The sequence below is a fragment of the Streptomyces sp. NPDC057486 genome, assembly GCF_042802415.1.
In the GTDB taxonomy this organism is placed as follows: domain Bacteria; phylum Actinomycetota; class Actinomycetes; order Streptomycetales; family Streptomycetaceae; genus Streptomyces; species Streptomyces yanii.
Window position 1 is genome coordinate 1 of record NZ_JBHVEE010000070.1, and the last position, 50023, is coordinate 50023.

Below are 50023 nucleotides of genomic sequence, written 5' to 3' on the forward strand. Positions count from 1 at the left end.
ATGTCGCAATCCACACCAGGCCAGAAGGCCCTCACCCATTTCAAGACCAATCAGCCGTGAACCCTGTCACCAACCTCCGTGGACAGAACACCTAGTGCCCCTCCCGGCAAACATTGCCGGTCGCAGCACTAGCCGCCGATCGCCGACATCGGGCGGTCGGGCTGCAGGAACGACGGATCGTCCAGACCGGATCCGGCCTTTTTTCCCCACATCGCGAGACGCCAGATCCGGGCGATCTCCTCGTCCGGGGCCTCGGACCGCAGCGCGCCGCGCAGGTCGGTCTCCTCGCGGGCGAACAGGCAGGTGCGCACCTGGCCGTCGGCGGTGAGCCGGGTGCGGTCGCAGGCCCGGCAGAACGGGCGGGTGACGGAGGCGATGACGCCGACCCGGTGGGGTCCGCCGTCGACGAGCCAACGCTCGGCGGGGGCGGAGCCGCGCTCGTCCTCGCCCTCGGCGGTGAGGGCGAAGCGGGTGCGCAGCGAGGCGAGGATGTCGCCTGCCGTGATCATGCCGTCGCGCTTCCAGCCGTGCTGGGCATCGAGCGGCATCTGCTCGATGAAACGGAGCTCGTATCCGTGCTCCACGGCCCAGGCGAGCAGGTCGGGGGCCTCGTCGTCGTTGAGCCCCGGCATCAGCACGGCGTTGACCTTGACCGGGGTGAGGCCTGCGTCGTGGGCGGCTTCGAGACCCGCCAGCACGTCGTGGTGGCGGTCGCGTCGGGTGAGGGTCTTGAAGACGTCGGGGCGCAGGGTGTCCAGGGAGACATTGACCCGGTCCAGTCCGGCGGACCTGAGGGCGGCCGCTGTGCGCTTCAGCCCGATGCCATTGGTGGTCAGCGACATCTTCGGGCGGGGCGTCAGCGCCGCGCACTGCTCGACGACGGAGACGAGACCGGGACGCAGCAGCGGCTCGCCGCCGGTGAAGCGGACTTCCGTGATCCCCAACTGGGTGACGGCGATGCGGACGAGCCGGACGATCTCGTCGTCGCTCAGCAGGTCCGGCTTGGCCAGCCACTGCAGTCCCTCTTCGGGCATGCAGTAGGTGCACCGGAGGTTGCAGCGGTCGGTCAGCGAGACACGCAGGTCGGTGGCGACGCGATCGTAGGTGTCGATGAGCATGGTGCCCCCTCCCCCGGTGGATCCCCGGTTGCGGATCTGACTCCTTTGAGACTACGCGAGACCTGCGGCACGCAGGTGGCCCGATTGCCACGAGGTGCGGCGCGGCCGCGTCGTAGGACTCTACGACGCGGCCGCGGGAACAGCGTGGTGCGTGGCTCGAACTTTTCGATTGGTTCCCTCTCGTCAGTGGGCACCGACGCCGGTGAGCGACTTGACCTCCAGCTCGGCGTACTTGCCCTTGTCCGGCTCCTCCTTCGAGAGGAGGGAGCCGAGCCAGCCGAGCAGGAAGCCCAGCGGGATGGAGATCAGGCCGGGGTTCTCCAGCGGGAACCAGGCGAAGTCGACGCCCTTGAACATCGATGTCTTCGCGTTGCCCGAGACGACCGGCGAGAACAGCACCAGGATCACCGAGCTGGCCAGACCGCCGTAGATCGACCAGAGGGCGCCCTGGGTGTTGAACCGCTTCCAGAAGAGGCTGTAGAGGAGAGTCGGGAGGTTGGCGGAGGCCGCGACCGCGAAGGCGAGCGCCACCAGGCCGGCGACGTTCATGTCGCGGGCGAAGGCGCCGAGGATGATCGCGACGGCGCCGATGAGGACGGTGGCCCAGCGGGCGGCGCGCATCTCCTCCTTCTCGGTGGCCCTCCCCTTGCGGATGACGTTGGCGTAGATGTCGTGGGCGAAGGAGGACGAGGAGGCGAGGGTGAGGCCCGCGACGACGGCGAGGATCGTGGCGAAGGCGACGGCGGAGATCACGGCGAGCAGTACCGCTCCCCCCGTCGTGCCCACACCACCGAGGTACTCGGCGAGTTGCGGAGCCGCGGCGTTGCCGGCCGGGTTCTTCGCCTTGATCTCGTCCGGGCCGATGAGCGCCGCGGCGCCGAATCCGAGCGCGATCGTCATCAGGTAGAAGGCGCCGATGATGCCGATGGCCCAGTTCACCGACTTACGGGCGGCCTTGGCGGTCGGGACCGTGTAGAAGCGGATCAGGATGTGCGGGAGTCCGGCGGTGCCGAGGACCAGGGCGATACCGAGGGAGAGGAAGTCCAGCTTCGAGGTGCCGGTGGCGCCGTACTTGAGGCCGGGCTCCAGGAACGCCGCTCCGTGACCGCTCTTCTCGGCGGCCGTGCCGAGCAGGTCGGAGACGTTGAAGTCGAACTTGAGCAGCACCAGGAAGGTCATCAGGAGGGCACCGGCGATGAGCAGGACGGCCTTGACCATCTGCACCCAGGTGGTCCCCTTCATGCCGCCGACGGTGACGTACACGATCATCAGGATGCCGACCAGCGCGACGATGAGGATCTTTCCGGCGTCGCTGGTGATGCCGAGGAGCAGCGAGACGAGCACGCCCGCGCCCGCCATCTGCGCCAGCAGGTAGAAGATCGAGACGACGATGGTGGAGACGCCCGCGGCGGTACGGACCGGACGCTGCCGCATCCGGTAGGCGAGGACGTCGCCCATCGTGTAGCGGCCGGAGTTGCGCAGCGGTTCCGCGACGAGCAGCAGGGCGACCAGCCAGGCGACGAGGAAGCCGATCGAGTAGAGGAAGCCGTCGTAGCCGAAGAGGGCGATGGCACCGGCGATACCGAGGAACGAGGCGGCGGACATGTAGTCGCCGGAGACCGCGAGTCCGTTCTGGAAGGCGGTGAACTGGCGGCCGCCCGCGTAGAAGTCGGAGGCGCTCCTGGTCTGCCGGCCGGCCCAGACGGTGATGCCCAGGGTCGCGGCGACGAAGACCGCGAAGAGCGTGATGATCAGTGGCCGGTGCTCGGCGGTGGACGAGGCGGCGAGCTGGATCACGGGGTGCGAGTGGTACGCGGCGCTCATGCGTCGGCCTCCATACGGGACTTGATGGCCTCGGCCTTGGGGTCGAGCTTCGCCGCGGCGTGCCGCGCGTAGAACCAGGCGATGAGGAAGGTGGTGGCGAACTGGGCGAGGCCGAACACGAAGGCCACGTTGATGTTGCTGTACACCTTGGTGCCCATGAAGCCGCCGGCGTAGTTCGACAGCAGCACGTAGAGCAGGTACCAGAGCACGAACGCGATGGTCAGCGGGAAGGCGAACGAGCGGTGGGCGCGGCGCAGTTCGGCGAACTCCGCGCTCTCCTGGACCTCGACGAACCGTTCTGTCGTGGGCTGGGCAGGGCCGGTGTCCGGGCCGGCTTTGGGCGGCGATGCATCGGTAGCCACGGATTCTCCTCGCGACGCGGGTGCGGTGGTGGGGGCGGTGGATTTCACAACAGAATTTCGATGTCGGGGGTTGGTGGTGCGACTCCCCCTGACAACGGCACGTGGGGCGCGGCGAAGCGGTTCACCGCGAGTTGCCACTTCTCCGCTTCACCCGTCGACGGCACCCCTCGAACTGAATGACGTCAATTCATTGATGTGCAGGATGATCAGCGATAGCTTCACCGTTCATGCACACGACCGGACACATCCCGTGTCCGGTCGGCTGACAGGATGATGTGGAGACCCCATGGCTCATCTGGGATCCAGACGGACCCGCGTACTGACGCTGCCCGTCGGATTGGCCCTCACGGCCTCGCTCGGCTTCCTGCCGACGAGTGCCGCATCCGCCGCTCCGTCTGACGGAGTGCCCACGGCGGCGGTCTCGACTGACGGCCCGAAGCTGTCGTACGTCGTCAACACCACCCCTGTGCACAGCACGGGTGTGGTGCGCCGAGCGATAGCCGCGGCCGGCGGGACGATCGTGACGTCGCACGACCGCATAGGCGTGATCGTCGTCCACTCCTCGAACCCCGACTTCGCGAAGGCCATTCGCAACACCCCGGGCGTCGAGTCGGCCGGTGCTACTCGCACCGCCCCTCTCCGGTCCGTCGCCACGACCGAGGAGGGCAGCACCGAGCTGCTGACCGCCGAGGAGGCCGCGAAGGCCGCCGCGGCCGCGGGCCCGGGCCAGGAGCCGCTGGAGCCCAACCAGTGGGACATGCGCGCCATCCAGGCCGACGAGGCCAGCAAGATCAACGATGGCAGCGCCTCGGTCACCGTCGGCGTGATCGACACAGGTGTCGACGACACCCATGAGGACCTCAAGGCGAACTTCTCCAGGGAGCAGTCGGCGAACTGCGTCGGCGGCGTGGCCGACACGACCGAGGGCGCCTGGCGTCCGTACACCGACGGCAGTGACCACGGCACGCATGTCGCCGGGACGATCGCCGCCGCCCGCAACGGCATCGGCGTCACCGGTGTCGCCCCCGGTGTCAAGGTGGCCGGCATCAAGGTCAGTGAGCCCGGCACCAGCCTCTTCTACACCGAGGCGGTCGTCTGCGGCTTCGTCTGGGCCGCCGAGCACGGCATCGAGGTCACCAACAACAGCTACTACGTCGACCCCTGGTACTTCAACTGCCAGGACGACCCGGACCAGAAGGCTCTGCTCGACGCCCTCACCCGCGCCACGAAGTACGCCGAGCGCAAGGGCGTCCTCAATGTCGCCGCGGCCGGCAACGAGAACTACGACCTGGCGTCGCACGAGATCCTCGACCCGTCCAGCCCGAACGACACCACCCCGGGACCGCGCACCGTGGACCCGCACAAGTGCTTCGACATCCCGACCCAGCTGCCGGGCGTCGTCACGGTCTCCGCGACCGGCGTCAAGGGCTTCAAGTCGTACTACTCCAGCTTCGGTCTGGGCGTCGCCGACGTGTCCGCCCCCGGCGGCGACAGGTGGCAGGTCCCGGCCACCCCGGACGCCAACGGCCGTGTGCTCTCGACGGTCTTGAACGGCCAGTACGGCTACAAGCAGGGCACCTCGATGGCCACCCCGCATGTCGCGGGCGTCGCGGCCCTGCTGAAGAGCACGCACCCGAAGGCCACGCCGGCGCAGCTGCAGGAGCTGCTGAAGGCCCAGGCCGTCAACCCGGGTTGCCCGTCCAAGGTCTACAACTCGGCCGGCCAGCTGGTCGACGCGACGACCTGCAAGGGCGACAGCAAGGTGAACGGCTACTACGGCCACGGCATCGTCAACGCCCTGAACGCCGTCAAGTAGTCTGCTCCGCACCTCTGCGCAACCGGGGCCGGACGGGAAGCACTTCCCGTCCGGCCCCGTCGTCATGGCGTCATGGCATGACGAGCATCTTCAGCGCCGTGCGCTCGCCCGTCGCCCGGTGGCGCGCCTCCTCGACGATCCCAAGGAACTCGTGGCCGGTCCCGGTACGTGAACTGAATGGCGCAGGACTCCTCCCCGTCGGTATTACCGGTGGCCGAGCATGCGGCTGCCGCCGGCAACACGCCTGAAGTCCGTCCGCCCCGGCTCACAGTCGTCCTCCCTGATTGATGCTCCGAAGACTGAGGATCCCCTTGCCGAGCGTCCTCGCCCTCGTCGAGCACCTGAACGCGTTGGTGCACAAGGTGGGGTTCCCGTGCCCAGCTCCGACATGACTCATTCACGAACATGCCCGGCCTCGTACGTGCCGACGGAACGGATGTCGTACGTGTTGGAGCAGCTGCTGGTCGGGCTGTTCGTGACGTCGAAGTCCGTGGTCGCTCGGCGGCCGCGCTCCACATTTCGAACTGAATGACGCCAATTCATTGATGAGCCGGATGATCAGCGATAGCTTCACCGTTCATGCACACGGCCGGACACACCCTGTGTCCGGTCGGCTGACACGGATGATGTGGAGACCCCATGGCTCATCTGGGATCCAGACGGACCCGCGTACTGACGCTGCCTGTCGGATTGGCCCTCACGGCCTCGCTCGGCTTCCTGCCGACGAGCGCCGCATCCGCCGCCCCGTCTGACGGACTGCCCACGGCGGCGGTCTCGACTGACGGCCCGAAGCTGTCGTACGTCGTCAACACCCGTGCTGGTCACGGCACCGTCGCGCAGGTGAAGAAGGCGATAGCCGCGGCCGGCGGCACGGTGGTGATCGCCTATGAGCAGATCGGCGTCATCGTCGTCCACTCGCAGAACCCGGACTTCGCGGAGTCGATCCGCCGGGTCGAGGGCGTCGAGTCGGCGGGGGCCACCCGCACCAACCCCATCGTTCCGCAGGCCACCAAGGACATCGGGGTCGAGCAGCCGCTCTCCGCCGAGGAGGCTCGGACCGCTGCCGCGGAGGCCACGGGCGACCAGGATCCGATGGAGCCCCTCCAGTGGGACCTGCCCGCCATCAAGGCGGACAAGGCACACCAGGTGTCGCTGGGCAGCAGGAACGTCACGGTCGCGGTCATCGACACGGGTGTCGACGACACGCACCCGGATCTGGCGCCGAACTTCGACCGCGGGGCGTCGGCGAACTGTGTGAGCGGCGCGCCGGACACGACAGACGGCGCCTGGCGTCCGCAGACCGGCGAGAGCGACCACGGCACGCACGTCGCGGGCACCATCGCCGCCGCGAAGAACGGCATCGGCGTGACCGGTGTTGCGCCGGGCGTGAAGGTGGCGGGTATCAAGGTGTCGACCCCGAGCGGGTTCTTCTACACCGAGGCCGTCGTCTGCGGTTTCGTCTGGGCCGCCGAACACGGCGTCGACGTCACGAACAACAGTTATTACACCGACCCCTGGCTCTTCAACTGCAAGAACGACCCGGACCAGGGCGCCCTGGTGGAAGCGGTCACCCGCGCCAGCCGGTACGCGGAGCGCAAGGGCACGGTCAACGTCGCCGCGGCCGGCAACAGCCGCCAGGACCTGGCCGCCGACGCGCTGGAGGACTCGACCAGCCCGAACGACACCACGCCGGTGACCCGGACCATCGACCCGCGGAAGTGCCTCGACATCCCGACGATGCTGCCGGGTGTCGTCACGGTCTCCGCGACCGGCGCCAAGGGCCTGAAGGCCTCGTACTCCAACTACGGTAACGGGATCATCGATGTGGCTGCCCCGGGCGGCGACTCGACGATCTACCAGACGCCCGCACCGCCGGCCACGAGCGGTCTGATCCTGTCGACGCTGCCGGGCGGCAAGTACGGCTACAAGGCCGGTACGTCGATGGCCTCCCCGCATGTCGCGGGCGTGGTGGCCCTGATCAAGTCGTCGCACCCGCACGCCCCGGCGGCCGCGGTGAAGGCGCTGCTGATGTCCCAGGCGGACGCGACCGCGTGCGGCGCCCCGTACGACATCAACAACGACGGCAAGATCGACGCCGTCTGCGAGGGTTCCAAGAACCTCAACGGCTTCTACGGTGCCGGTGTGGTGGACGCGCTGGACGCGGTCCGCAGGTAACCGGCACGTAGTCGGGAGGCGTAAAGCGGGAAGGGCCGGGGCGTCCCCGGCCCTTCCTTACGTAAAAGTGGCACTCAGTGCCATAGTGCGGACATGACACACGTACAGAGCTCCGGTACGGAGCAGGCCTGGGCCGCTCTCGGCGGTGACCCCGCGCTTCTCGGCCGTGTCGGATTCGGCGGACCCACCGGTGCACTGCCCGCGCGGCTGCCCGTCCTGGAGCTGGCCCGCTCCACTGTCGCGGTCTGTTCGCTGGCCGCCGCCGAACTCGCGGCGCGCCGCGTGCGGGGCGGCGCCGGTCCCGTACCGCGGGTCCTGGTCGACGACGGGGCGGTGGGCACGGCGTTCCTCAGCGAGCGGCATCTGCGGATCGACGGGCGCGCGCCGACGACGTTCGCCCCGCTGTCCCGGTTCTGGCGGACGGCCGACGGCTGGGTGCGCACCCACGCCAACTACCCGCACCACCGAGCCCGGTTGCTCACCGCACTCGGCCTGCCCGACGACGCCGGGGTGGACACGGTGGCGGCCGTACTCGCCGAGCGCCGGTCGGCGGAGATCGAGGAGACGGTGTACGCCGCGGGCGGTCTTTCGGTCGCGCTGCGCACCCGCGAGGAGTGGGCGGCGCACGAGCAGGGCGCCGCGATCGCCGCACGCCCGCTGCTCACGCTCGAACGGACCGAGGGGCCGGGCCCGATGACGCCGCGCCGCCTCTCCCCGCTGTCGGGTTCGCCGCTGCTGCCCGTCGCCGGGCTCAGGGTCCTGGACCTGACCCGGGTCCTCGCCGGTCCGGTCGCGACCCGCACGCTGGCGCTGCTGGGCGCGGACGTGCTGCGGATCGACGCGCCGCAGCTGCCGGAGAGTCAGGACGCCCACAACGACACGGGCTTCGGCAAGCGGTCGGTCTCCCTGGACCTGCGCGACCGGGCCGGGCGGGCGACGTTCGAGGAACTGCTGGCCGACGCCGATGTACTGGTCACCGGATACCGGCCGGGTGCGTTGGAGGCGTACGGCCTGACTCCGGAGGCACTCGCCGTACGCCGTCCCGGTCTGGTCCTCGCGCAGGTGTCCGCGTGGGGCCGGTACGGGCCGTGGCACGAGCGGCGCGGCTTCGACAGCCTGGTCCAGGTGGCCACCGGCGTCGCGACGCTGGAGGGAAGCGCGGGAGCACCGGGCGCGCTGCCCGCGCAGGCCCTCGACCACGGCACCGGGTACCTGCTGGCGGCGGGGGTGCTGCGGGCGCTGTCCGAGCAGCACGACGAAGGCGGTTCGCGGCTGCTGCGGCTCGCGCTCGGGCAGACGGCGCACTGGCTGTGCAACGGCCTCCAGGAGCAGTCGGCCGACGGCGCCGCGGAGACGTACGACCCCGAGAAGCACCTCGGCGCCACTGACAGCGCGATGGGACGCCTGCGGTACGCCCTGCCGCCGGTGTCCTTCGCGGGCGGCCCGGCGGACTGGTCGCGCCCGCCGGGCCGGCTGGGCGCGGATTCCCCGGTGTGGGGTGTCACCGCGGCTGCCACCGCCGGAACCCGCTGACCTGGACGGGCCCGTCGGACATGTCCCGTCCGCCGGGCCCGCACGGTTCACTGCCTGGTCCGCTACGGCTTGATGAGGACCTTCAGCGCCCTGCGCTCGTCCATGGCCCGGTAGCCCGCGGGGACCTCGTCGAGGCCGATGGTGAGGTCGAAGACGGGCGACGGGTCGATCGTGCCGGACAGGACGTCGGGGAGCAGTTCCGGAATGTACGCACGCACGGGGGCGACGCCGCCGCGCAGGGCGATGTTCCGGTCGAACATGACGCCGAGATCCAGCCCGGTACCGCTGCCGTGCGGCACGCCGACGTAGCCGATCGAGCCGCCGTCGCGGGTGATCTCGACCGCCGTACGCATCGACTGCTCGGTGCCGACGGCCTCGATCACGGCATGCGCGCCCGCGCCGCCGGTCAGTTCCCGTACGGCCGCGACGGCCGCCTCGCCGCGCTCGGCGACGACGTCCGTGGCGCCGAAGCGGCGGGCGATGTCCGTACGCACCTGGTGGCGGCCCAGCGCGATGATCCGCTCGGCGCCGAGCCGCTTGGCGGCCATGACGCCGCACAGGCCGACCGCCCCGTCCCCGACGACCGCGACCGTGGAGCCGGGCCTCACGCCCGCGCCCAGGGCTGCGTGGTGGCCGGTGCCCAGCACGTCGGACAGGGCCAGGAGCGCCGTGAGCAGCCGGTCGTCGGACGCGGCGGCGGCCGGGAGCTTGACCAGTGTGCCGTCGGCGAACGGGACGCGGACGGCCTCGCCCTGACCGCCGTCGGAGCCGACCGAGCCCCAGAAGCCGCCCTGCGGGCAGGACGTCATCAGGCCTTCGGCGCAGTACTCGCAGCTGCCGTCGGACCACACGAAGGGGGCGACGACCAGGTCGCCGACCGTGAATCCGGCGACCTCCGGGCCCGCCTCCTCGACGATCCCGAGGAACTCGTGGCCGATCCGCTGACCGGGCTGCCGGGCGGACTCGCCGCGGTACGCCCACAGGTCGCTGCCGCAGATACAGGCCCGCAGGACCCGCAGCACCACATCGGTGGGCTGCTGGATCGTCGGGTCCGGCACCTCCTGCACACGTATGTCGTGGGGGGCGTGGATGACGGTGGCGCGCATGCGTGGGGGTCCTTGCTGATCTCAGATGCTGGTGCTCCGCTCACGGTACGCCCCAGGGGCGACACCGGCCCATTTCGCACCCGGTGCAAGCGCTCCGACGGTCAGCAGGAACTGCGCCGCGATGTAGGTGAGCATGATCCAGAAGTCGGGGGCGGGCAGCTGGGGCAGGTCGGCGATGCCGGTGGCGATCAGCGCGTCGGAGAGCAGGAAGAGCGCCCCGCCGACGGCCGCGTACCGGCCGAAGGTGCTGGACCGGTAGGCCATCGCGGTGAGCAGCAGGCTGTACCCGGCCATCGGGATCCGCAGGTCCGCGGGCAGCCCGCCCCAGAGCACGACGAGGAAGCCGGCCAGGACGGCCGCATACGCGACGCCCGGCAGCACGGAACTCCGGGCCCGCCCGAAGAGCCACAGATAGCAGACATGACCTGCGGCGAAGGAGCCCATGCCGATGAGGAAGGCGGCGTCGGCGTCCAGCAGCAGGAGCGTGTCGCCGCCCCAGCCGAAGAGCAGCGCGGCGATCAGCGGCCGGGGGCCGCGGCGGGCGGCGGCGTACCCGGCGAGCAGCGGCATGAGCAGCGGCTTGGCGACGAGGTGCGCGACGCCTACATCGGCGAGGACACCGATGAGATCGACGGCGGAGGCGACGAGGAAGGCGATGAGCAGGGGATGTACGAGGCGCGCCCGCTGATCGGCGACCGTGGCGGCGCTCATCCGGTGCGACCGGGTACGGGGACGACGGTGGCGGAGGCCTTGGACGCCGGCTGCCACCCCGGTCCGCGGAAGACCCGCCCGGCCCGCTCGCCCCAGCTCTCCGCCGCCCGTACGTCCCGGGCGATCGCGGCGTACTCGTGGGTCGCGACGCGCAACGGGTTGTGGGTGGCGATGTTCTTGGTGAGCCCGTAGACCGGCTGCTCGGTCTCGGCGGCGAAGGAACCGAAGAGCCGGTCCCACAGGATCAGGATGCCGCCGAAGTTCCGGTCGAGATAGCCGCCCTGGGACGCGTGGTGCACCCGGTGGTGGGAGGGCGTGTTCAGTACGTACTCGAAGGGCCGGGGCAGCTTGTCGATCCGTTCGGTGTGGACCCAGAACTGGTAGACGAGATTGGCCGAGGAGCAGAACGCCAGCGCCGCCGGATGGACCCCGCACGCGACGAGCGGCACATAGAACGGCCAGACGGTCAGCGAGGTCCAGGGCTGGCGCAGCGCGGTGGTGAGGTTGAACTTCCGGCTGGAGTGGTGGACCACATGGCAGGCCCAGAGGATCCGGACGACGTGGTGGCCGCGGTGGGACCAGTAGTAGAGGAAGTCCTGCGCGAGCAGCATCAGCAGGACCGTCCACCACAGGACGGGGACGCGGAGCGGGGTCAGCTCGTAGACCGCGGTGTAGATCGCCACGATGGGCACTTTCCACAGCAGGTCGAAGACGAGGCTGCCGAGCCCCATGGTGACGCTGGTGACGGCGTCCTTGGTCTCGTACCCGGCGGCGTCCTCGTCGGGGTGGATGCGGTGGCTGACCATCTCGACAACGGTGAGCAGGACGAAGGCCGGTATGGACCACAGCACGACATCGGGCAGGTTCGGCTCCATGCGAGCACCGTAGAGCTGCAGGTCGGCCTGGGACTAGACGTTGTTACCAACAAGTATGCGAGACGCGATGTCAGCAACCTTTGGCACCTTCTGCCAAGAGGGGCCTCGCACGATTCCGCTCATGTGGCCTCGGGCGGGATCGGTGTGGCCTGGTGGTAGTACATCTGCCACGTCGCGCTCCCACTCCGCCTGCGCCAGAGTGAACTCCGTCGTGCCCGGCTTCCACCGATCACGGTCTCGTAGGTGAGGTGCACCAGCCCGGGTGCCAGCAGGACACCGGTCATGTCCGAGGGCTCGAAGCGCGGGCCGTCCTCTGCCGCACCGTCCATCTCGGGCAGCGCGGCCAGCATGTCCTCATACCTCCACCGCCGGCCCGAGGCGCCGACCTCCACGAAGTCCGGATCCAGCAGCTTCCCGGCCCGCGATCGTGATGTGCGCACGTCGGGGTCCATCAGTCGCAGTTCGCCCGCGATGGCTTCGCGTACCTCGTCCGTCTCTCTGCTCATGCGGCATCCTCGCCCGGGTGACCTGCCGCTGCGCAACCGAATTGCCTCCGCAGAGCGGGCTCGGCCGCGGTTCCGGGGAGCCGAACGGTGGGCCGTCGGTCAGAACCGAGCCGCCGCGGAACGGCTCCGACAGCATGCTCGCCGGCGGCTCCGCAGGCGGCGGGTCGCCCGCGCCGGTGCGGTCAGCATGGTCCAGCCCTCCACACGAGAGGTCCTAGACCCCCACCGCCCCCAGCAACGCCCCCGCCCCATAGGTCACCGCCATGGCCACCGCTCCCCCACCCATGTTCCGCAGTATCGCGCGCCCCACCGTCGCGTCGCCCAGCCGTGCACTCCACCACCCCGTGAGCCCCAGCGCGGCCAGGACCGCCAGGACCGTGACGATCAGGCGTACGGACGACGGCGGCAGCACGATCGCCAGCAGGGGCAGCAGGGCGCCCACCGTGAACGCCAGGAAGCTGGCGCCCGCCGCGTGCCAGGGGTTCGTCAGGGCGTCCGGGTTGATGCCCAGCTCCACCTCCGCGTGGGCGCGCAGCGCGTCGCGGTCGGTGAGCTGGAGGGCGGCCTCGCGGGCGACTTCACGGCTGAGGCCCTTGCCCTCCAACAGGCCGGTCAGTTCCACGAGTTCCGCCTCCGGGGTCTCCTTCAGCTCGCGTTTCTCCGTGGCCAGTGCAGCCTGTTCCGAGTCGCGCTGGGTGGAGACCGATACGTATTCGCCCGCCGCCATCGACATCGAACCGGCCAGCAGCCCGGCCAGGCCCGCTGTCAGCAGGGCGCCGCGGTCGTTGGTGACTCCGGCGACACCGACGACGAGGCCCGCGGTGGAGACCACGCCGTCGTTGGCACCGAGGACCGCGGCGCGCAGCCAGTTCAGCCGCGCGCCCAGTCCGTTGCCGTGCGGTTCGCTGTGTGCCTGGGTATCCGTCACCCGGGGATGGTCTCACCGTTCTAGCCAGTGTGCATGAGTGAGTCCTGGACCCACTGATGTGTACTGGGCGCATCCCGAACGGTTCTGGATGCGCTGGGTTCCCGCGTTCGCGTCCCGTTCGGCGACGGCTCTCCGGGGGGCCGGTCCGTTGCGGGTGGGCGGGTTCCCTCACACCCCCGGGCGCCTGGTTCGGCCTGGACGGTCCGATGCCCCGCACGATCACTCCGGTCGTGTGGGGGCGGTGCCGTCCGACGCCGGACCGGGTGCCCGAGGGCGCGTCGTCCGATCGCGATACCGGCGGCATCGTGACGGGACATCGTGCGGTGCGGGGTGGCCAGCGGTTTCTGCCAGTGCTGGGCACCCCACATGCTGGTGTAGGCGGGGTCGACCGCGACAATGCTCAGGCCCTGTTCGGCGGCCATGGAGACCAGCCGGGCCTTGAGTTTGCCAGTCGGGATGCCGGAGATGAGCTGGCGGAAGCGTTTCCTGCGGCCATGTCTTTCGCGGGTCTTCTCGGAGATGAAGTCGAGGTCCTCAATGGCGATCGCGGCGCCACCGGCCTGCTTGGCCCAGTGCAACAACTGGGTCAGGGCATGGCGGATCTGGGCGTCGCGGTGATCGGCGGTGCCGGAGAGGTCGTAGGGGAAGTGGCGGGGGTCGCCGATGGGGTTGCCGTGTGGGTCGAGGTGGTAGGCGGCGAAGTGATCGGCGTTGGCGTCGACGCCGATCATGCCCCGGGCGCGGGCAGTCTCCAGCGGGACGGTCTGCACGACGGGGCGTTGCCAGGACGCGGTGAGGTACCAGCGGCCACGGTCCACGTCGAGGTGGATGCGGTAGGCGACGGCCCGGTTCGCGGCGATACGGTCGGCCCACTCCACGCCACGGTGCGCAAACGCGACGGTGGAGGCGAGGGTGTACCGACCGTGCGGGGCGTTGGCCAGGTGCGCGAGCGGGGCGGGCAGCTTGATCGACACTTCGCCGGTGTCGGTGACGCGGATGGTTTCGTTCCCGAACCTTTTCCCGGACTCGCCGTCGGCGTCGATGAACCAGCGTTCCGCTTCCCAGCGTTCCCGCCACCGGTCTTCGGTGAGGTGGGCGTCGGCGAGGTGGTGGCGGGTGTTGAGGAGACGCTTGCTGCCCCGTACGACCCGGACCCTTCCGGCCTGCCGGTCACGGACCGCGGCGGCGTGCCGGGCTTCCAGCGCCGCGAGACGGCGGGACTTGTGGAACCACTCACCCCGGGAGCGGTAGCCGCCCGGGGCCCGCTTGGTGCCGGGCGCACCGATCGGGAGGGACAGGCGGTGCCGCAGCGTCCTGATCCCGGCTTCCAGCGTCTGGATGTGCGCGCCCTGGCAACGCCGGGCGAGCGCCCACTGATCGTGCGTGGCCTTGGTGATCGCACCCGCGATCCGCGACGACAACTCCTTCGTCAGGTCCCGCTTGCGCGACGCCCAGGTCTCCGGACCGTGCTCCAGACCATCCGCACAACGGGCCTTCAGGTCACGCGAGGCCAGACGGCCCTGGTGCTCACCGACCAGGCGGAGGACTTTCTCGTCCTGGGGCGTGAGGTGCTTGAGACGGTCCCGGACCGCCACCCCGCAAGGCCCGGGCACCACAAACGGTTCCGCCAACTCCCGTAAACCACCCACCACATCACCCCCTCTCTCACGACTGGGAACCTGCCACCCAGCCCAACGAGCAGCAGCCGCCAAGGTCACCCATTCGGCCCCAGAACCCCCGTTCCCACCCCGCACACCCACCGACAGGACTCACTCCCACTCACCACAACTCACTTCAATGCAGCAAACCGACACCAGCTCGCAACCGTCCTCGCGCAGCTCGCCCGCAGCCTTGTCGAGCGCGCTCTCCTCCACATCGGCGAGGACGACGTTCAGCCCCTCGGCCGCGAACCTGCGGGCCATGGCGAGCCCGATGCCGCTCGCCGCGCCGGTGACGACGGCGACCTGCCCCTGCTCCAGCCTCATCGGACGCTCCCCTTCGGCGGACCGTCGTGGATCTGCTGCGGGTCGTCGTAGCGCTGGTGGATGTACGGCAGCAGCGCCTCGGCACTCACCCGTTCGACGGCCCTGCCCTGCTGGTCGCTGGTCTTCTCACCGATGGTCAGTTCGATCAGCCGGCGTACGGGAAGGTCGGCGACCGGCACGACCCGGCGCTGGCCCGGGCACTGGCCGGGCCCGCCGACCAGGACCGGCTGTTCACGGCGTCCGTGCGCGCGCTGGTGAACGGGCTGCTGGCGGACAGCGGGACCTAGTGCCCCTCCCGGCAAGCTTTGCCCCGGACCGGTCGAACAGAGGGCTCCCGGATAGGGGACTGTCAGTACCGGCCCGTATTCTCTGTGACCATGCTCGACGACCCCCAGACCGCAGCACCGTGGCCGACCGCCTACCCGCAGGGGTATGCGGTCGTCGACGTGGAGACCACCGGACTCGCCCGCGACGACCGGATAATCTCCGCTGCCGTCTACCGGCTGGACGCGCAGGGCAATGTCGAGGACCACTGGTACACCCTCGTCAACCCGGAGCGGGATCCCGGCCCCGTCTGGATCCACGGGCTGACCAGCGATGTCCTGGAGGGAGCCCCGCTCTTCCCGGAGGTCGCCGCCGCCCTGTCGGAGCGTCTCGCGGGCCGGGTCCTGGTCGCGCACAACGCCGCCTTCGACTGGTCGATGCTGGCCCGGGAGTACGCCCGCGCGGCGGTCGTCGCCCCGGTCGAGCAGCGGCTCTGCACGATCGCGCTCTCCAAGGAGCTGCGGCTGCCGCTGCCCAACCACAAGCTGGAGTCGCTGGCCGCGCATTTCGGAGTCGTGCAGCAGCGTGCACACCACGCGCTGGACGACGCCCGGGTGCTGGCCGAGGCGTTCCGGCCGAGTCTGCATGCGGCGGCGCGCGACGGGGTGCGGCTGCCCCTGCTGGAGTGCCGCCCGCTGACCGAGTGGTCGGACTCCCCGGTGACCCCGAAGGTCGGCTATCAGCCCTCGTACGGAAGCCGGAACAGTTGGCGCCCCTCCCGGAAGCGGCCTGCCTGCCCGTATCCGAACCCCGGGCGGTACGACAAGGACAAACCACTCATGCAGGGCATGCGCGTGGCGTTCTCCGGGGACACCTCCATCGACCGTGAGCTGCTGGAGGACCGGGCGGTCGAGGCCGGGCTGCATGTGGCGACCAGCGTCTCCCGGCTGACCAGCCTGCTGGTCACCAATGACCCGGACGCGGCGACGTCGAAGACGGTGAAGGCCAAGGCGTTCGGCACGCCGATCGTGGACGAGAGCGCCTTCACCCACCTGCTGAGGGATGTGGCCGAGGTGTCGGCGACGACCGGGGCGCGCGTGGTCCCGGCTCTGCCGACGCCGTCATCGGAGTGAACCGGGGGCGACTCGCCCGTCCGCCGCTCGCCGCCGGGGTCCCCGCGTCCCACCCTGTGGCGCATGGCACGTTGTGAGGTTTGCGGAAACGACTACGGCATGTCGTTCGAGGTGCACGCGCAGGGCGCGGTGCATGTCTTCGACTGCTTCGCCTGCGCCATTCACCGGATGGCACCCATCTGCGAGCACTGCCGGGTCCAGGTCATCGGCCAGGGCGTCGAGGTCGACGGGCACTGGTTCTGCGGCGGGCACTGCGCCCGCGCCGAGGGGAAGGTGGGCATCGTCGACAAAGTCTGAGCCCCGTCCGCGCGGCCCCGTCCGCCACCCCCTCCGCGGTGCACCCCATGACGCAGTTGTACCGTCATGGGGTGTACCGCTTCCTGTTGACCCGGCAGTGGCTGATCCTCGCCCTCCTCGCCCTCGTCCTCATTCCCACGATGGTCGAGCTGGGCTTCTGGCAGCTCCACCGGCATGAGCACCGGGTGGCGCAGAACTCCCTGATCTCGCACAACCTGAAGGCGAAGCCGGTTCCGGTCGCCACGCTCACCTCCCCCGGTCACACGGTCCCGCGCTCCGACTACTGGCGTGCGGTGACGGCCACGGGGACGTACGACACGAAGCACGAGGTCGTCGTGCGCCGCCGGACCTCCACCGACGGCAGCGTCGGCTTCCACGTACTGATCCCGCTCGACCTCAAGGGCGGCGGTACGGTCCTGGTCAACCGGGGTTGGATCCCCACCGCCGACGACCAGCGCGCCTTCCCGGACATCCCGGCCGTGCCCACGGGCGAGGTGACCGTCACGGGACGGCTCAAGGCCGATGAGACGACGGGCACCAGCGGTATCAAGGACCTGTCGGACCTGCCGGACCGCCAGGTGATGCTGATCAACAGCGCCCAGCAGGCCAAGGCGCTCTCCCGGCCGGTCCTCGGCGGGTACATCGAGCAGACCGCACCCGAACCGTCCGGCGACGTTCCGGAGCTGATCGAGGCGCCGGACGACAGTTCCATCGGTCCGCACATGGCGTACGCGGTCCAGTGGTGGCTGTTCGCCGCCGGTGTCCCTGCGGGGTACGTGGTGCTGGCCCGGCGCGAGAAGCGCGACCGGCTGGACGCCGCGGCCAAGGCCGAGGCCGAGGGAACAGGCGATCCGGAGCCGGAACAGCCGGAGAAAGCCGCGCCCGCGACTGCCTGAGCGGACTGCACGGCGACGGCCCGCCACCGTGCTCACGAGCCGGTGATGTCGGGTATGCGGCCGCCTGTGGGACATCGGCTGCTTAACAGGGCCCCGGTTCGGGAACACGGCAGAACGTGACCCCACGCATCGAGGACTACGCCCTCATCGGCGATCTGCAGACAGCCGCCCTGGTCGGCAGGAACGGTTCTGTGGACTGGCTCTGTCTGCCGCGCTTCGACTCGGGCGCCTGTTTCGCCGCCCTGCTCGGCGACGAGGACAACGGCCACTGGCGCATCGCGCCGAAGGGCGCGGACACCTGCACCAGGCGCGGCTATGTGGGCGACTCCCTCGTCCTGGAGACGTTCTGGGAGACCCGCACGGGCACCGTCAAGGTCATCGACTTCATGCCGCAGCGCGACCGGGAACCCGATGTCATGCGGATCGTCGAGGGGGTCAGCGGCACCGTCGACATGGCCTCCGTGATCAGGTTGCGCTTCGACTTCGGCTCCATCGTGCCGTGGATGCGCCGCTCGCAGGGCCACCGGGTGGCGGTCGCCGGACCCGACTCGGTCTGGCTGCGCAGCGAGCCGCCGGTCAAGACGTGGGGCCAGGAGTTCTCCACCTGCTCGTCGTTCTCCGTCTCCGTGGGCGAGCAGGTGGCGTTCGTACTGACCTGGCATCCCTCGCACTCGCCGCGCCCCGATCTCGTCGATCCGCACGAGGCGCTGAAGAACACCCTGTCCGACTGGGCCGAGTGGTCGGCCCGCTGCAAGTACCGGGGCCCGTACCGGGAGGCCGTGATCCGCTCGCTGATCACCCTCAAGGCGCTCACCTTCGCTCCGACCGGCGGCATCGTGGCGGCCCCCACCACCTCGCTGCCGGAGGAGGTCGGCGGGGTACGGAACTGGGACTACCGCTTCTGCTGGCTGCGCGACTCCACCCTGGCGCTCAACGCGATGCTCTCGGCCGGCTATGTGGAGGAGGCCGCCGCCTGGCGGGACTGGCTGCTGCGCGCCGTCGCCGGGGACCCGGCCGACCTGCAGATCATGTACGGCCTGTCGGGCGAACGACGGCTGCCCGAGGCGGAGCTGCCGTGGCTGCGCGGATACGGGAACTCCAGCCCGGTCCGGATCGGCAACGCGGCGGTCCGGCAGCGACAGCTCGACGTGTACGGAGAGGTCATCGACTCGCTCCGACTGGCGCGTGAGGCGGGCCTGGCCGACCAACCGCACGCCTGGAGCCTGCAGCTCAGCCTGCTCGGCTTCCTGGAGTCCACCTGGCGCGAGCCGGACGAGGGGCTGTGGGAGATCCGCGGCCAGCGCCGCCACTTCGTGCACTCGAAGGTGATGGCGTGGGTCGCCGCCGACCGCGCGGTGCGCACCCTGGAGGCCAACCCGTCGCTGGCCGGGGACGCCGGCCGATGGCGGGCGATGCGGGACGCCGTGCACCGGGAGGTGTGCGAGAAGGGGTACGACCCGGTGCGGAACACGTTCACACAGTCGTACGGCTCCCGGGAGCTGGACGCCGCGACGCTGCTGATCGCCCGGACCGGCTTCCTGCCGCCGGACGACCCGCGGATCGTCGGGACGGTCGACGCGGTCCGGGCCGAGCTGGGCAGCGGCGGGCTGGTCCGCCGCTACAGCACGGACGGCGGCTCGATCGACGGGCTGCCGGGCGGCGAAGGGGCGTTCCTGGCGTGCTCGTTCTGGCTGGCGGACGCGTTGCGCCTGACCGGGCGCACCGAGGAAGCCACGGAACTCTTCGAGCGGCTCCTCGCGCTGCGCAACGATGTCGGGCTGCTCGCCGAGGAGTACGACACCGTGGCACGACGGCAACTGGGCAACTTCCCGCAGGCGTTCAGCCACATCGGACTGGTGGGTACCGCCGTTGCCCTGGCCGGGTGCGACATGCTGGATGCCGACGCGGCAGGATAGGGCCCATGGATCTTGGACTGAAGGACCGTGTGTACATCGTGACCGGCGCGACCCGGGGGCTGGGCCATGCCACCGCGCGGGAGCTGGTGGCGGACGGCGCGAAGGTGATCATCACCGGGCGGGACGGGAAGCGGGTCGAGGCGGCCGCTGCCGAACTGGGACCGGACGTGGTCGGCATGGCCGCCGACAACGGGGAGCCCGGCGCGGCGCAGCGTCTGGTGGACGCCGCCCATGAGCGGTTCGGGCGGCTCGACGGCATTTTGATCAGCGTCGGCGGACCTGCGCCCGGCTTCGTCGCCGACAACACGGACGAGCAGTGGCAGTCGGCGTTCGACTCGGTGTTCCTGGGCGCGGTACGACTGGCGCGCACGGCGGCCGCGGCGCTCGGCGAGGGCGGGGTCATCGGCTTCGTGCTCTCCGGCTCGGTCCATGAGCCGATCGCCGGGCTGACCATTTCGAACGGTCTGCGTCCGGGACTGGCCGGGTTCGCCAAGTCCCTGGCCGACGAGCTCGGCCCACGGGGCATCCGTGTGGTGGGCGTGCTGCCGGCCCGGATCGACACGGACCGGGTGCGGGAGCTGGACTCGCTGTCCGGCGATGCGGAGGCTTCGCGTGCGGCGGCCGAGGCGCGGATTCCGTTGCGCCGGTACGGCACGCCGGAGGAGTTCGGGCGGACGGCGGCGTTCCTGCTGTCGCCCGCGGCGTCGTATCTGACGGGGATCATGGTGCCGGTGGACGGCGGGTCGCGGCACGGGTTCTGAGCGGGCCGGAGGTACCGGGGCCGCCCCGCGACCTTCCCGTCCTCCCCTCCCATGGCGAAAGGGCGAGGGAGGGCCCTCCTGACGGCTCGATTCCGCCGCTGCCGGACGTCCCCGTCCTCAGCTCACCCGTTCCGCACGGTGCCTGACGGCCCTCAGCCGCACTTCCGCCGGCAGTTCCGCCAGACCCGCCGAGTCCCTCGCGTGGGCCACGGCCTCGTCCGTGAGCCGGCCGAGGGCCTCGTCCGGTGCCGCGTGCGGTTCCATCAGCAGCCGGATCCGCGCCCGCGGATTACTGCGCCGGCCGACCAGCATCACCTGGGCGCGGGCCACCCCGTCCAACGTCCCCGCCTCACCGGCGAGCACGCCCTCCAGGGCCCGGCCGCGCAGCAGCGCCCCTTCGCCGTCGCCGCTGTCGACCAGCACCTCGGCGAGACGGGCGCGGCGGAGCTGGGCGAGGAACCACCACAACGCGAGGACGACCAGGACCGCGAGGACCACGAGGACGGTCGGCCACCACCAGCCGTCGGCACGCCAGCGGTCCCGGTCGGCCCTGCTGAGCAGCACATCGTTCCTGCCGTCCCACGGCCACCAGGACGGCACGGAGAGGCCGAGCCCGGCGGCGAGCACCGCGCCGCCGCCGCAGACCAGCACCAGTCCGGCCAGCCCGAGCAGTACCCGGTTCACGGTCCTGAGCACCGCGGTCACCCCTTCTTCGCCGGACGGCGGACATGCACGGACAGGCTCGGCGGCTTCGCCAGGCCCAGCTCCTCGATCCCCGTGCCCAGTGCGGTGTCCAAGTCGGCCCGCACGTCGTCGAGTTCACGGAAGTGCGACACGGCACGCACCGCGACCTTGGCACGCCCCATCCGGACCCGCACCGACTGCACGCCGGACACCTCCACGGCCCGGTCGCGCAGGACCAGGGCGGCGGCGGTCCGGTCGAGCCCGGCCCGTACCCCCGGACGGTCGCGACGCATCGGCAGCACGTCACGCAGACCGGGGGTGGCGGCGAGCACGATCAGCCACACACCGATCGCCACCGCGACCGCGGCACCGGCCAGCACCCACACATTGTTCAGCGGCCGCTCCGCCAGGTCGTCGGCGAGCGCGCGGCGCCACTGCATGGCCGGGTGATGGGCACGTACCGCGGCCACGTCGTACAGCAGCAGGCCGGACCCGCCGAGGACCACCAGCGCGAGGAACCCGGCCGGGATGCGGCGCGCGGACCAGAAGCGGCCGGCGCTGCCACCGCTGCGCTCCTTCACCGACGCCGGGTCGTACGCCGCGGCGGAGGCCGACTGGTCGAGAGCCAGTCCGCCTCCGCGTTCCACGGGGTCGCCGGCGGGCGGGCGCGGCGTGCTGTTGTCCGGCTCCCGGGGCTCGGTCATCGGATCCTCCCCTGTGCCGCGGCGCTCGCTCCCGCGGGGTGCAGACGCTCGACCTGTACGGCCACTTCGGGCACTTCCATCCCCGCCAACGCCTTTACCCGTTCGATGACATGCCGACGCACGGCACCGCACTGACGGCCGATGTCGGTGGGATATCCGAGCTCCAGACTGACCCGCACCCGGGCGGTCTCACGGTGCACCGTGACGGTGGCGCGCGGCGAGGCACCCTCCCGCGGCGGCTCGACGACAACCTCCTTCGCCGCCTGTGCGGCGATCTTCGCGACGACCCGGTCGGCGATCCGGGTCTCGCCCCGCTCCGCGGCAGGGACCCTGCCGAACACCCCCGACAACGCCGTCACCGCCGTCGGTCGCCGCGCTCGCGACTCCGGAAGAAGTCGCCGAGCTCCAGATCGCCGTCCAGGAAGCGACCGGCGACGAACCCGATCGCTCCCAATGCGGCAACCAGCAGGAAGGCCCCGAACCCGCCGAAGTACCCGGCGAATGCGAGCGCCATGCCGGCCACCATGCCGACCACAGCCATGCTCATCGTGCGCTCCTCAACTGCCTCGGGTGGGAGGCCTACTGGAGACGTGGCTCGGAATGGTCCTCGCCCTCCTCGTCGGGCAGCTTCACATCGCTGACCGCGATATTGACCTCGACGACCTCGAGACCCGTCATCCGCTCGACCGCCGCGATGACGTTCTCCCGTACGTCACGGGCGACATCGGCGATCGACACGCCGTAGTCGACGACGATCTCCAGGTCAAGGGCGGTCTGCGACTCGCCGACCTCGGCCTTGACGCCGCGGGTGACCGACTTGCCGCCGCCGGGGACCCGGTCGCGCACCGCGCCGAAGGTACGGGACAGACCGCTGCCCATCGCGTGGACACCGAGCACGTCGCGCGCCGCCATACCGGCGATCTTCTCGACCACACCGTCCGCGATGGTGGTACGGCCGCGGGTGGCGGGATCTCCTCCGCCGCGCTTGGTCAGCGGACTCCTTCGACTGTCGTCCCCCGTCGCGCTGTCGGGGTTCTCGGGCCGGTTCCGCTGCGGGGTCTCGGTCATCGCCACTCTTCCCTTCGGGGCAGGGTCGGACTTCCTTGCCCACATTAAGTGCGCTTGCCCCGCCTCGCGCCGTGGATGCGGCAGGCTGGGGCAATGACGACGGCTGACAGCCCGCACAGGGCCGACGGATGGACGGCGGCGGTACGGCAGCGGCTCGGCCTGGGCAGACTGCTCCCCCTGGGTGGTCCGGCGGACGGTGCGTGGATCGCGGAGCGGGCCGTGGTCTCGGTGCTGCGGCGCTCGGTGGGCGCATCGGGTCCCGGCCCGGTGCTCGGTGACGTACGGATCACCGTGGCGGACCCGGACACGGCCCCGGACCCGGCGCTGCCGTCGCCGCCGAGCGCGCTGCCGCCCGGACCGCTGCGGATCGAGGCGACGATGTCGGCGACGGCCGACCGGCCGCTGCCCGCCGCCGCGGCCGCCCTGCGCTCGGTCCTGGGGACGGCGGCCACGCAACGGCTCGGATTGGTGGTCAACGAGGTGGATCTGCGGGTGACGGAGCTGCTGGACGCGGTCCCCGACCGGGCGGCCCCGGAGCCCGCCGCGGTACGCGGCGCGGAGCCGGAGGGCGCGGCGGGGACGGCGGCGGCCGCGGTCCCCGGTGTCGCGACACTGACCCGGGTGCTGGGCAGCGCGGTGCATACGGCCGCGGACCATGTGCGGGTCGAGCTGGCGACGGACGCGAACCACCGGGCGCTCGATGTGGCACGGGCGGTGCGAACGGCGGTGGCGGACGCCGTGGACGGACATCCGCCGGTGACCGTGCTGGTCACCGCGGTGGTGGACACGGGATGAACGGACCGGCCGTCGCGGTGGTGGACACCGAGCCACCGGGATCGTCACGGCTCCGGGGCACGTGAACCGGCCCTGAGTCGTCGCCACCGCCGCGCACACGGGGCGACCGGGCGGCTCCCGCCGGGGGGACCACCCTGTGCCGTGTCCTCAGAGGCCGTCGGGCTGCCTTCGATCGGGAGGCGGGCGGGGCCCGGTGCGTGCGTGCCAGGGCACGACCGCCCGCGCGGAGGGAGAGCCCGACAGCCTCAGTCGGTGAGGCCCGCGAGGTCGCGGAGTCGGCGGCCCTGGGCCGCGCGCTCGGCGGTGCGCTGGTCCTCGTACGTACGCGAGACCGCACCGCTCAGCAGCGCCTTGGTCTCGACGACGGCGTCACGCGGGGCCGCCAGCAGCGCCGCGGACAGTTCATGGGTCGCCGCGTCGAGCTCGTCGGCGGGGACCACGAGGTTGGCGAGACCGGTCCGCTCGGCCTCCTCCGCGTGGACGAAGCGGCCGGTGGCGCAGATTTCGAGGGCGCGGGCGTATCCGACCAGGTGCACCAGGGGGTGCGTGCCGGTGAGGTCGGGGACCAGACCGAGGCTGGTCTCACGCATGGCGAACTGCACGTCCTCGGCGACGATCCGCAGATCGCAGGCGAGGGCGAGCTGGAAGCCGGCACCGATCGCATGCCCCTGGACCGCCGCGATCGACACGATGTCGTTGCGGCGCCACCAGGTGAACGCCTCCTGGTACTCGGCGATGGTCGCGTCGAGCTCGGACTCCTTGCCGCGCGCCAGGTCGAGGAAGGACGGCTCACCGTCGAACCCCTCGGGACTGAACGCCTGCCGGTCGAGCCCCGCGGAGAAGGACTTGCCCTCGCCACGGAGCACGACGACCCGCACGCTGCCGGGCAGCGCCCGTCCGGCCTCTGTCAACGCCCGCCACAGAGCGGGGGACTGAGCGTTGCGCTTGGCCGGATTGGTGAGGGTCACCGTGGCAACCGCGTCATCGACGGTGAGTCGTACGCCGTCCTGGTCGAGCACAGGGTCGAGCGAGGTCATGGGGCGCCTCCGGGTCGGGTGCAGTCGCATGTCGAGCTAAGTGACTGAACAGTAACCACCCGGTCGGCCACGTGGTCGACCGGGTGGTCACCGCCCGAAACCGGTGAGCCCTCGGGGCATGTCCGTCCTGCGACGTGTCCCGATCCGCCCAGGTCCCGTCGTCGACCTGCCGCACTCGCCCCAAGGACGGCAGACGGCAGTTCGACGACAGGGCCTGGGGCCGTCAGGCCGTGGCAGCCTTCTTGCCCCGTGTCGCTCCGCCGCGTCCCCGCAGCGTGACCCCGGACTCGCTGAGCATCCGGTGGACGAATCCGTAGGAGCGGCCGGTCTCTTCGGCCAACGCCCGGATGCTCGCACCGGAGTCGTACTTCTTCTTCAGGTCTGCCGCGAGCTTGTCGCGCGCGGTGCCGGTCACCCGGCTGCCCTTCTTCAGAGTCTCGGCCACCCGTGCCTCCTCATGGGAAGTGCGCTCTGGATTCTCATGATCACCCCTCGAGGGCTTCCTGGCCACCCATTCGGCAAGGTCCGTACATCCGGTTTCGCACCCCGGGAATACGCCTTCACGAGCGGAATCTCCCATTCCGACGGGCTTCAGGGGCGTTCCGGAGCGGAGTTGAGACGAACAGCCAGGTCAGGGCCGTACGAGGGGGCAGGGCCCCACACGGGTGCGCCCGGCAGGTATCTGCCGGGCGCCGCGTCGAGGTACGAGAGGTCCTCACGCAGATGATGGATCACGCGTAGGCCGAATGATCCAGTCGGAGTGGATCAACCGACAGCGGGCGAGGAAACCACCCGGAGCGGGAATCAGGCCAGGGCGACCAGGTCCCGGTAGTCCGCACCCCACAGGTCCTCGACGCCGTCCGGCAGCAGAATGATCCGCTCCGGCTGGAGCGCCTCGACCGCACCCTCGTCGTGCGTGACGAGGACGACCGCGCCCTTGTACGTGCGCAGCGCGCCGAGGATCTCCTCGCGGCTGGCCGGGTCCAGGTTGTTCGTCGGCTCGTCGAGGAGCAGAACGTTGGCGGAGGAGACCACCAGGGTCGCGAGCGCCAGACGGGTCTTCTCCCCGCCGGAGAGCACTCCGGCCGGCTTGTCGACGTCGTCACCGGAGAAGAGGAACGAGCCCAGCGTCTTGCGGACCTCGACGAGGTCGAGATCCGGGGCGGCGGAGCGCATGTTCTCCAGGACCGTGCGCTCCGGGTCGAGGGTCTCGTGCTCCTGGGCGTAGTAGCCGAGCTTGAGCCCGTGGCCCTCGATGACCTCGCCGGTGTCGGGCTTCTCGGCACCGCCGAGGAGCCGGAGGAGGGTGGTCTTGCCGGCACCGTTGAGGCCGAGGATGACCACGCGGGATCCCTTGTCGATGGCAAGGTTCACGTCGGTGAAGATTTCGAGCGAACCGTAGGACTTGGACAGCCCCTCCGCCATCAGAGGGGTCTTGCCGCACGGCGAGGGCTCGGGGAAGCGCAGCTTGGCGACCTTGTCCGAGACCCGGACGGCCTCCAGGCCGGAGAGCAGCCGCTCGGCGCGCTTGGCCATGTTCTGCGCGGCGACGGTCTTGGTCGCCTTGGCGCGCATCTTGTCGGCCTGCGAGTTGAGCGCAGCCGCCTTCTTCTCGGCGTTCTGGCGCTCGCGCTTGCGGCGCTTCTCGTCGGCCTCGCGCTGCTGCTGGTAGAGCTTCCAGCCCATGTTGTAGATGTCGATCTGCGAGCGGTTGGCGTCGAGGTAGAACACCTTGTTGACGACCGTCTCGACGAGTTCGACGTCGTGGGAGATCACGACGAAGCCGCCGCGGTAGTTCTTCAGGTAGTCGCGCAGCCAGACGATGGAGTCGGCGTCGAGGTGGTTCGTCGGCTCGTCGAGGAGCAGGGTGTCGGCGTCCGAGAACAGGATGCGGGCCAGCTCGACACGGCGGCGCTGACCGCCGGAGAGCGTGTGGAGCGGCTGTCCGAGCACGCGGTCGGGCAGGCTGAGCGCTGCGGCGATGGTGGCGGCCTCGGCCTCGGCGGCGTAACCGCCCTTGGTGAGGAACTCCGTCTCCAGCCGCTCGTACTTCTTCATCGCCTTATCGCGGGTGGCGCCCTTGCCGTTCGCCATCCGATCCTCGTTCTCACGCATCTTGCGCAGGATCTCGTCGAGACCACGGGCGGACAGGATGCGGTCGCGGGCGAGGACGTCGAGGTCACCGGTGCGCGGGTCCTGCGGGAGGTAGCCGACCTCACCGGAGCGGGCGATGGTGCCGCCGGCCGGTGTGCCCTCGCCGGCGAGGCACTTGGTGAGGGTGGTCTTGCCCGCTCCGTTGCGGCCGACGAGGCCGATGCGGTCGCCCTTGGCGATGCGGAAGCTGGCGGACTCGATGAGGATGCGGGCACCGGCACGCAGCTCGATACCGGAAGCGGTGATCACGGAAAAACTCCAGGGCGGTGATGGACGGCGGACGGGACGACTTCAGAGTCTCGACTCGACGCCGCTACTCATGCACAAGGAGAATTGCCATACGGGCCATTCTACTGGCGGTGTGCAACTGCTTTTCCGCATGCTCCTACGGCATTTGCCGATCACTCGCCCAGGACGCCCTCCGGCGCCGCCACCTGCCTCCGTCCGGCCACCGGAACAGGCATAGCGGTGTGAACTATCCGATACTCGGCGCAGTGCGGTGAGGCAGCCGCGGCCGGATCGGAGAAGTGGTGGCCCCATGCAGTTCGACGACGACGCCGATCTGGACACCTCCGAGGTCAGTGACGTACGCGGCAGCCGGATCCCCGGGGGAAGGGCGACGGTGGGCGGCGGTGTCGCCGGCCTCATCGCCCTGGTCCTGGGTCTGCTCTTCGGTGTCGGCCCGGACCAGCTGGGCCTTTCGTCGGGCGACTCGGGTACGACGGCGACCGCGTCGTCGGCGGCGCAGGTCGAGCAGAGCTGCCGGACCGGTCAGGACGCGAACACCAGGGACGACTGCCGCACCGTCGCCGTGGTCAACAGCGTGCAGGACTTCTGGCGCCAGGAGTTCGCCCGCCGGGGCGCTCGGTACGGCGACGCGAGGACGGTTCTGTTCACCGACCGGATCGGGACCGCCTGCGGTTCGGCCACCTCGGCGGTCGGGCCGTTCTACTGTCCGGCCGACCGGCAGGTCTATCTGGACCTGGGGTTCTTCGACGAACTGCGGACCACGTTCGGGTCGAGCGGCGGCCCGTTCGCCGAGGCGTACGTCGTGGCGCACGAGTACGGCCACCATGTGCAGAACCAGATGGGGACGCTCGGCCGCTCGCAGGACGGCCGTACGGGCTCCGGCAGCAACGCCGTGAAGGTGGAGCTGCAGGCGGACTGCTATGCCGGGGTCTGGGCGCACCACGCGACGACCACGCCGGACGAGTCGACCGGGCGGCCGCTGATCACCTCGCTGACGCAGGCGGACATCCGGGACGGGCTCGACGCGGCCGCCGCGGTGGGCGACGACCGGATCCAGGAGAAGTTCCAGGGCCGGGTCACGCCGGAGTCCTGGACGCACGGCTCGGCGGCGCAGCGGCAGCAGTGGTTCACCACCGGCTTCCGCAGCGGCGACATGGCCGACTGCAACACCTTCCGGTGAGCCGACCACTGCCGGTGGCCGACGGAGGACTGAGACGCGAATCACAATGGAGAGTGGAAAGAGGTGAGCGCCATGGCGGGCGCACCGGCCGGGGTTCCGACGATCTACCCGACGATTCTGTACGACGACGCGAAGGCCGCGATCAGGACGCTGACGAAGGGGCTGGGGTTCACCGAGGAAGCGGTGTACGAGGGCGAGAACGGCACGGTGCTGCACGCGGAGCTGTCCTGCGGCAACGGCAGGGTGATGCTGGGCTCCAAGGGGCGCGGGGGGACCTTCGCCAAGGCGATGGCGGATGCGGGACCGAGCGGGGTGTACGTCGTGGTGGACGAGGTCGATGCGCACCATGCGCGGGCCGTCGAGTACGGGGTGGAGATCCTGATGCCGCCCACGGATCAGGACTACGGGTCGCGCGACTACATGGCGCGTGACGCGGAGGGCAATGTGTGGAGCTTCGGGACGTACGCCCCAGGGTCCGCGGACTGACCGCGTGCGCGTCCCCGGGCGCTCCTCACTGATTCCTACGCGCCGCCGGTGTGCACCTGGAAGGCGGCCCGGCGGACGGCCTTGGCCAGCGCGGGGTCCGGATGCGCGGCGGCCAGCGCCACCAGCACCTGGACGGTGCGCGGGTGGCCGACGGCGCGGACCTCGTCCAGCAGCGCAGGCACCGTGCCCTGGACGGCGGAGTCGAGATGACGGACCAGCAGCGCCGTCTCGCCGTGGTCGGCGACGGCCGCCGCGGTGTCGACCCAGAGCCAGGTGGCTTCCTCGCGGCTGAGGACCTCCTGGGCGTCCTCGGGGTCGGTTCCGTCGTACTCCGCCAGCCAGAGCAGCGCGTACGGGCGCAGTGAGGGGTCGGTGACGACGGAGCGCACCACCGGCTCGGCGGGGGCGCCGACGACCCGGAGCGCCTCGAAGGCGAGTCCGCGCAGCAGTGCGTCCTCGCCGCGGGCGACGGCGAGCAGTTCGGCGACGGCGCTGCCGACGGGGCGGGCGGCCAGCCAGGCGCGGTACTCGGCGCGGGCCGGTCCGGGGGTGAGCCGGGCGCAGCCGAGCAGCATGTCGGCGGCGGACTGCTCGATGTTCCCGGCCGGGCTCTGGGCGGCGACGCAGATCTGTTCCAGCTTGACCCAGACCGCCCAGTTGCCGAGCGGCGTGAGGGTGGCATGGCCGACGCCGAGCGTGAGTGCGCCGACGGCGGCCAGTCCCTCCAGTGCCCAGTCGAGGAGCAGCGCGACCAGGGCGGCGGGGTGCGCGGTGGGAGCGGGTGCCGCCGGTTCCGCCGGTGCCTCCGGTCCGTACGGCACCTCGCACCGCTCCTCGTGGAGTTCGGCGACGCGCTGGCCGAGGAGATCGAGGAGGGCGGGCACGGTGACCGGGCCCGCCGAGAGCTGCAGGAGGGAGAGCACCTGGGGTACGGCCTCGACGGCCTCGGCGACCGCGGTGGACTCGATGCCCTCGGGCGCCGGGTGGACGAGCGACCAGGCGTCGAAGAGCGCCACCCAGCCACGGAGCACGGCGGAGTCGTCACGGTCCCAGGCGCGCAGCCGCCAGCCGGGGCGTGCGGTCTCACCGTGGAGTTCGACGAGGCCGGCCAGGCGGGCCCGGTCCCAGCCGGAGCGGACCTGTGCCGGGGACAATTCCAGTGCGGTCGCAGCCCGTTCGAGAGCGTGGGCGGCGAGCGGGGCCGTGCCGGGGCTCGCGCCGTCGGCGGCCCAGCGGGCGATCCGTACGGCGTCGGCGAGCGCGGCCCTGGCCTGGCGGGCCAGTTCCGCACGGGGCGGGGTGCCCTCGGGCGGGCGGGGGGCCGGCCTGGTGCGCCGGGTGGTCACGGCCTTGCGGGCGGTGGCAAGGGGTCGCGGGCGGACAAGTCGCAGCCTGGAGTCGCGCGGGGTACGGGACGTCACGGGGAGCAGTCTTGCCTCTGACGGCCCGAAAGCCCAAACGGAACCCGGATTCGCGACGGAAGGGGGCTGCGGGCCCAGCTGGTACCAACCGGCCGATCCCTCGCATCAGCTCACATCAGCGGCGTCAGGAAGCGCCGCAGCGCCTCTTCGTAACGGGCCGGATCGGCATTCCACATCGCCGCATGCGGAGCCTGCGGTACGGGATGCAGGGCGACCAGGTCGGGACGGCGCTCGGCGAGCTCCCGGCTCGGCTGCCAGGGGGCCAGGGTGTCGTCGGGGCCGTGGAAGATCAGCGTCGGGGCGCGCAGGGCCTGCGGGAGGGAGGTGTCGAGGAGCCGGGAGCCGCGCAGACCGGTCTGGCCCTGGGCGGCGCGCAGGGCGAGCGGCAGCAGCGGGGCCGGGACGCCGCGGGCGGTGGCCAGGGCGCGCAGGGTGGTGGCCCAGTCGAGCACCGGGGAGTCCAGGACGAGGCCGCAGATCCGCTCGCGGAGCGCGGAGTTGACGGCCGCGTGCAGCGCCATGGAGGCGCCGGTGGACCAGCCGTGCAGGACGACCTTCTCGGCGCCGTACCGCAGGGCGAAGCGGACGGCCGCGTCCAGGTCGCGCCATTCGGACTCGCCGAGGTGGGCGAGTCCGTCCGGGGAGCGCGGGGCTCCGGGGTCGCCGCGGTAGGCCAGGCCGAGGACCGGCAGCCGCAGCCGGTGCAGGAACTCCATGATGTTCATGGGGTGTTCGCGGGTGGTACCGAGGCCGTGCACGGTGATGACCCAGGTGTCCCGGGGGCCGGGCACGAACCAGGCGGGCAGGATGCCGAGCTCACCGGGGATCTCGACGTCCCTGTGGTCGAGGCCGAGTGCCGTGCCGGGGTCACCGCTGTACAGCGCGGGGGTGATCCGGACCTGGGCGCCGGGTTCCAGGATGCCGTCGTTGACGCGTTCCAGTCTGCGTACGACGGCGTCGGCGGCGTGCGGTGCCTGCTCGACGACCGGGCCGACGACGGCCTGGACGCCGTCGCCCACCAGTCCGTACGTACCGGGCCGCAGCGCGGCGAAGGAGCGGGTCAGTGTGACCTGCCCGGCCGCCGTGGCGTGCACGGTGAGTTTCCGGTCGGCGGGGAACGGCCGTCCGGACGGCGCTCTCAGGGCGACGTCGCTGGCGTACCGGCCGGCCACGACCGCTGCCGCACCGACGCCGAGGATGGTGGTGACGGCTGCTGCCGTCGCTGTAGCCGGGCGCACTGCTTCAGTGTCGGGGGGTGTGTCGTGCCCGGCCAGTGGACGGGGGCCGTCCGGTGGCTCGCCGGGCCGCCCCCTCCCGGTCAGCCGGGTTGTCCGTACCCCTTCAGGGCGTCCTGCACGTCGCGCAGCTGAGCGAGGGAGAGCAGGGACGGGGTGTGGCCGGGTACCGAGCTCGCGGTGAGCCAGAGCCTGCACATCCATTCCAGCTGGGCGGTGCGGTCGTAGGACTGGTCGAGGGTGGATCCGTAGGTGACCGTTCCGTGGTTGCGGAGCAGACAGCCCGTACGGTCGCGCAGGGCGGCCAGCATGTGCTCGGCCAGCTCCTGCGTTCCGTAGCGCGCATAGGCCGCGGTACGGACGGGGCCACCGAGCATGGCGGCGGCGTAGTGCACCAGCGGGACCTCGGGGACGAGGGTGGAGACCGCCGTGGCGTGCACGGCGTGGGTGTGCACGACGGCGGCGGCGTCGGTGTGGCGGTAGACCGCCAGGTGGAGCGGGAGTTCGCTGGTCGGGGCAAGGACGCCGAGCACCTGGTTGCCGTGGAGGTCGACGGCCACGGTGTCGCCGGGGCCGAGCCGGTCGTACGGCACACCGCTCGGCGTGACCAGGACGAGATCACCGACCCGCGCCGACACATTGCCCGAGGTGCCGACGACGAGGCCCTCCGTCGCGGTCCTGCGGGCGGTGGCGACGACACCGTTCCAGGCCTGCTCGATCGCGTCGCGCGCATCGTCCGCGTCATGCCCGTTATGACTGTTGTGCCCGTTGTGCGCGCCTTCGTGATGATCCCTCATGAGGGAATCCTGCCAGCGGGGCCGTCGCGGCAGGAGACCCCGGGTGACCCACATCTCTTTTCGGAGGCCTCCCGGTCTCGGGTCGCGGGGCGCAACGCGGGGCGGGAGAGGCGAAATCCGGCCACGGCAGGCGCTGCGCCCCGCATCGACTGTCGGTGATCCGACAAAGAGAACGACCCAACTCCGTTTGGAGTCACCGCAGGGCCCCGCCCAGTTCATCTTCCGTTCACCCAGGTTGCCTACGTTCCACGTGCCAATGACGTCGAACGATTGCCTGGGTAAATGGAACACATCACGCTGCTACTCGCGATTGTGATCGTGACAGCTCTAGTGTTCGATTTCACGAACGGTTTCCATGACACCGCGAACGCGATGGCGACCACCATCTCGACCGGTGCCCTCAAACCCAAGACAGCGGTGGCCATGTCCGCCGCTCTCAACCTCGTCGGCGCGTTCCTGTCGGTGGAGGTCGCCAAAACGATCTCCGGCGGGATCATCAACGAGGACGGGCTGCGGACAGAAGTCATCTTCGCGGCCCTCGTCGGCGCCATTCTGTGGAATCTGCTGACCTGGTTGGTCGGGCTGCCGTCCAGTTCGTCCCACGCACTCTTCGGCGGCCTGATCGGTGCCGCGGTGATGTCGGCGGGCTGGTCCTCGGTCGACGGCGGCACCGTCGTCACCAAGGTGCTGCTTCCCGCGGTCGCCGCCCCGGTCGTCGCCGGTCTCGCCGCACTGCTGGCGACCAGGCTGACCTACCGGATCGGCGGCGGGATCCGTAACGACGCCCAGGAGAAGGCCACCGCCAAGGGCTACCGGGCCGGCCAGATCGCCTCGGCCGGACTGGTCTCGCTCGCCCACGGCACCAACGACGCGCAGAAGACCATGGGCATCATCACCCTGGCCCTGGTCACCGGTGGAGTCCTGTCCCCCGGCTCGAACCCGCCGGTCTGGGTCATCGTCTCCGCCGGTCTGGCCATCGCACTCGGCACCTACCTGGGTGGCTGGCGCATCATCCGCACCATGGGCAGCGGCCTCACCGAGCTCACGCCGCCGCAGGGCTTCGCCGCCCAGACCAGCGCGGCCACAGTCATCCTGGCCTCCTCGCACCTCGGCTTCTCCCTCTCCACCACCCAGTCCTGCTCCGGCGCCGTGATGGGTGCGGGGCTCGGCCGCCGGGGCGGTGTGGTCCGCTGGTCCACCGCCACCCGGATGTTCGTCGCCTGGGGTCTGACCCTGCCGGCCGCGGGTCTGGTCGGCGCGGGCGCGGAGTTCCTCACCAAGCAGGGCACCTGGGGTGTCGCCGTCGTCGCCGTCCTGCTCGTCGCGGGCTCCGGAGCGATCTGGCTGCTGTCCCGGCGCAAGCCGGTCGGGCACGACGATGTCGCGCCCGACGGCGAGGACGCCGAACCGGCGGGTGTCATCACCACCGCCATCGCGGCCGTCACCCCGCCGCCCACCGGGGCGGCCGCGATCGCCACGGCAGTGGACACCACGGACCTCAAGACCACCATCCCGGCCCAGCCCGGAACCGTCGCCGCCGATCCGGCGCGGCCCGCCACGGTGTAAGGACAGATCACCATGAACATCGACTGGGCAGCTCTCGGCTCCGTTTTCGGCGTCTCGCTCGTCGTCACCGTCGCACTGGTGGGCCTCTTCACCCTGGGCATCGTCGGACTCTCCAAGCAGCCCGAACCGGCCGCACAGGGCGGCTCCGCCGGAGGCTCCCTCGTGCTCGCCCGTGCGGGTGCGTACCTCTGCTTCGGGCTCTGCGCGGCCGCGGTCGCGTACGGGATCTATCTGATCGTCGCCTGAGCCCCTTCCCGCGCTCCCCCGTCGGGCCGGACACACCTCGCGTGTGTCCGGCCCGATGTGCGTCTGCGCACACTGCACCGCCGCAGGTCAACGCCAGGTTGACGGGCGTTCGCGCAGCGTGGTGGACTGCCGGAGCCATTTACGGCGACAGCAGAGGAAGCCGGTGCGAATCCGGCGCGGTCCCGCCACTGTCACCGGGGAGCAGTCCCCCACACCGGAAGTCACGGCTCGCGCACGCGGGCTGGAAGGCCGGGGGAACTGCGGATCCGGGAGCCAGGAGACTCTCGCCGCCGGTCACGTCGAACCAGGGCGCGGACCCTGAGTGAGGACATATCGCCATGCCCGGCTGCCGTGCGTCCGCCGTTTCTGTGCCGCTCCCACCAGGAGCCGGCTGTACGAAGGTTCTTCGAGGCAGTTCGGCCGGTTGAGCCGTGCGAGCCGACCGCATCTTCGCGTACGGCGCCGCCGCCGGTCTGATCGGCGATCTGCTGCTCGGTGATCCCCGCCGGGGGCATCCGGTCGCCGCCTTCGGGCGGGCCGCGGCGGGCGTCGAACGGCGCCTGTGGCGCGACCACCGCGGGTGGGGCGCCCTGCACACCCTGGTCTGCGCCGGAGGCGCCGCGGGTGGAGCCGCGCTGGCCGCCCGTGCCGTACGCCGTCATCCCGCCGCCTCCGTCGCCCTGACCGCGGCCGCCACCTGGTCCGTCGTCGGCGGCACCTCGCTGGGTCGCGAGGCGCGCGCCGTCGGCGGCGCGCTCGCCGCCGGTGACATCGAGCTGGCCCGGGAGCGGCTCCCCCATCTGTGCGGGCGCGACCCGCACTCCCTCGACGGGCCGCAGATCGCACGCGCCGTGGTGGAGTCCGTGGCCGAGAACACCTCGGACGCGGTGGTCGGCGCGCTGGTGTGGGGCGCGCTGGGTGGCGTACCCGGACTCGTCGCCTTCCGCGCCGTCAACACCCTCGACGCGATGGTCGGGCACAAGTCGCCCCGCCATCTGCGCTACGGCTGGGCCTCGGCCCGCCTGGACGACGTCGCGGGCTGGCCCGGCGCCCGGCTCACCGCCGTGCTCGCCGTGGTTGCCGGGGGGCAGCCACGGCGAGCGTTGCGGGCCTGGCGGGCGGACGCGGGCAGGCATCCGAGCCCCAACGCGGGTCCGGTGGAGGCCTCGTTCGCGGGGGCGCTCGGCGTACGGCTCGGCGGGACCCTCGCGTACGGCGGACGTGTCGAGCACCGGCCGGTACTGAACGGCGCGACCGGCCGTGCGGTGGAGACCGGGGACATCGAGCGCGCGGTGCGGCTGTCGCGCCGGGTGGGGGTGCTGGCCCTCGGCGTGTGCGCGGCGGGCCGGCTGATCGCGGGACGGTGGTCGCCCCCGGGGCGGCGTCCGGCCGCGGGACGGAGCGGGAAATGAGCGGCGGACTGCTGGTCGCCGGAACCACGTCGGACGCGGGCAAGAGCGTCGTCACCGCAGGCATCTGCCGGTGGCTGGTGCGCCAGGGCGTCAAGGTCGCGCCGTTCAAGGCGCAGAACATGTCGCTGAACTCGTTCGTGACCCGCGAGGGCGCGGAGATCGGACGAGCACAGGCGATGCAGGCGCAGGCCGCCCGGGTGGAACCGACCGCGCTGATGAACCCGGTGCTGCTCAAGCCCGGCAGCGACCGGTCCAGTCAGGTCGTCCTGATGGGCAGGCCGGTGGGCGAGATGAGCGCGCGCGGTTACCACGGGGGGCGACAGGAATCCCTGTTCGGTACGGTCGTGGGCTGCCTGGAACAGCTTCGGGGCACCTATGACGCCGTGATCTGCGAGGGGGCGGGCAGCCCGGCCGAGATCAATCTGCGGCGCACCGACATCGTGAACATGGGGATCGCGCGGGCCGCGGGGTTCCCCGTCGTCGTCGTCGGCGACATCGACCGCGGTGGCGTCTTCGCCTCGTTCTTCGGCACGACGGCACTGCTCGGCGCCGAGGACCAGGCGCTGATCGCCGGCTATCTGGTCAACAAGTTCCGCGGCGACGTGTCGCTCCTGGAACCGGGTCTCGACATGCTGCACGGGCTGACCGGGCGACGGACGTACGGAGTGCTGCCGTTCGCCCACGGTCTGGGCATCGACGAGGAGGACGGACTGCGGGTCTCGCTGCGCGGGGCCGTACGCGAGTCGGTCGTCGCGCCGCCGCACGGCGAGGACGTGCTGCGGGTCGCGGTGTGTGCCGTACCGCTGATGTCGAACTTCACCGATGTGGACGCACTGGCCGCCGAACCGGGTGTCGTGGTCCGGTTCGTGGACCGGGCGGAGGAGCTGACCGACGCGGATCTGGTGATCGTGCCCGGCACGCGCGGGACGGTGAAGGCGCTGGCCTGGCTGCGGGAACGGGGGCTGGCCGACGCGCTGCTGCGGCGGGCGGCGGAGGGGCGTCCGGTGCTCGGCATCTGTGGCGGGTTCCAGGTGCTCGCGGAGCGGATCGAGGACGAGGTGGAGTCGCGGGCGGGGCGGGTCGACGGGCTCGGGCTGCTGCCGGTGCGGATCCGGTTCGACCGCGAGAAGACCCTCGCCCGGCCGGTCGGTACGGCACTCGGGGAACCGGTGGAGGGGTACGAGATCCACCACGGGGTCGCCGATGTGCGGGGCGGCGAGCCGTTCCTGGACGGGTGCCGGGTCGGCGCGGTGTGGGGCACGCACTGGCACGGGTCGCTGGAGAGCGATGCGTTCCGGCGGCGGTTCCTGGGGGAGGTCGCGCGGGCGGCGGGACGTCGGTTCGTGGCCGCACCGGACACCGGTTTCGGGGCGTTGCGGGAGGAGCAGCTGGATCGGCTGGGGGATCTGATCGAGGAGCACGCGGACACGGGGGCGTTGATGCGGTTGATCGAGGCGGGGGTGCCGGAGGGACTGCCCTTTGTGGGCCCCGGGGCGCCGGAGGTGCCGGCGGCCCGTGGGGGCCGTGGGACTGGGGTGGCTGGGGGGTTGGCGTGAGGGGAACGCCTGCGGCGGGCTTTCCTCCCCGCCCCGCCCCTTCCCGCAACCGGGGCTCCGCCCCGGGCCCCGGTCCTCGAACGCCGGACGGGCTGGAATGCGGCCCACGGATGGATGACGTCGTCAAGGAGGCTCTGTGAGTACCCCGTATCCCTTTACAGCCGTCGTCGGGCAGGACGATCTGCGGCTCGGATTGTTGCTCAATGCCGTATCGCCCGCTGTCGGCGGTGTGCTCGTGCGTGGGGAGAAGGGGACCGCCAAGTCCACCGCCGTGCGGGCGCTCGCCGCGCTCATGCCCGAGGTCGATGTCGTCTCCGGCTGCCGTTTCTCGTGTGACCCGGTATCACCCGATCCGGCGTGTCCCGACGGTCCCCACGAGGCCGGGGGCGGCGTGTCGCGTGCGGCGCGGACCGTGGAGCTGCCGGTGGGCGCCTCCGAGGACCGGCTCGTCGGGGCGCTCGACATCGAGCGGGCGCTCGCCGAGGGGGTCAAGGCGTTCGAGCCGGGGCTGCTCGCCGATGCGCATCGCGGAATCCTGTACGTCGACGAGGTCAACCTGCTCCATGACCACCTGGTGGATCTGCTGCTGGACGCGGCGGCCATGGGTGCCTCGTACGTGGAACGCGAAGGTGTCTCCGTACGGCATGCCGCGCGGTTCCTGCTCGTCGGAACGATGAACCCCGAAGAGGGCGAGCTGCGGCCGCAGTTGCTCGACCGGTTCGGGCTGACCGTCGAGGTCTCCGCGTCACGCGACACCGATCAACGGGTCGAGGTCGTACGGCGGCGGCTCGCGTACGACGACGATCCGGCCGGGTTCGCCGCCCGGTGGGCCCAGGAGGAAGGGGAGTTGCGGGAGCGGATCGCCGCGGCGCGGGCGCTTCTTCCCCATGTGGTGCTCGGGGACCGCGCGTTGCGGCAGATCGCCGCCACCTGTGCGGCCTTCGAGGTCGACGGGATGCGCGCCGACATCGTGATGGCCCGCACCGCGACCGCGCTGGCCGCGTGGGCGGGGCGTACCGACGTGCTCGCCGAGGACGTCCGGCAGGCCGCCCTGCTCGCGCTCCCCCACCGGCGCCGCCGCAATCCGTTCGACGCGCCCGGTCTCGACGAGGACAAGCTCGACGACACTCTGGAGCAGAACAGCGGTGAAGGGGACGGGGGCGGGGACGATCCCGATCCGGACGGGCCGGGTGGGGGTGGGCGGCCCCCGCAAGGGGACGGGCCCGACACTCCGCCGCAGCCCGGGGCGGGGAACGGCGACACGCCCGGACTGCCCTCGCAGGGCCGGCCGGCCGACGGTGGCGAGCAGCAGCCCGTGCGCGCCGCCGAGCCGTTCCGCACGAAGATGCTGAGCGTGCCGGGTCTCGGCGAGGGCGCGGCGGGGCGGCGGTCCCGGGCGCGTACCGAACACGGGCGTACCACCGGGGCGCGGCGGCCCGAGGGGGCCCTGACCAAACTCCATCTCGCCGCGACCGTCCAGGCTGCCGCCCCGCACCAGCGGGCGCGCGGGCGGTCGGGCCGGGGGTTGGTGGTGCGGCGGGACGATCTGCGGCAGGCGACCAGGGAGGGACGCGAGGGGAACCTCGTTCTCTTCGTCGTGGACGCGTCCGGGTCGATGGCCGCCCGGCAGCGGATGGGCGCCGTGAAGGGTGCGGTGCTGTCGCTGCTGCTGGACGCGTACCAGCGGCGGGACAAGGTCGGTCTGATCACCTTCCGCGGCAGGGGCGCCGACGTGGCACTGCCGCCCACCTCGTCCGTGGACGCGGCCGCCGCACGGCTGGAGACGCTGCCGACCGGTGGGCGCACGCCCCTCGCGGCCGGACTGCTGAAGGCACATGACGTACTGCGGGTGGAGCGGCTGCGCGATCCGTCGCGGCGGCCACTGCTGGTCGTGGTGACGGACGGCCGGGCGACCGGAGGTCCGGAGCCGGTGGCCCTGGCGGCGCGCGCCGCGCGGCTGCACGAGGCCGAGGGCACGGCGTCCGTCGTCGTGGACTGCGAGTCGGGGGTCGTGCGGCTCGGGCTGGCCGGCTCCCTGGCGCGCGATCTCGGGGGCACCGCCGTCACGCTCGACGAGTTGCGGGCCGACTCGATCGCCGGGCTCGTCAGGGACGTTCAGGGAACCAACGGACCCAACAGGAGGGCCGCTTAATGCCGCAGGGACAGCCGACCACGGTGCCGGACGACGGGCTGACGACGCGCCAGCGCCGCAACCGTCCGCTGCTCTTCGTCCACACCGGTATCGGCAAGGGCAAGTCGACGGCCGCGTTCGGGCTCGCGCTGCGCGCCTGGAACCAGGGCTGGCCGATCGGGGTGTTCCAGTTCGTCAAGTCGGCGAAGTGGAAGGTCGGGGAGGAGAACGCGCTGAAGGTCCTCGGCGCGAGCGGTGAGGGCGGCACGGTCGCCTGGCACAAGATGGGCGAGGGCTGGTCGTGGGTCCAGCGCGGCCTGCACGGCGACAACGCGGACAACGAGCAGAAGGCCCGCGAGGGCTGGGAGCAGGTCAAGCGCGACCTGGCCGCCGAGACGTACAAGCTGTACGTCCTCGACGAGTTCGCGTACCCGATGCACTGGGGCTGGATCGACACCGACGAGGTGGTCGAGGTGATGCGCAACCGTCCGGGGACGCAGCATGTGGTGATCACCGGGCGCAACGCCCCGGAGAAGCTCGTCGAGGCCGCCGACCTGGTGACCGACATGTCCAAGGTGAAGCACCCGATGGACGCCGGCCAGAAGGGCCAGAGGGGCATCGAGTGGTGACCGTTCCGCGACTGGTGATTGCCGCGCCGGCCTCCGGCAGCGGCAAGACCACCGTGGCGACGGGACTGATGGCGGCCTTCGCGGAGCGCGGCCTCGCCGTGTCGCCGCACAAGGTCGGTCCCGACTACATCGACCCCGGCTATCACTCGCTGGCCACCGGGCGGGCGGGGCGCAACCTCGACGCGTACATGTGCGGGCCCGAGCTGGTCGCTCCGTTGTTCGCGCACGGGGCCCGTGGGTGCGACCTGGCGATCGTCGAGGGGGTGATGGGACTGTACGACGGGGCCTCCGGACGGGGCGAGCTGGCGTCGACCGCCCATGTCGCGAAGCTGCTGCAGGCTCCGGTGGTGCTGGTCGTGGATGCGTCGTCGCAGTCGCGGTCGGTGGCGGCGCTGGTGCATGGCTTCGCCTCGTGGGATCCGCAGGTACGGATCAGCGGGGTGATCCTCAACAAGGTCGGCTCGGACCGGCACGAGATGTTGCTCCGGGAGGCGCTGGAGGAGTCCGGTGTGCCGGTGATGGGGGTGCTGCGGCGGGCCGAGCAGGTGGCCACGCCATCGCGCCATCTGGGGCTGGTGCCGGTGGCCGAGCGACGGGGCGACGCGGTCGCCGCTGTCGCGGCGATGGGCGCGCAGGTGCGGAGCGGGTGCGACCTGGATGCGCTGATGGCGTTGGCGCGGTCGGCACCGCGGACGCCTGCCGCGTCGGGGGCGTGGGATCCGGCGGGGGCCGTGCGGGAGGCGGGCGGAGGCAGGGACGCCGACGGTGAGGGTGGCCCGGAACGGCTGGACGGTGGCCCGGGCGGGCCGGATCGTGGCCGGCCGGTCGTCGCCGTGGCCGGAGGACCCGCCTTCACGTTCTCCTACGCCGAGCACAGCGAGCTCCTCACCGCCGCCGGGGCCGACGTCGTGACGTTCGACCCGTTGCGGGACGAAGCGCTGCCCGAGGGCACCCGTGGGCTCGTCATCGGTGGGGGGTTCCCGGAGGTGTACGCCCCCGAGCTGTCCGCCAACGAACCGCTGCGCAAGGCCGTTGCCGATCTCGCCGCCGCCGGGGCTCCCCTTGCCGCCGAGTGTGCCGGGCTGCTCTATCTCTCGCGGTCGCTCGACGGACTGCCGATGTGCGGAGTGCTCGACGCCGACGGCCGGATGTCGAAGCGGCTGACACTCGGCTACCGGGAGGCCGTGGCACTCACCGACAGTCCGCTGGCCGCGGTCGGCACACGGCTGCGTGGGCACGAGTTCCACCGCACGGTGCTGGAGCCGGGCGCCGGTGCCTCCCCCGCCTGGGGCATGCATCTGCCGGAACGGCGCGTGGAGGGCTTCGTGCAGCAGGGCGTCCATGCCAGCTATCTGCATACGCACTGGGCCTCGGCGCCGGGCGTCGCGCGGCGGTTCGTCGAGAGGGCCGCTGGGTGACGCCGTCGGTCCGCGAGGCCGAGCACCGGGTGGCGGCGGTCGGTGACGCGCCGGGCGGCCCGACCGCCCACCAGGGTCATCAGGAACGCGCCGAGCACCACAAACACCGCCATGGGCTCCTGCCGGCCGATCGACCGCGGTCCGCGCATCCCGGAGCTGCTCCTTGTCCCGCTCCCGTTCCCGTTCCCGGAAGGATCTCGCCCCATGGTTCTGCTCGTCGTCGGGGTCGGCGCGGGCCGGGGCGCGCCGGCCGGTGAGGTGCTGGAGCTCGTCTCGTCCGTACTGCACGAGGCGGGGCTGTCGCCCGGCGGCGTCGTGGAGTTGGCGACCCTCGACTCGAAGACCGAGGAGCCGGGGATCGTCGGAGCGGCGGCGCGGCTGGGCGTTCCCGTACGCGGGTACAGCGCGCAGGAACTCGCCGCGGTCGCCGTCCCGAACCCGTCGGGCGCCGTGCTCGCCGCGGTCGGCTCGGCGTCGGTCGCGGAGGCGGCGGCTCTCGTCCGCGCCGACGAACTCCTCGTACCGAAGCGGAAGTCGAACCCCGCGGGGCGGGTGGGGAGGGTGACCTGTGCGGTGGCCCGGCGGGCTTCGCACGCGCGTCCGGATCCGACCGTTGCGTCGAGTGCGGTGCCGGGCACATAGTCGTCCTGCCGTCGCTCCATCCCCATCGTCATGAGCCCACCCCCCACACCCTCTGGAAGTCATGCACACTCCTACTGAGAGACCCGATGTCAACCGCGCGGACGGACAGCACGATCTGCGGCACCACGGCGACGTGGAGGTCCGCGGCCGGGATCTGACCGATCTCGCCGTCAACGTACGTACCGATACGCCCCCGGCCTGGCTGAAGGAGCGAATAACCGCGTCCCTCTCCACACTCGCCGCCTACCCGGACGGGGGCCGTGCACGGGCCGCGGTCGCGGAACGGCACGGGCTGCCGGCGGATCGGGTCCTGCTGACGGCGGGTGCGGCGGAGGCGTTCGTGCTGATCGCGCGGGCGCTGCCGGCCCGGCGGCCGGTCGTCGTGCATCCCCAGTTCACCGAGCCCGAGGCGGCGTTGCGCGCGGCCGGGCACACGGTGGGGCGGGTACTGCTGCGCGCGGAGGACGGTTTCCGGCTGGATCCGGCGGCCGTGCCCGAGGAGGCGGATCTGGTGGTGGTCGGCAATCCGACCAACCCGACGTCGATCCTGCATCCGACGGCCGCGCTGGAGAAACTGGCACGCCCCGGGCGGACGTTGGTGGTCGACGAGGCGTTCATGGACGCGGTGCCGGGCGAGCGCGAGGCGCTGTGCGGACGTACGGACGTCCCGGGCCTCGTCGTGCTGCGCAGCCTCACCAAGACATGGGGGCTGGCGGGGCTGCGGATCGGCTACGTGCTGGCGTCCCCGGAGACCATCGGCACACTCCAGGAGGCGCAGCCGCTGTGGCCGGTGTCGTCCCCCGCGCTGGCGGCGGCCGAGGCGTGCATGGAGCCGCGGGCGCTGGTGGAGGCGGCCGCCGCGGCGGACCGTATCGCGGTGGACCGGGCCCATCTGATCGCCGGGCTCATGGAGTTCGCCGAAGTGCAGGTGGCGGAGCCCGCCGAAGGGCCGTTCGTGCTGGTGCGGCTGGAGCGGGCTGCGGAGGTGCGGGAGCGGCTGCGGGCGCTGGGGTTCGCGGCGCGGCGCGGCGATACGTTCCCGGGGCTCGGTCCGCAGTGGCTGCGGCTGGCCGTGCGCGACCGCGTGACGACCAACCGCTTTCTGCAGGCGCTCGATCAGGCGCTCCAAGTGCTCGCCTCCCCCAGGAACCGCTGACGGGGAGCGGCGCTCGCACCTGTGTGAACGCCGCTCCCCCTGGCCCCCTGGTTTCCCCCGGTCCCGCCCCTCGGGCCGGGTCGGTGTCAGTCCTGGGCGCGCCTGCGTGCCACGACGGTCGCGCCCGCACCCAGCGCAAGCAGGAACGCCGCTCCGCCCGCGAGGTACGGCGTCGTGGAGCTGCCACCGGTCTCCGCGAGGCTCGTGTCGACCGCTGCAGGGGCGTGGCCGGTCCCGGTCTGCGGCTTCACCTCACCGCCGGTGCTGCCACCGCTGTCATCTCCGCCGGAATTGCCTCCCGCCGGCTCGGTGGGCTCGGCGCTGGGAGCGGCCGCCTTCGGGGTCTCACAGGTCGCCTCGACGAGCGTGACCTCGCCCTGGACGTCGGCGACATTGAGCTTGAGCGGGTTGACCGACACCTTCAGCCTCAGCGCGGTCGCCGCGGCGGTGCGCGACGTGGTCTGCGTCTTCGACAGGTCGAGGACGACCTCGCCGACGCCGGGCACCGCCACCCGGGTCGTGCCGCCCGCCGTCAGCGTGACCTTCCGGCCGAGGACTCTGACATGGCCCAGCACATTCGATTCGGCAACGGGTTCGTGACCCACTTCGCAGACCGCCTTCGAGGTGACCTTCTCGACCTCGACGAGCGAGAGCAGCGGCAGTCCGGGCACATGGACGCGGGCCTTCGCCAGGTTGCTGTAGCCCTCGGCCCTGTGCTTGTCGACGGTCGCGTCCGCCGTGGCCGCGTCGGCACGCAGCACGTCGACCGGGCGGCCGTGCGCCACGCCGTCGAGCCGCACGCTGAGCGCGGTCTCCTCGGCGCTCGCCGGTGCGTGAACCTCGTTGAGCGTGGTCCTCAGCGGCACGTCGACCGTCTTGTTCAGGAGTGAGACGTCGAGTGCGGTGCGGAGCACGACCGCGCTCGCCTTCCCTTCGCCGGTGGTCGTGGTGGACCCGGTGGCGTGCGCCGGGGCGGCAACCAGCAGGGCGACGGGCGCGGCGGCGACCGCCAGTGCGGCGAGTCGGAAGGTGTTGCTGTTCAAAATGGTGGAACCCCCACAAGAGACATGGAGCCACCGGCGCCGTCCAATGGGGGACATCGCGGGCACCGGTGGCCTCGACTCCGTGAATCTTTGCGTACAGAGGGTGAACTGGCAGTTGCCTGTGGTGAGTTCACCCCAAAGGGGGTTTTCCGTGTCTGCATTCGATTATCTCGGCTCGTACGGCCCTCGGAGTCACCCGATCAGCCGAGCGTGTGCGAGGAGCCGGCCGACCGCGCCGGGGTGTGTGCCGAGGTGCTTCAACGAACGCGAGCCCCATTCGGTCACTGACTGTCAACGCGGCACCGCGGCGGCGTCAGCCGATCACACGGCCGTTCAGCACCACATGGCGCGGCGCCGCCAGCACCCGTACATCCGCTCGCGGGTCCTCCTCGTACACCACCAGATCCGCCGGGGCGCCCTCCTCAAGACCCGGCCGCCCGAGCCAGGCGCGCGCACCCCAGGCAGTCGCCGAGAGCGCCTCGCGGGGCGGGATGCCCGCCGTGACCAGTTCGGCGACCTCCGCCGCCACCAGACCATGGGCCAGCGAACCGCCCGCGTCGGTGCCGACGTAGACCGGCACGCCCGCGTCGTACGCCGCGCGCACGGTGTCGTAGCGACGCTCGTACAGCTGCCGCATATGCGCCGACCAGCGAGGGAACTTGGCCTCGCCGCCGGCCGCGAGGTCCGGGAACGTGGCGATGTTGACCAGCGTCGGGACGATCGCGACACCGCGCTCGGCGAAGAGCGGGATGGTGTCCTCGGTCAGGCCCGTCGCATGCTCGATGCAGTCGATCCCGGCCTCGACGAGATCAGTGAGAGCGGCCTCGGCGAAGCAGTGCGCGGTGACCCGGGCGCCGAGCCGGTGCGCCTCGGCGATGGCCGCCTCGACCTCGCCGCGCGGCCAGCAGGCGGTCAGGTCACCGGCGTCCCGGTCGATCCAGTCGCCGACCAGCTTGACCCAGCCGTCGCCGCGCCGCGCCTCCTGTGCGACGTATGCGACGAGGTCGCCCGGCTCGATCTCATGGGCGTAGTTCCGGATGTACCGGCGGGTCCTGGCGATATGGCGTCCGGCCCGGACGATCTTGGGAAGGTCCTCGCGGTCATCGATCCACCGGGTGTCGGAGGGCGATCCGGCATCCCTGATGAGCAGCGTGCCGGCCTCCCGGTCGGTGAGCGCCTGCTTCTCGCTCGTGGCGGCGTCGACCGGGCCGTGGTGATCGAGCCCCACGTGACAGTGGGCGTCCACGAGGCCCGGCAGCACCCAGCCGGTGACGGTCTGCGCCGCGTCCGCGCCGGGCGGCCGCTCGTACGAGATCCGCCCGTCGACGGCCCACAGCTCGTCCCGTACGTCGTCGGGACCGACGAGTACCCGCCCCTTCACATGCAGCACGGGCTGCACCGTGTGATCACTCATGGCAGCACTGTACGAGGCTGCCGATGACGGCCTCGGTACTCTCGACGGAAGCGCTGTTCGTACGCCGAACCGCAGGCCGACCCGATCCGAAGAGAGCACCACCGTGACGCACCCCTTCCTCGACCTCGCCCCGCTCACCGCCGCGCACTTCGCCGCCATCGAACGCCGGGTGGCCGGGCTCCTCGCCACCGAGCAGGACGTCGTCATCATGCAGGGCGAGGCGCTGCTTCCGCTCGAAGGCTGCATCCGGGGCGGCGCCCGGCCCGGTTCGACCGCACTGAACGTGGTCACGGGGCCGTACGGGCAGACCTTCGGGAACTGGCTGCGCGACTGCGGTGCCAATGTCATCGACCTGTCGGTGCCGTTCCACACGGCGGTCACCGCCGACCAGGTCGCGCAGGCGCTCGCCGCGCACCCGGAGATCGACTTCGTCTCGCTGGTCCACGCGGAGGCGGCGACCGGCAACACCAACCCGGTCGCGGAGATCGGTGAGGTCGTCCGGGCTCACGGGGCGCTGTTCATGCTGGACGCCGTCGCCTCGGTGGGCGCCGAGCCGCTGCTGCCGGACCTGTGGGGCGTCGACCTGTGCGTGATCGGCGCACAGAAGGCGATGGGCGGCCCGGCCGGGGTGTCGGCGGTGTCGGTGAGCGGGCGCGCCTGGGAACGGATCGCCGCCAACCCCGAGGCCCCCCGCCACTCGTACCTCTCGCTCCTGGACTGGAAGGAGCGCTGGATCGACGGCGGCCGCAAGGCGCTCCTGCACGCCCCCGCACAGCTGGAGATGCTGGCGCTGGAGGCGTGCGTGGAGCGGATCGAGGCGGAGGGGCTGGAGCCTCTGATGGCCCGGCACGCGGCGGCCGCCGCGGCGACGCGGGCGGGCGCGGTGGCGCTCAGCGGCGGACTGGCGCCGTACGTGCACGAGGCGCGGGACGCGGCGCCGGTCGCCACGACGCTGCGCGCCCCGGCGGGGATCGACGCCGCCGGGCTGGTCGCCAAGGCACTTGCGGCCGACCCGTCGCTGCCGCTGATCGCGGGCGGCGGGGCACTGTCCAAGGAGATGATCCGGGTCAATCACTACGGTGTGGACGCGACGCGGGGCGCGGTGCAGTCCTCGCTCGCGGCTCTGGGGGCGGCGCTGGCCGACGAGGGCCGGCCGGTCGACTTCGAAGCTGCCCGCAGGGCCGTTACGGAAACCTGGCCGAGCGAATAAATTCAGAAGGGTCAGCCATCCGGGATCCGGCGGCGGCCCGTCACGAATTCATCAATGCGGGGAGCTGTTAATTCAGAACAGCTCCCCGCATTCTTTTGCCCGCTTTCCCGGACCCTAAACCCGGAAGTTTCGAAAGCACTGATCGACACAATTCGACCACGCCTCCGGAGAGTTACGACTCTGTGACCGACTCCACATCCGGGGAAGATTTGCCGGATAAATGACGGACATACCGGCAGGAATATTCACCGCCTCGCGCCGGGGCACGCGCCCGCGTGATAACACACGGGCCAGTTCCACCCAACCCTCTGCGTCGATGCAATTTCAGAATTTGCTGGGTAAATTCAATTCGCATGACCGCCGCACCAGCAGATTTTGCACGTGCCCGAAGCGAATTCCTCACCATCGACACCCCGCGAGTGGAGGACGGAGCCGCGATCTGGCGTATCGCCCGTGACTCCGAGGTCCTGGACCTCAACTCCTCGTACAGCTATCTGCTGTGGTGCCGTGACTTCGCCGCGACCTCCGTGGTCGCCCGCGACGAGACCGGCGAACCGGTCGCCTTCGTGACGGGATACATCCGGCCCGACCGCCCCGAGACGCTCGTCGTCTGGCAGGTGGCCGTCGACCACGGCCACCGCGGGACCGGGCTGGCCGCCAAACTGCTGGACTCGCTGACCGCGCGGGTCGCCGCAGTGCAGGGCCTGGCCTCCGTCGAGACCACCGTCACCCCGGACAACACCGCGTCCGACCGGCTGTTCACCTCCTACGCACTCCGCCATGACGTGGCTCTGGAGCGCGAAGTGCTGTTCGACGGCGGGCTGTTCCCCGAGGGAACGCACCTGCCGGAAGTGCTCTACCGCATCGGTCCGTTCCACGCCTGAGCGCGGCGAAGACCGCAGCGCCGCCCTCCCACCCCCCTCAAGCAGGAGATCCCCTGTGACCATCACCCCGCCCGCCCTGAGCGTCTTCGAGACCCTGGAGTCGGAGGTGCGGAGCTACTGCCGCGGCTGGCCCGCCGTGTTCGACCGTGCACAGGGCTCCCGGCTGACCGACGAGGACGGCCACACGTACCTCGACTTCTTCGCCGGTGCCGGATCCCTCAACTACGGCCACAACAACCCGGTGCTGAAGCGTGCGTTGATCGACTACATCGAGCGCGACGGCATCACCCACGGCCTCGACATGGCGACCACCGCGAAACGCTCCTTCCTGGAGACCTTCCAGAACGTGGTGCTGCGCCCTCGCGACCTTCCGTACAAGGTGATGTTCCCAGGCCCCACGGGCACCAACGCGGTCGAGGCCGCGCTGAAGCTGGCCCGCAAGGTGAAGGAACGCGAGTCGGTCGTCTCGTTCACCAACGCCTTCCACGGCATGTCGCTCGGCTCGCTCGCCGTCACCGGCAACGCCTTCAAGCGGGCCGGGGCCGGTATCCCGCTGGTGCATGGCACGCCGATGCCGTTCGACAACTATCTCGACGGCCAAGTCCCGGACTTCCTCTGGTTCGAGCGGCTCCTCGAGGACCAGGGGTCGGGTCTCAACCAGCCCGCCGCCGTGATCGTCGAGACGGTGCAGGGCGAGGGCGGCATCAATGTGGCGCGGCCCGAGTGGCTGCGGTCGCTGGCCGATCTGTGCCGCCGCCGCGACATGCTGCTGATCGTCGACGACATCCAGATGGGCTGCGGCCGTACGGGCGCGTTCTTCTCGTTCGAGGAGGCCGGCATCACGCCGGACATCGTCACCCTGTCGAAGTCCATCAGTGGTTACGGACTGCCCATGTCGCTCTGCCTGTTCCGCCCGGAGCTGGACATCTGGGGACCGGGCGAGCACAACGGCACCTTCCGCGGCAACAATCCCGCGTTCGTCACCGCCGCCGCCGCTCTCGACGCCTACTGGGCGGACGGCCAGATGGAGAAGCAGACCCTGGCCCGCGGCGAACAGATCGAGCAGGCACTGCTGGCGATCTGCGACGAACACGCCCCGCTCGGCGCCCGGTTCCGCGGCCGCGGCCTGGTCTGGGGGCTGGAGTTCACCGACGCTTCGCGCGCCGCCGCGGTCTGCGCCCGCGCCTTCGAACTGGGGCTGCTCGTGGAGACCTCCGGTCCGCAGAGCGAGGTCGTGAAGCTGCTGCCGGCCCTGACCGTCACCCCCGAGGAACTGGACGAAGGCCTGCGCACGCTGGCCCGCAGCGTCCGCGAAACCGCCTGACACCCCGGCGCGCAGAGACACCGAAGAGAAAGGCACCGACTCACCGTGATCGTCCGATCGTTCAGTGACATCGAGAACACCGACCGGCATGTGAAGGCCGCCTCCGGCACCTGGGAGAGCAAGCGCATCGTGCTCGCCAAGGAGAAGGTGGGCTTCTCGCTCCACGAAACCGTGCTGTACGCCGGCACGGAGACGTCGATGTGGTACGCGAACCACATCGAGGCCGTGTTGTGCACCGAGGGCGAGGCCGAGCTCACCAACGACGAGACCGGCGAGAAGCACTGGATCTCCCCCGGCACGATGTATCTGTTGAACGGGCACGAGCACCACACGCTGCGCCCGAAGACCGACTTCCGCTGCGTCTGCGTCTTCAACCCTCCCGTCACCGGACGGGAGGACCACGACGAGAACGGCGTCTATCCCCTGCTGACCGAGGAGGGCTGAACGATGACCACCGATGTACGCGCCGACCTCTACCCCACCCGGGGTTCCGCCGAGCTGATCACGCCCCGCCAGGACCCGGTCATCTGGTCGGCGCCCGGCACCCCGGGCCCGGTCGCCGTGAAGGACCTGCAGGGCTTCGAGCGTGACGGCTTCCTCACCGTCGACGAGCTGATCACACCCGCCGAGGTCGACGGCTACCGGGCCGAGCTCGACCGACTGATCGCCGATCCCGCGGTCCGGGCCGACGAACGCTCGATCATCGAGCCGACGTCGCAGGACATCCGCTCGGTCTTCGAGGTCCACCGGATCAGCGAGGTCTTCGCCCGGCTGGTCAGCGACGAGCGGGTGGTGGGCCGGGCCCGCCAGATCCTCGGCTCGGACGTGTACGTCCACCAGTCGCGGATCAACGTCAAGCCGGGCTTCGGCGCTTCGGGGTTCTACTGGCACTCGGACTTCGAGACCTGGCACGCCGAGGACGGTCTGCCGCACATGCGGGCGGTGTCCGTGTCGATCGCGCTGACCGAGAACCACGACACCAACGGCGGGCTGATGATCATGCCCGGTTCGCACAAGTCGTTCCTCGGGTGCGCGGGCAGGACACCGAAGGACAACTACAAGAAGTCTCTGAGGATGCAGGACGCCGGCACCCCGTCCGACCAGGCGCTGACCAGGATGGCCGATCGGCACGGCATCCGGCTCTTCACGGGTCCGGCCGGTTCGGCGACCTGGTTCGACTGCAACTGCATGCACGGCTCGGGGGACAACATCACCCCGTACCCGCGCAGCAATGTCTTCATCGTCTTCAACAGTGTGGAGAACGCCGCCGAGGAACCGTTCGCGGCGCCGGCCAGGCGCCCGGAGTTCATCGGGTCACGGGACTTCTCGCCGGTGGGATGAGGCGATTGTGCCGGTGGGCGGGGACGGCCCGGGCC

General features: G+C 71.2%; 45 protein-coding genes, 7 pseudogenes and 1 riboswitch. Of the genes and pseudogenes, 26 read left to right on the forward strand and 26 right to left on the reverse strand.

Going from position 1 to position 50023, the window contains the following annotated elements; translation table 11 throughout:
* Positions 1-128: 128 nt before the first annotated feature.
* The 3 genes from moaA to ACFU6I_RS28285 form a co-directional block, all read right to left on the reverse strand.
* Complete coding sequence (gene moaA, locus ACFU6I_RS28275; protein WP_384371778.1) at positions 129-1118, reverse strand: GTP 3',8-cyclase MoaA; 990 nt, start codon at positions 1116-1118, stop codon at positions 129-131.
* A gap of 183 nt (positions 1119-1301) precedes the next feature.
* The gene (locus tag ACFU6I_RS28280) at positions 1302-2942 is read right to left on the reverse strand and encodes a cation acetate symporter (RefSeq protein WP_384371780.1); all 1641 of its coding nucleotides are present in this window, start codon (positions 2940-2942) and stop codon (positions 1302-1304) included.
* Positions 2939-3304: a DUF485 domain-containing protein gene (locus ACFU6I_RS28285; protein ID WP_345513684.1), complete on the reverse strand. Its 366-nt coding sequence runs from the start codon at positions 3302-3304 to the stop codon at positions 2939-2941. The genes ACFU6I_RS28280 and ACFU6I_RS28285 overlap by 4 nt, the downstream gene beginning before the upstream one ends.
* Positions 3305-3590: 286 nt before the next feature.
* On the opposite strand from ACFU6I_RS28285, the gene ACFU6I_RS28290 reads away from it, so the two are divergent.
* Positions 3591-5120 carry a S8 family serine peptidase gene (locus ACFU6I_RS28290; RefSeq protein ID WP_384371782.1) on the forward strand — a complete coding sequence of 510 codons (1530 nt, stop codon included), beginning with the start codon at positions 3591-3593 and terminating at the stop codon, positions 5118-5120.
* A 393-nt stretch (positions 5121-5513) separates the two neighbouring features.
* Here the strand turns inward: ACFU6I_RS28290 and ACFU6I_RS28295 are convergent, their stop codons facing one another.
* Positions 5514-5636 carry a hypothetical protein gene (locus ACFU6I_RS28295; protein ID WP_384371784.1) on the reverse strand — a complete coding sequence of 41 codons (123 nt, stop codon included), beginning with the start codon at positions 5634-5636 and terminating at the stop codon, positions 5514-5516.
* A gap of 123 nt (positions 5637-5759) precedes the next feature.
* Between ACFU6I_RS28295 and ACFU6I_RS28300 the strand changes: the two genes are divergently transcribed.
* Together ACFU6I_RS28300 and ACFU6I_RS28305 are read left to right on the forward strand one after the other, a co-directional pair.
* The gene (locus tag ACFU6I_RS28300; protein ID WP_384371786.1) at positions 5760-7295 is read left to right on the forward strand and encodes a S8 family serine peptidase; all 1536 of its coding nucleotides are present in this window, start codon (positions 5760-5762) and stop codon (positions 7293-7295) included.
* Between the two features lie 93 nt (positions 7296-7388).
* Positions 7389-8828 carry a CoA transferase gene (locus ACFU6I_RS28305; RefSeq protein WP_384371787.1) on the forward strand — a complete coding sequence of 480 codons (1440 nt, stop codon included), beginning with the start codon at positions 7389-7391 and terminating at the stop codon, positions 8826-8828.
* Between the two features lie 62 nt (positions 8829-8890).
* On the opposite strand, the gene ACFU6I_RS28310 is transcribed toward ACFU6I_RS28305, so the two are convergent.
* From ACFU6I_RS28310 to ACFU6I_RS28345, 8 genes and pseudogenes are all read right to left on the reverse strand, one after another.
* Complete coding sequence (locus tag ACFU6I_RS28310; protein WP_384371789.1) at positions 8891-9934, reverse strand: zinc-dependent alcohol dehydrogenase family protein; 1044 nt, start codon at positions 9932-9934, stop codon at positions 8891-8893.
* Positions 9935-9955: 21 nt separating this feature from the next.
* Positions 9956-10645 (reverse strand): lysoplasmalogenase, encoded by a 690-nt coding sequence (locus tag ACFU6I_RS28315; RefSeq protein ID WP_384371791.1) that lies wholly within the window; start codon positions 10643-10645, stop codon positions 9956-9958.
* Positions 10642-11520, reverse strand: coding sequence for a sterol desaturase family protein (locus ACFU6I_RS28320; protein ID WP_384371793.1), 879 nt, complete (start codon positions 11518-11520; stop codon positions 10642-10644). The genes ACFU6I_RS28315 and ACFU6I_RS28320 overlap by 4 nt, the downstream gene beginning before the upstream one ends.
* Before the next feature lie 119 nt (positions 11521-11639).
* Positions 11640-12026 (reverse strand): DUF4440 domain-containing protein, encoded by a 387-nt coding sequence (locus tag ACFU6I_RS28325; protein WP_384371795.1) that lies wholly within the window; start codon positions 12024-12026, stop codon positions 11640-11642.
* Positions 12027-12240: 214 nt separating this feature from the next.
* Positions 12241-12954: a VIT family protein gene (locus ACFU6I_RS28330; protein ID WP_384371797.1), complete on the reverse strand. Its 714-nt coding sequence runs from the start codon at positions 12952-12954 to the stop codon at positions 12241-12243.
* Positions 12955-12974: 20 nt separating this feature from the next.
* Positions 12975-14603 carry an IS200/IS605 family accessory protein TnpB-related protein gene (locus ACFU6I_RS28335; protein WP_384371799.1) on the reverse strand — a complete coding sequence of 543 codons (1629 nt, stop codon included), beginning with the start codon at positions 14601-14603 and terminating at the stop codon, positions 12975-12977.
* 159 nt (positions 14604-14762) lie between these two features.
* Positions 14763-14939, reverse strand: a pseudogene (locus ACFU6I_RS28340) (SDR family NAD(P)-dependent oxidoreductase); the annotation flags it as partial.
* A pseudogene (locus ACFU6I_RS28345) lies at positions 14936-15115 on the reverse strand (acetoacetate decarboxylase); the annotation flags it as partial. The pseudogenes ACFU6I_RS28345 and ACFU6I_RS28340, both read right to left, overlap by 4 nt.
* Here ACFU6I_RS28345 and ACFU6I_RS28350 point away from each other — a divergent pair.
* The 6 genes and pseudogenes from ACFU6I_RS28350 to ACFU6I_RS28375 all read left to right on the forward strand — a co-directional run.
* Positions 15113-15226: pseudogene (locus tag ACFU6I_RS28350) on the forward strand (TetR/AcrR family transcriptional regulator); the annotation flags it as partial. The pseudogenes ACFU6I_RS28345 and ACFU6I_RS28350 overlap by 3 nt on opposite strands.
* Positions 15227-15310: 84 nt before the next feature.
* A complete protein-coding gene (locus ACFU6I_RS28355) occupies positions 15311-16336 on the forward strand; it encodes a DEDDh family exonuclease (RefSeq protein ID WP_384371800.1) in 1026 nt (341 codons plus the stop codon).
* Between the two features lie 63 nt (positions 16337-16399).
* The gene (locus ACFU6I_RS28360) at positions 16400-16633 is read left to right on the forward strand and encodes a hypothetical protein (protein WP_026249933.1); all 234 of its coding nucleotides are present in this window, start codon (positions 16400-16402) and stop codon (positions 16631-16633) included.
* A gap of 71 nt (positions 16634-16704) precedes the next feature.
* Entirely contained in the window at positions 16705-17529 is an 825-nt protein-coding gene (locus ACFU6I_RS28365) for an SURF1 family protein (RefSeq protein WP_384371841.1), read from the forward strand.
* Between the two features lie 116 nt (positions 17530-17645).
* Positions 17646-19445 (forward strand): glycoside hydrolase family 15 protein, encoded by a 1800-nt coding sequence (locus ACFU6I_RS28370; RefSeq protein ID WP_384371801.1) that lies wholly within the window; start codon positions 17646-17648, stop codon positions 19443-19445.
* Between the two features lie 5 nt (positions 19446-19450).
* On the forward strand, positions 19451-20206 hold the full coding sequence (locus ACFU6I_RS28375; RefSeq protein WP_384371803.1) for an SDR family oxidoreductase: 756 nt from the start codon (positions 19451-19453) through the stop codon (positions 20204-20206).
* A gap of 117 nt (positions 20207-20323) precedes the next feature.
* On the opposite strand, the gene amaP is transcribed toward ACFU6I_RS28375, so the two are convergent.
* The 5 genes from amaP to ACFU6I_RS28400 are packed head-to-tail and all read right to left on the reverse strand — an operon-like array spanning position 20324 to position 22662.
* Positions 20324-20902: an alkaline shock response membrane anchor protein AmaP gene (amaP, locus tag ACFU6I_RS28380; RefSeq protein ID WP_384371805.1), complete on the reverse strand. Its 579-nt coding sequence runs from the start codon at positions 20900-20902 to the stop codon at positions 20324-20326.
* Positions 20903-20907: 5 nt separating this feature from the next.
* Positions 20908-21594, reverse strand: coding sequence for a DUF6286 domain-containing protein (locus ACFU6I_RS28385; RefSeq protein ID WP_384371807.1), 687 nt, complete (start codon positions 21592-21594; stop codon positions 20908-20910).
* Positions 21591-21944, reverse strand: a complete 354-nt coding sequence (locus ACFU6I_RS28390; protein WP_327247094.1) for a hypothetical protein — start codon at positions 21942-21944, stop codon at positions 21591-21593. Before ACFU6I_RS28390 ends, ACFU6I_RS28385 begins: the two co-directional genes overlap by 4 nt.
* 5 nt (positions 21945-21949) lie before the next feature.
* Complete coding sequence (locus tag ACFU6I_RS28395; RefSeq protein WP_266987111.1) at positions 21950-22141, reverse strand: hypothetical protein; 192 nt, start codon at positions 22139-22141, stop codon at positions 21950-21952.
* 32 nt (positions 22142-22173) lie between these two features.
* Positions 22174-22662, reverse strand: a complete 489-nt coding sequence (locus ACFU6I_RS28400; protein ID WP_345513708.1) for an Asp23/Gls24 family envelope stress response protein — start codon at positions 22660-22662, stop codon at positions 22174-22176.
* Between the two features lie 93 nt (positions 22663-22755).
* On the opposite strand from ACFU6I_RS28400, the gene ACFU6I_RS28405 reads away from it, so the two are divergent.
* Positions 22756-23457: a hypothetical protein gene (locus tag ACFU6I_RS28405; protein ID WP_384371809.1), complete on the forward strand. Its 702-nt coding sequence runs from the start codon at positions 22756-22758 to the stop codon at positions 23455-23457.
* 245 nt (positions 23458-23702) lie between these two features.
* Here ACFU6I_RS28405 and ACFU6I_RS28410 read toward each other — a convergent pair whose 3' ends face one another.
* The 3 genes from ACFU6I_RS28410 to ACFU6I_RS28420 all read right to left on the reverse strand — a co-directional run bounded on the left by ACFU6I_RS28410 (position 23703) and on the right by ACFU6I_RS28420 (position 26897).
* A complete protein-coding gene (locus tag ACFU6I_RS28410) occupies positions 23703-24494 on the reverse strand; it encodes an enoyl-CoA hydratase/isomerase family protein (protein WP_384371811.1) in 792 nt (263 codons plus the stop codon).
* Between the two features lie 223 nt (positions 24495-24717).
* A complete protein-coding gene (locus tag ACFU6I_RS28415) occupies positions 24718-24939 on the reverse strand; it encodes a helix-turn-helix domain-containing protein (protein WP_037691626.1) in 222 nt (73 codons plus the stop codon).
* A gap of 359 nt (positions 24940-25298) precedes the next feature.
* Entirely contained in the window at positions 25299-26897 is a 1599-nt protein-coding gene (locus ACFU6I_RS28420; protein WP_384371814.1) for an ABC-F family ATP-binding cassette domain-containing protein, read from the reverse strand.
* Between the two features lie 289 nt (positions 26898-27186).
* Here ACFU6I_RS28420 and ACFU6I_RS28425 point away from each other — a divergent pair, with 289 nt between their 5' ends.
* A complete protein-coding gene (locus ACFU6I_RS28425) occupies positions 27187-28077 on the forward strand; it encodes a neutral zinc metallopeptidase (RefSeq protein ID WP_384371816.1) in 891 nt (296 codons plus the stop codon).
* Positions 28078-28149: 72 nt separating this feature from the next.
* Positions 28150-28563 (forward strand): VOC family protein, encoded by a 414-nt coding sequence (locus ACFU6I_RS28430; RefSeq protein WP_384371818.1) that lies wholly within the window; start codon positions 28150-28152, stop codon positions 28561-28563.
* 35 nt (positions 28564-28598) lie between these two features.
* Here ACFU6I_RS28430 and ACFU6I_RS28435 read toward each other — a convergent pair whose 3' ends face one another.
* From ACFU6I_RS28435 to ACFU6I_RS28445, 3 genes are all read right to left on the reverse strand, one after another.
* Complete coding sequence (locus ACFU6I_RS28435) at positions 28599-29909, reverse strand: hypothetical protein (RefSeq protein WP_384371843.1); 1311 nt, start codon at positions 29907-29909, stop codon at positions 28599-28601.
* A gap of 185 nt (positions 29910-30094) precedes the next feature.
* Positions 30095-31222, reverse strand: coding sequence for an alpha/beta hydrolase (locus ACFU6I_RS28440; protein ID WP_384371820.1), 1128 nt, complete (start codon positions 31220-31222; stop codon positions 30095-30097).
* Positions 31223-31302: 80 nt separating this feature from the next.
* Positions 31303-32016, reverse strand: coding sequence for a class II aldolase/adducin family protein (locus tag ACFU6I_RS28445; protein ID WP_384371822.1), 714 nt, complete (start codon positions 32014-32016; stop codon positions 31303-31305).
* Between the two features lie 282 nt (positions 32017-32298).
* Between ACFU6I_RS28445 and ACFU6I_RS28450 the strand changes: the two genes are divergently transcribed.
* The 7 genes and pseudogenes from ACFU6I_RS28450 to ACFU6I_RS28480 all read left to right on the forward strand — a co-directional run bounded on the left by ACFU6I_RS28450 (position 32299) and on the right by ACFU6I_RS28480 (position 40974).
* Entirely contained in the window at positions 32299-33582 is a 1284-nt protein-coding gene (locus tag ACFU6I_RS28450; protein WP_384371824.1) for an anion permease, read from the forward strand.
* 12 nt (positions 33583-33594) lie between these two features.
* Positions 33595-33828, forward strand: coding sequence for a hypothetical protein (locus tag ACFU6I_RS28455; protein ID WP_384371826.1), 234 nt, complete (start codon positions 33595-33597; stop codon positions 33826-33828).
* Between the two features lie 152 nt (positions 33829-33980).
* Positions 33981-34112, forward strand: a riboswitch (cobalamin riboswitch).
* Positions 34113-34259: 147 nt separating this feature from the next.
* Complete coding sequence (locus ACFU6I_RS28460; RefSeq protein WP_384371828.1) at positions 34260-35240, forward strand: cobalamin biosynthesis protein; 981 nt, start codon at positions 34260-34262, stop codon at positions 35238-35240.
* Positions 35237-36936, forward strand: a pseudogene (locus ACFU6I_RS28465) (cobyric acid synthase). Before ACFU6I_RS28460 ends, ACFU6I_RS28465 begins: the two are co-directional and overlap by 4 nt.
* Entirely contained in the window at positions 36933-38948 is a 2016-nt protein-coding gene (locus ACFU6I_RS28470; RefSeq protein WP_384371830.1) for a putative cobaltochelatase, read from the forward strand. Before ACFU6I_RS28465 ends, ACFU6I_RS28470 begins: the two are co-directional and overlap by 4 nt.
* On the forward strand, positions 38948-39556 hold the full coding sequence (cobO, locus tag ACFU6I_RS28475; RefSeq protein WP_345513722.1) for a cob(I)yrinic acid a,c-diamide adenosyltransferase: 609 nt from the start codon (positions 38948-38950) through the stop codon (positions 39554-39556). The genes ACFU6I_RS28470 and cobO overlap by 1 nt, the downstream gene beginning before the upstream one ends.
* The gene (locus tag ACFU6I_RS28480; RefSeq protein WP_384371832.1) at positions 39550-40974 is read left to right on the forward strand and encodes a cobyrinate a,c-diamide synthase; all 1425 of its coding nucleotides are present in this window, start codon (positions 39550-39552) and stop codon (positions 40972-40974) included. The genes cobO and ACFU6I_RS28480 overlap by 7 nt, the downstream gene beginning before the upstream one ends.
* 11 nt (positions 40975-40985) lie before the next feature.
* On the opposite strand, the pseudogene ACFU6I_RS28485 reads toward ACFU6I_RS28480, so the two are convergent.
* Positions 40986-41087 (reverse strand): annotated as a pseudogene (locus ACFU6I_RS28485) (permease); the annotation flags it as partial.
* Between the two features lie 91 nt (positions 41088-41178).
* Between ACFU6I_RS28485 and ACFU6I_RS28490 the strand changes: the two are divergent.
* Both ACFU6I_RS28490 and cobC read left to right on the forward strand, forming a co-directional pair.
* Positions 41179-41574, forward strand: a pseudogene (locus ACFU6I_RS28490) (cobalamin biosynthesis protein); the annotation flags it as partial.
* 151 nt (positions 41575-41725) lie between these two features.
* A pseudogene (gene cobC, locus ACFU6I_RS28495) lies at positions 41726-42772 on the forward strand (Rv2231c family pyridoxal phosphate-dependent protein CobC); the annotation flags it as partial.
* An 86-nt stretch (positions 42773-42858) separates the two neighbouring features.
* On the opposite strand, the gene ACFU6I_RS28500 reads toward cobC, so the two are convergent.
* Entirely contained in the window at positions 42859-43815 is a 957-nt protein-coding gene (locus ACFU6I_RS28500; protein ID WP_384371834.1) for an SCO1860 family LAETG-anchored protein, read from the reverse strand.
* Positions 43816-44128: 313 nt separating this feature from the next.
* Positions 44129-45229 (reverse strand): amidohydrolase family protein, encoded by a 1101-nt coding sequence (locus ACFU6I_RS28505; protein ID WP_384371835.1) that lies wholly within the window; start codon positions 45227-45229, stop codon positions 44129-44131.
* 103 nt (positions 45230-45332) lie between these two features.
* Here ACFU6I_RS28505 and ACFU6I_RS28510 point away from each other — a divergent pair, with 103 nt between their 5' ends.
* From ACFU6I_RS28510 to thpD, 5 genes are all read left to right on the forward strand, one after another.
* Positions 45333-46439 carry a pyridoxal-phosphate-dependent aminotransferase family protein gene (locus ACFU6I_RS28510; protein ID WP_384371845.1) on the forward strand — a complete coding sequence of 369 codons (1107 nt, stop codon included), beginning with the start codon at positions 45333-45335 and terminating at the stop codon, positions 46437-46439.
* Positions 46440-46858: 419 nt separating this feature from the next.
* The gene (ectA, locus tag ACFU6I_RS28515) at positions 46859-47323 is read left to right on the forward strand and encodes a diaminobutyrate acetyltransferase (RefSeq protein ID WP_384371847.1); all 465 of its coding nucleotides are present in this window, start codon (positions 46859-46861) and stop codon (positions 47321-47323) included.
* A 55-nt stretch (positions 47324-47378) separates the two neighbouring features.
* The gene (ectB, locus tag ACFU6I_RS28520) at positions 47379-48647 is read left to right on the forward strand and encodes a diaminobutyrate--2-oxoglutarate transaminase (protein ID WP_384371837.1); all 1269 of its coding nucleotides are present in this window, start codon (positions 47379-47381) and stop codon (positions 48645-48647) included.
* 45 nt (positions 48648-48692) lie between these two features.
* Positions 48693-49091 carry an ectoine synthase gene (locus ACFU6I_RS28525; protein WP_037691652.1) on the forward strand — a complete coding sequence of 133 codons (399 nt, stop codon included), beginning with the start codon at positions 48693-48695 and terminating at the stop codon, positions 49089-49091.
* A 3-nt stretch (positions 49092-49094) separates the two neighbouring features.
* On the forward strand, positions 49095-49988 hold the full coding sequence (gene thpD, locus ACFU6I_RS28530; protein WP_384371839.1) for an ectoine hydroxylase: 894 nt from the start codon (positions 49095-49097) through the stop codon (positions 49986-49988).
* The last annotated feature ends 35 nt before the right edge of the window (positions 49989-50023 follow it).

Bases quoted from the DNA above. Each gene is read 5' to 3' on its own strand.
- ACFU6I_RS28360 (WP_026249933.1), top strand. From the start codon at position 16,400: ATGGCACGTTGTGAGGTTTGCGGAAACGACTACGGCATGTCGTTCGAG.
- ACFU6I_RS28305 (WP_384371787.1), top strand. From the start codon at position 7,389: ATGACACACGTACAGAGCTCCGGTACGGAGCAGGCCTGGGCCGCTCTC.
- ACFU6I_RS28290 (WP_384371782.1), top strand. From the start codon at position 3,591: ATGGCTCATCTGGGATCCAGACGGACCCGCGTACTGACGCTGCCCGTC.
- cobO (WP_345513722.1), top strand. From the start codon at position 38,948: ATGCCGCAGGGACAGCCGACCACGGTGCCGGACGACGGGCTGACGACG.
- ACFU6I_RS28325 (WP_384371795.1), bottom strand. From the start codon at position 12,026: ATGAGCAGAGAGACGGACGAGGTACGCGAAGCCATCGCGGGCGAACTG.
- thpD (WP_384371839.1), top strand. From the start codon at position 49,095: ATGACCACCGATGTACGCGCCGACCTCTACCCCACCCGGGGTTCCGCC.
- ACFU6I_RS28320 (WP_384371793.1), bottom strand. From the start codon at position 11,520: ATGGAGCCGAACCTGCCCGATGTCGTGCTGTGGTCCATACCGGCCTTC.
- ACFU6I_RS28505 (WP_384371835.1), bottom strand. From the start codon at position 45,229: ATGAGTGATCACACGGTGCAGCCCGTGCTGCATGTGAAGGGGCGGGTA.
- ACFU6I_RS28310 (WP_384371789.1), bottom strand. From the start codon at position 9,934: ATGCGCGCCACCGTCATCCACGCCCCCCACGACATACGTGTGCAGGAG.
- ACFU6I_RS28300 (WP_384371786.1), top strand. From the start codon at position 5,760: ATGGCTCATCTGGGATCCAGACGGACCCGCGTACTGACGCTGCCTGTC.
- ACFU6I_RS28430 (WP_384371818.1), top strand. From the start codon at position 28,150: ATGGCGGGCGCACCGGCCGGGGTTCCGACGATCTACCCGACGATTCTG.
- ACFU6I_RS28400 (WP_345513708.1), bottom strand. From the start codon at position 22,662: ATGACCGAGACCCCGCAGCGGAACCGGCCCGAGAACCCCGACAGCGCG.
- ACFU6I_RS28425 (WP_384371816.1), top strand. From the start codon at position 27,187: ATGCAGTTCGACGACGACGCCGATCTGGACACCTCCGAGGTCAGTGAC.
- ACFU6I_RS28315 (WP_384371791.1), bottom strand. From the start codon at position 10,645: ATGAGCGCCGCCACGGTCGCCGATCAGCGGGCGCGCCTCGTACATCCC.
- moaA (WP_384371778.1), bottom strand. From the start codon at position 1,118: ATGCTCATCGACACCTACGATCGCGTCGCCACCGACCTGCGTGTCTCG.
- ACFU6I_RS28450 (WP_384371824.1), top strand. From the start codon at position 32,299: ATGGAACACATCACGCTGCTACTCGCGATTGTGATCGTGACAGCTCTA.
- ACFU6I_RS28280 (WP_384371780.1), bottom strand. From the start codon at position 2,942: ATGAGCGCCGCGTACCACTCGCACCCCGTGATCCAGCTCGCCGCCTCG.
- ACFU6I_RS28455 (WP_384371826.1), top strand. From the start codon at position 33,595: ATGAACATCGACTGGGCAGCTCTCGGCTCCGTTTTCGGCGTCTCGCTC.
- ACFU6I_RS28410 (WP_384371811.1), bottom strand. From the start codon at position 24,494: ATGACCTCGCTCGACCCTGTGCTCGACCAGGACGGCGTACGACTCACC.
- ACFU6I_RS28385 (WP_384371807.1), bottom strand. From the start codon at position 21,594: ATGACCGAGCCCCGGGAGCCGGACAACAGCACGCCGCGCCCGCCCGCC.
- ACFU6I_RS28395 (WP_266987111.1), bottom strand. From the start codon at position 22,141: ATGAGCATGGCTGTGGTCGGCATGGTGGCCGGCATGGCGCTCGCATTC.
- ACFU6I_RS28445 (WP_384371822.1), bottom strand. From the start codon at position 32,016: ATGAGGGATCATCACGAAGGCGCGCACAACGGGCACAACAGTCATAAC.
- ACFU6I_RS28375 (WP_384371803.1), top strand. From the start codon at position 19,451: ATGGATCTTGGACTGAAGGACCGTGTGTACATCGTGACCGGCGCGACC.
- ACFU6I_RS28405 (WP_384371809.1), top strand. From the start codon at position 22,756: ATGACGACGGCTGACAGCCCGCACAGGGCCGACGGATGGACGGCGGCG.